Source organism: Metapseudomonas otitidis (assembly GCF_011397855.1).
GTDB classification, from domain to species: Bacteria; Pseudomonadota; Gammaproteobacteria; order Pseudomonadales; family Pseudomonadaceae; genus Metapseudomonas; species Metapseudomonas otitidis.
Genome location: NZ_AP022642.1, coordinates 3,745,766 through 3,800,468 on the forward strand (window position 1 = coordinate 3,745,766; position 54,703 = coordinate 3,800,468).

Genomic DNA, 54,703 nt, shown 5'->3' on the forward strand with positions numbered 1-54,703 from the left:
CAACTTCTACGACCTGCCGACCATCTGGTCCTCCATCGACGCCTTCTACGACCTGCAAGCGCGCCGCTACGTGGTGCACAAGCTGGAGAACGAGGAAAGCAGCACCCTGGACTTCACCCAACCGATTCCGTCGCTGGACCTGTTCAAGCCGGCCAGCCTGCAGCGCATGGGCAGCCGCTGACGGCTCCGGAACGCACCGTGTCTCGGGTGACCGGGCACGGTGCGCACCTGCAGGGCAGGTATCTCGGTGGCGAAATGACGTCCGGCACCCCACCGCCCTTCCCGATACTCCGCAAGCCCCCATGTCGTAATCCTCCACCTCGAATACGTGATGACGCCTGCGCGAAGTTGCAGGCCTGCACCTGTATGATCGGTGCGCCTGACACGGCGCACTGCCTCAGAGCGACCGCCCTTTTGCTGCCACACGGACGTACCCCGCCATGCAACCGGTCATCCAGCACCCCTGGGACGTCACCCCGGACGACGCGCTCGAAATCCAGAAGCACCTCGCCGCACGCGTGGTGAAGGAGGACCGGCTCGGCCCGGTCGCCCGTATCGCCGGCATCGATGTCGCCTACCACAAGGACAACGACACCCTCATCGCCACCGTGGCGGTACTGGATGCCACGACCCTCGAAGTGATCGAGCAGCGTGCGCTGGCCGGCCAGGCCAGCTTCCCCTATGTGCCCGGGCTGTTCTCGTTCCGCGAGCTGCCGCCGGTCATCGAACTGCTCGCCACCCTCGAACAGCGGCCCGACCTGATCATCTGCGACGGCCAGGGCATCGCCCACCCTCGCCGCCTCGGGCTGGCCTCGCACCTGGGGGTGCTCTTCGACGTCCCCACCATCGGCTGCGGCAAGACCCGCTTCATCGGCGAGCACCTGCCACCACCCAACCAGCGTGGAGGCGTCGCCGCGCTGATGGACGGCGACGAACAGATTGGCGCAGCACTGCGGACCCAGGACGGCACCAACCCGGTCTACGTCTCGATTGGCCACAACGTCACCCTGGAAACCGCCTGCAAGTGGGTGCTGGCCGCCTCACCGCGCTTCCGCCTTCCCGAGACCACGCGCTGCGCCGACCAACATGGCCGGCAGTTCGCCCGGCAGTTGAGCGTTCCGTCGAGTACGCCGACATGACACCCGCTCTCCGCGTTGCCGCTTTCATGCTCATCACCGCCAGCAGCCTGACCGCCCGGGCCGAAGCGCCCCTGCACGGCTACTACCGGGCCGCCACCCCTGCCACGGGCCATTACCAGACCCTCACCGTGCTGGCCACGGCGCGCGGCCTGTCGTTCTTCTACGTGTCGGAATCGGGCGCCGCCCGCTGCGAAGTACCGGGTATCGCAACCCCGGTCCCCGATGCCGCCAGCACCTACCTGTTCACCGACGACCCGGACCACCACCTGTACGCGAACTGGGAAGGCTACGGCGCGCCCGATGCATCACCCCGCTGCCAGGTGAGCCTCGTCTTCGCAGAAGACAAGGTGGTGGTGAAACCGCTGGATGCGCAGCACTGCCAGTCCTTCTGCGGCCTGCGGGGTGCCATCGGCGGCACCTTGGAGCGGGTGGGGCCTTGGAAGATGGAATGAGTGGAAGTGCCGGATCGGAGATGACGCTCTTCGAGACAGTCACCCCAGCCTGGTAATGGGCGGGGATCAAAGCCAAGGGCACCGTGGCGATGATGCCGCTCAGTCGCCCCGCTTTCTGCGTTTGGCCTTGGCCTTGTACATCTCCCGGTCGGCCAGCTTCAGCGCGTCTTCAGCAGAAATGCCCTCCGGAGTGACAGCCGCCACACCGACGCTGGCGCCGGGGTAATGGATGTCGCCCAGCCCCTCGCCCAGCTCGAACATCCCGATTGTCGCCTGGGCCAGGCGCTCCTGAAGCAGCCTGGCGGCCTGTTGCATGCCATTCGGATTTGCGGGCTCGGCAGCTGCGCCGAGGGCGATGACCACGAACTCGTCGCCGCCCGTACGCCCGAGGATGTCGCTGGCACGCAGGCAGGCCTGCAACTGAGCGGCCACGCCCCGCAACAACTGGTCGCCCGCCTGGTGGCCGTAGGTGTCGTTGATGCCCTTGAAACCATCCAGGTCGATCACCGCCACCAGCACGTACTTCTGTTCCCGCTGGGCCTGGGCGAACAGCCGGTTGAATTCACTGAGGATCGCCCGGCGGTTGGACAGCCCCGTGAGGCTGTCCGTCAGGGCCAGCTTCGCCAGTTCGGCGTTGGCGGCCTGGAGCCGTTCCACCAGCAGCTCCCTCTCCAGCGAATAGCTGAGCAAGCCGGACATGAGCATCAGCAGCGGCTCCACGTCGGCGGAGCGGGCCACCTGCGCTGAACTGGCGGCGCACACCGTGCCCAGTACCCGGCCATCGTGGGAGCAGATGGGTGCGCTGAGGTAGGTCTTGATGCCCAGGGCAGCGGCGGCCTCGGAGTCGCCCCAGCACTCGGCGACGTTGTCGGAGTAGAGCCGCTTCTCTTCGAGCGCTCGCTTGCACAGCGTGTCCGCCCAGGGCACCACCAGCCCTTCCGGGATCACCATGCTGCCAACGTTGCGGGCGAACTCGACGCGCTGGATGCCTTCGTCGGTGTTGATGGTGGTGAGGTAGGTCGACTCCATCCCCGTGACCTGCCCCAGCAGGGCCAGCAGTGGCCGGGTCAGCTCCTCCAGGGTCCGGGCCTTGGGAACGGTTTCCGAGAGAAGCGACAGTATGTGGTCCATGGGCAAGAACTACGGCGTTGTGGACGGATGCAGGATTGTTAGCCAAAAGCAGCCCGAATAAAACCAGAGGAAACTGCCTCTTGGCGGTAACCAGGCGCTACGGCAGCCCGTTTCAATTCAGGATGTGAACGCGTCACGGTGCGTGCCTGACTCCACCGGCATCTGCCGGCAAGGGTGCCGTCCGGTACTTCGTCGTGGTCGTCCATTTCGATGGGGAGAGACGCCGCCAGTCCTCCTCGCTGCAGTCGGCAACGACACTGCTCCAATCATCCGCCCCACACGAGCGCTACAATGGCGCCCGCGCCGATCCCCTGACCGGGCACGCCTGGAGCCTGCTTCCCGATGTTCACCCTCGTTACCCTCGACACGCCGCCGCCCGAGTCCCTGAAGAGCCAGGTCCTGCAGGTGATGGTGGACGATTTCAGCGACATCAGCCCCGTGCCGCTGATGTCCAGCAACCCGCTCTACCCGCTGTACCAGTACGTGATCGGCTACGAGGTGCACCTCTACCTGCAGGCCATGGACAGCGGGCTGGACGGTGCCGCGCGGCTCGTCCTGGCGCTGAATGACGAAGACCCTTCCCAGGTGCTCGGCTTCGCCCTCTTCCTGCCGAGCGCGGACGACGCCGAGGCCTGCACCCTCCCCTACATCGCCGTGAAGGCCAGCCACCGCCGACGCGGCATCGGCCGGGCCCTGCTGCAGCAGGTGATCGCCCAGCGGCCCCACGTCGAGCTGGCCTGCGTCGCCAGCAAGGCACCGCTCTTCGAAGCCATGGGGCTGCGCGTACTGGCCGCCCAGGGGCCCCATGTCCTGCTCAACACCCGTGACCACCGTTCCGACGGCCTGGTCGCCGTGCAGGACCTCGCCCCCATCTACCAATCCAAGGAAGTGCGGCAGATCCACGCCTACCTGGTGAAGCAGCACGGCAGCAAGGCCATGCGCGAAGCCGAAGCCAAGCGCGACCGGCTGCTGGACCAGTTGGCCTTCCACGCCCAGGCACTGGTGAAGGAGCGTTTTCCCACGGTGCATTGAAGGTCGGTGCACCAAGCAAAACAGGTGCATCCATGGCCATCTCTAGCGACCCGTCGCCACCTCCGGATCGAAGCGCCACGCCTCAGCCTCCACCAATCGGCAGAACGCGCCATCCAGCGTCGCGTTGTGGTGCTTGATGATCGCTTCGGCCGTCATCCAGGGGGTGTCCGAGCAGGTGTGCCCGTCCGCCACCAGCACCGTATCGAAGCCAAGGTCCCTCGCGGCGCGGCAAGTGCTGTCCACGCAGTACTGCGTCTTCAACCCCGAGACCACCAGGCCGGTGACACCACGCTCCCTTAGGCTTTCGGCCAAACCTGTCAGCACGAAGGCATTGGGGCGCTGCTTCTCGAACACGGTTTCCGTTCCCTGGAGCTGCAACTCCGGAGCCAGCGCCGTGAGCGGGCTGTCTGCCGCGAATGGCGAGCCGGCCATTCCCACATGCCGTGCCAGGTAGATCGGCGCGCCTGCATCTCGTGCGCGCTCCATCAGGGTGTTGAGGGTGTGCAGCAGCTCGGTGCAGCGCCACAGCCTTTCCTGGCCATGGACGAGGCCAACCTGAACGTCGAGCACCAACAGTGCGTGCATCAGTGCATCTCCTTGCGTAATGACCTGCAACGCACGGGCACAAAAAAGGCCCGTCCATTGCTGGCGGGCCTTTGAAGTTCGTGACCTACGCGCTCACGGCACCTCGCACGCACCGCCTGGGGCGGTAGTGGTGGTGATCGAAGTGGTGAGGGCGTGAATATTCATCGGGCGAAACTACCGGGATGGCGGGTGCATGACAAGAAGGGCCGAAGGCTATTCCGGCAAGTAACGACTGCCTGCCGATGCGGGCCTCGTTTCAGCACTGAGGGCGAAGAGGCAATCTTCCAGATACGGTCGGACCTCCGACCACCCTTTGCGGTCGGCGAAGTAACCCCTGAGTTTCTTTCCTGCATCGACTACATCAGGTTCATGCTGCATCAGCATCACCCTGGCTACTGAACTGGCATCGTCCTCCTTGTGCTTTTCGTGATCCTGCTTGGCATAGGAATGAAACTCCTCGATCCGACCAAGGACAGGCTCAGTGCCTGCCAGGCATTTGTCACCGACGATCTCGTCACGCCGCTGAACATGCCCACCGGCAAAGCTGTCCTGGACCATGTGCAGCAAACTGCCCAGAGCCACTTCACTGACATGGGCACGCAACCACGGGCGCCCTGCCGTAAACAGGTCCTGGACCGTTTGAGCATTATTGAAACTCTGCTCCCAGCCCTCGATCTTCACGTCTTTCAAGTAGGTGTTGATGGGGTACGTGCCATCCGCCACGCCCCAGGCAAACTGGGCCCACATCATGATTCTCTGCTTGGTCTGCTCTGGCGAATCGCCCTCCTGGGATGCCATCGCATGCAGGAACTGCAGGTCACCGAAGTGCGAGCGGGCAATGTAGTTTCCCGATCCCATGTAGGCAGCAGGGTCTGATGCGCTCTTCTTCTCTGCGATCTTGAACAGATTGATCCAGCATTTTGTCTGAGAGATGAATCCAACCGAATAGCGCCCATCACAACCGGAAACCCTGGCATCTTCGGCTCCCGGCATGAACACGGGATCATCATTCCATCTCACCCCGGCAATGATGTAAGGCCCGGCATTCTCCAGATCCGGGTTACTGCACTTCTGCCAGTCTCCATCACACCCATATATTTTCTGCGTCAGCGCTTCATGAGCCGGATCAGCAAAGTTGTGCATGGCAAAGCTGGCAAAAGGCACGACTGCCCTGTAGGTAACGCCATATTCCTTTGCCATGGATCGCTCCGCGGCAGTTCCATTCGGTGCAAGCTGGAAGGCCTCAACTTCTCCAGCAACCACGAAAAACACTGCCCCGGCAATTACCAGCACTGATTGATTCATGAGCCGTCCCTGCGCTTTGATGGTGAGCCCATCAGCCTTGCACGCCCAGCCAAAGGCCAATTCGGCCTTACAGCAACGAACGCCTGCACGTGGGTGATGGAGTTGAATGTTCAGCGTAGTAAGTGCCGCTTCGTTGTCCAATCGACTCGACTACAGCAGTCGCTGCCGACCACGAGCCTGGGACTTCGGCACCCGGGAGGCATCACCCGCTGTAGCGTCTCGTCATTCAATCGCAGTGGTTCGGGGCATCCCAACTACGTATGGCTATGTCCGGGCACTTTCGGGATTGATTGAAAACGCAAAGCAGGCAAGCCGAAAACAGCGGACTCAAGAACAAGGACTCAAGAAAACATGGGCGCCCCCATCATCATTGGCAACAGCCATGACATCTGGATCAGCAACGCCCTGAAAGACGCCTTCTGTGACGTCATGACCCATGTCGCCGCTCTGGAAGGCCTGGACATCATGGCCATCTACGAAGAGGCGCCGGGCGTTGCCGGAACATATGGAGTGACGGGCGTGGGAATTGCCATAGGCGACTTCGATCAGTACCTGGGCGGACGTGAAGGCGTGCGTCGACACATCAACACCTGCCAAAGACGGCTGAAGGAAGTTGCAGCTGCCTGCTGGCTTTCTGAGACCGGCACGGAAGCGATGGCACACATACTGGCCTGGGTGGCCTATCACATGGATGGGAATCCAATCCCCGAAAACTGCAACCTCAGGTTCGACTGGCCACCGGGCTACCCCCCTTTGAACCCTGCAACCCCACACCTGCCAGGTGCACCGTGAACCGAAGCTACCTCTATCTTTTCGTGCTGTACCTGATCGGTACCCCATGCTGGGCAGAGCCTTCGCAACGAGAACTCGAGGACATCCAGGCATGGGAAGCGGCCCACCTGGCAGCCGAGCAAACCATCCCTGCGCTGCTCGAGCGCTACGGCAACGCAATCGGCTGCGGGTTTTCTTTCAACCCCGGCAACGTCGTCAAGTACCGCATCCAGAAGCAACCCGTCTTCGTTGCAGTCATCAGCCTGGACGTAGGGTGCTCAGGGGGCACCTCAATGATCAGAAACGTGCTGGTGACAATGAAGTACGGCGACTACCACAGGATCTCCGTCGACCCGGAACGCTCCAGGCCATCCCTGACGCCCACGGACTTTCCCAAGCGCCTGGAACGGCTCTATGTGGAGAACGGCGAGATCCTGTTCTCGGGTTTCAAGCCCGACTGGACGAAGGACGCGCTGTGCTGCGCAACCCAGCCGGTAAAGGGCAAGGTTTCGTTCAGTGATGGCGGGTGGCAGGTTGTCTTCCAGCCTTGAGGGCCACCGTTTGGAGGCCACAGCCAAGCCGGCGCCCCCGCCGCACGTTCAGGCCTGCTGGCGGGTCGCCGCCAGGACGATCTCGCGGATGCACACACCCTGCGGCTGTTCGTAGGCATAGCGGATGGCATTGGCCACGTCTTCGGCCGAGAGCACCGTCCCGCCCATGTCCTGCTTCCACTCCTGGTAACCGCGCTTGATGGCCTCGTCCGTCGTGTGGCTGAGCAGCTCGGTCTCCACCGCACCCGGCGCAATGGTCACCACGCGGACATTGTGCGGAGCCACTTCCTCGCGCAGGTTCTCGGAGATGGCATGCACCGCGAACTTGGTGCCCACGTAGGCGACGTGGTTGGGGAAGGTCTTGCGACCGGCCACGGAGCTGACGTTGATCAGCGTCCCCTGGCGGCGCTCGACCATTCCCTTGAGCACCGCATTCACGCCATTGAGCAAGCCCTTCACGTTGACGTCGAGCATCCGTGCCCACTCTTCGGGATCCTGCTCGGTCATGCTGCCCAGCAGCATTACGCCAGCGTTGTTCACCAGGGCATCCGCCGGCCCGAACAGGGCCTCGGCCTCCGCAACCGCCGCCAGCACGGCGGCTCGGTCAGTCACATCCACCGCGCGGCAGAGCGCGCGGGGCAACTGCAGCGCTTCCAGGCGCTCCAGACGACGGGCCAGCAGCAGCAAGGGGTGCCCAAGCTGGGAAAACGCCCGTGCGGTGGCCTCGCCAATGCCGGAACTGGCCCCGGTAACGATGATCAGTGGTTTATTCATGACGCTCTCCTGCTATCAGCTATCTGGATAACTAAACGATGAGCAGGAGTATATTCAGCGCGAAATCGCTTAAAAAATGACTTATTCCTCTGCCTGACATCGGTTAAACCTATGGATATTCGGCACTTCTCCGCCTTCATCGCGGTATTCGAAGAGCGCAACATCACCGCAGCGGCTCAGCGCCTGCACATCAGCCAACCCACCCTGTCCGTCACCATCCGCCATTTGGAAGAGGCGCTGGGCGTCGAACTGTTCTTGCGCCAGGCACGGGGTGTGGACGTCAGCGAGGCCGCACGGAATCTCTACCCCCGCGCCAGGGCCCTGGTTGCCGAGACGGCCAGTATCGGCGACATGTTCCGCCCAGGGGCCAGTCGCCAAATGCTGCATCTGGGGGTGGAGGGCGACATCAGCGCGGCGCAGGTGGAGCAGTTCATCGTTCTGGCGCGGCAAGCCGTCCCCAACCTGCTGCTGCATTTGGAGGCAGGCTGCACGGGCGACGCGCGATTGGCCGTGGAAGAGCTCTCCTGCGAGGACGAGCTGTTCGTCCCCGTGTGGGACGACCCGTATGCCCTCGCCCTGCCCCCAGGCGCAGAACGCGCCGAGGACTGCGGCTGGATCACCTGCCCGGGCCATCCCTCCCACCAACGACTGATGACGATCTACGGCAGCAGCCCCGTGGCCGCCCAGGCCAGTTCACTGGAACTGGCGCTGCGCCTGGTAAACGCCGGCGTAGGCGCTGCGATCCTGCCCGGCTCCCTGCTTGCAAGCGCACCGGCGGTGGGCACCGGCAGCCTTAACCTGCCGCTGCCCACACGACGCATCGGCCTCTGCCATTCAGCCCAGGCCCTGGAGAACCCCGCTGTGAATGCGCTGTACGCCTTCTTGCGTGAGCGAAATGCCGCCTGAGGCGTACCGGCGCGGGTGAAGAAACTGTCCGGCAGCGAGCGATTTACCCACGGCCCTGCGCATGCTTACAATTAGCAATAATTATCAATTGCATAATCTGCCTACCATGGACCAGCTCGCCGACCACCAGCGCCGCGCCCTGCACGAACTCTATGTCGAACATCACGGCTGGCTGAAGCAATGGCTCCGCAGTCGGCTCGGCTGCCGTGAGCAGGCCGCCGATCTTGCGCAGGACACCTTCGTGCGAGTCATCAGCCAGCGAAAACTGACCGACCTGCGCCAACCCCGCGCCTACCTCACCACGGTCGCGCGCAGCCTGGTGATCGACCAGTACCGCCGTCGAACGCTGGAGCACGCGTACCTGGAGACGCTCGCCGCCCTGCCGGAACCCGTGGACATCTCGCCGGAAACGCGCAGCATCATCATCGAGACGCTGATGGAGATCGACACCCTGCTCGACGGCATCAGCGGCCGGGCTCGCGAAATCTTCCTCATGGCCCAGCTCGATGGGCTGACCTTCACGGAGATCGGCAAGCGGCTGGGCCTTTCCGTCAATACGGTACGCAAGCACTTCGTGCGCGCCATGACCCACTGCCTTCTGCTACTGGAGGACTGAGACGATGTCAGCCCTCGACCTGAAGACCCTCGAAGCCGCCGCGCAGTGGTACGTGACACTCGCCGAGGAAGGCGAAGCCGCACGCGAGGCCCATGTGCGATGGCTGGCCAGCGACCCTCACCATGCCCTGGCGTGGGCCCGTGTCGAGCGCCTACAGGCGAAGCTCGGGCGGGTCACCGCCGATATCGCCCGCCCTACCCTGAAAAGTGCCCGCATCAAGCGCAGGGCCGTGCTCAAGGTGTTTTCCATCCTGGTCGCGGCAGGCGGTACGGCAGCGCTCGGCGTGCAGTACCGCCCGCTGAGATCGACCTGGGCCGACTACCGCACGGCCGCCGGCGAAACCCTGGAACTCGACCTGCCCGAAGGCACCCAACTGACTCTCAACACCCGCACGTCGGTCAACGCCAACTACGGCCCTGTGCTTCGCCAGGTGGACCTGCTCGAAGGCGAGATCCGGGTGCAAACGGCGGCGGACGACCTCGCACGCCCCTTTGTCGTGCATACGCCTTGCGGCAGCGTTCATGCACTGGGGACGCGCTTTCTCGTTCGCAGTGAAGCCTCCGGCGTGCGTGTCGGCGTCATGCAGCACGCCGTGGAGGTCCGCCCACAGCAGGCCCCCATGCAGGTCGTGCGCCTGGAAGCCGGCCAGCAATTGACGTTCACCCGCACGTCGGTGGGCGCGCCAGCCCCATTGCCCAAAGGGGCGGACGCCTGGACCCACGGGCAACTGCTGGTCAACGACTGGCGCCTGGATGACTTCATTACCGAGCTGGCGCGCTATCACCCCGGCTACCTCGGCTGCGCGCCGGAGGCAGGAGCATTGCGCCTCTCTGGCGCCTTCCAGTTGCAGGCGCTCGACACCGTGCTCGACAACCTCAGCGGCACCCTGCCTGTACGTGTCCGTCGCCTGACCCGCTGGTGGGCGCGGGTAGAACGAAGCTGATGCCCCTGTCACAGCACTCAGCCCGACCGCCGTCGGAGGACACGCGAAAAGGCACCGCAATAAAAAATTCGGCCAGGTGTTGGTGATTCTGATTCTCGTTCGACAAAGACAGTAGAGGCGCAGAGACGCCGCCATCTGCCATTGGAGAAGAATGCCGTCATGTCAGGTCACCACCCCCTGTTCCGTCAGTTCCAACTCCCCCTGGTTCCGCTGGTTCTCGGCGGCGTGCTGGTCAGCGCACCGCTGAGCGCCCTGGTCCCGGCCACTGCCTGGGCCCAGGAGGCCCAGGTCGAATACACCTTCGATATCCCCGCCAGCCCGCTGGAGGACGCCATCGCCCGGTTCTCCGAGGTTGCGGGCGTCACCCTCTCCTACGAGCCCGGCGTGGCCGGTAAGCGGCAATCGCCAGGTGTTCGCGGGCGCTTCGCCACCGCCACCGCGCTGGCACACCTGCTGGAAGGAAGCGGCCTGCAAGCCATCGAACTCGGCACCGGCAGCTACACGCTGCTGCCGGTGCAGGACGACACCGGAACCGTTCTGCAGGTGAGTGAAACCCTCGTCTCGGGCCAGGGCATGGGCGAAATGACGGAGAACTCCGGCTCCTACACCACCGGCCTGGTCAGCGTCGGCTCCAAGACACCGGTCAGCCTGAAGGAGACGCCGCAGAGCGTGTCGGTCATGACCCGGTGGATGATCGAAGACCGCAAGCTGACCTCCCTGCCCGACACCATGAAACGCACCCCCGGCATCACCGTGCGCAACGGCAGCTACAACACCCAGCAGTTCTATTCCCGCGGGTTCTCCATCGACAACCTGCAGATCGACGGCGCCGCCCCCATGGACATCGGCAGCGGCATCGGCACCTTCTACAGCGACCGCAAGTACGACATGGCGATGTACGACCACGTCGAGGTCCTGCGTGGCGCAAGTGGCCTGCTGGGCGGAACTGGCGACCCCGGCGGCATCGTCAACCTGGTGCGCAAGCGCCCGCTGGCCAACTACCAGCTCGACCTGCAGACCTCGGCCGGCTCCTGGGACACCTATCGCAGCCAGGTGGACCTCACCGGCCCGCTGACCTCCGATGGCACCCTGCGCGGCAGGGTCGTCGCCGCCTATACGGACCGCCAGTACTTCATGGACAACCGCAGCACCGAAAGGCCGCTGCTCTACGGCGTGCTCGAAGCGGACATCTCCGAGGACACCCTGCTGACCTTCGGTGGCAGCTACGACAAGGCGAAGGAGAACGGCACCGGCGATGGCCTGCCTCGCTACAGCACCGGCGGCGACCTGCACCTGCCACGGAGCACCTGGTACACCACCAACAGCGCCTGGGGCGACAGCTACACCCGCGAGTGGTTCGCCAAGCTCGACCACTACTTCAGCCCCGACTGGAAGCTCAACACCTCCTACACCTACTCCTACAACGCCTCGACCACCGAAGGCGTGATCCCCTACGGCTCGGTGGACGAAACCACCCGGAACGGCCCCTATTGGTGGGGCAGCTACGTGGCGAGCTGGAGCAAGCAATCGGTATTCGACGTCAACCTCTCGGGGAGCTTCGACGCCTTGGGGCGCCAGCATGAACTGCTGGTCGGCGCGGACTACCAGAAGGTCACCAGCCGCTGGCGCAGCGCAGAAGGCAAGACCGGCAAAGGTGGCCTGATCGACCTGTGGAATCCCTCGGCCACACCGCTGCCGACCGAAGCGTCGAACCACCGCTTCTGGCGGGACTACTCGCCCAACACCCGCGAGCAGTACGGCCTCTACTCGACGCTGCGCCTGCAACTGACCGACCCACTGAAGCTCGTGGCAGGCGCCCGTGCCCAGCGCTACAAGTTCGAACAGGCCTACAGCCTGCGCAACAGCGACGGCACCGGCAACTGGAGGGAGCAGGACCGCGTATCGGACCGGGAACCCACCACGCTGGTCCCGTTCGGCGGCCTGATCTATGCGCTCGATGACCAATGGTCCACCTACGTCAGCTACGCCGAGGTCTTCAAACCCCAGGCGCAGAAGCTCCAGGGCCCGTTGGACAACCTGTCCTCCATCGAGCCCATGACCGGCAAGACCTACGAAACCGGCGTGAAAGGCGAACTGCTGGACGGCCAGTTGAACGTCAGTGCCGCGCTCTTCTACACCCAGCGCAAGCACCAGGCCGCCACCGACCCGAACTACCCCAACCCTCCCTTCAGCTACAGCGGCTCATGCTGCTTCATCGCGCAGGACAGCGTCACCAGCAAAGGCCTCGACCTGGAAGCCAGCGGAAACCTCATGCCGGGCTGGGAAATCCTTGCCGGCTACACCTACAACCAAGTGCACAACGACACCGAGGAAACGCTCTACAGCACCATCACTCCCAAGCACCTGTTCAAGCTCTGGACCACCTACGACCTGCCCGGCGCCCTCGCAGCCTGGCGCGTGGGCGGCGGCGTGACCGTACAAAGCCCGACCTACGTCAGCGGCATGGCCTACCGCTTCGACGCCGGCGGTAACGCCATCGACAGCCGCGCCTACAAGTTCAGCCAGTCCGGCTATGCGGTCTACGACGCCCTGATCGAATACCAGGTGGATGACCACTGGACGGTGGAGGTCAACGGCAACAACCTGTTCGATCGCCGCTACTACGCCAGCGTCGGCACCTCCGAATACGGCAACTACTACGGCGAGCCACGCAACTTCACCCTCACCCTGCGAGGTCACTTCGACTGAACGATGCCAGGGGCGTCCAAAACGCCCCTGGCCTGTGCCGTGCGGATATCCAGCACCCGGCGCGCGGGCGGGCGGCCTGCCCCTCGGCCGGACCGATATGGCCCGCGAGCGAACAGCTCTGGGCGCCAGCCCACTGGCCCGTGACCACGCTCTACCTGGCCACAGCCCCCTCGCGCCGCCCCAACACCCCGCTCTGCAGCACAAGCCCCGGCTCCCACTCCGGCTCCCCGGCCTTGACCGTTTCCAGCACCTGCCACCTGAGCGTGTCGCCCTCCAGCGTGGCCTTGCCCTTCACGACCATTCGCACACGCCCCACGCCCGACCGAATGGGCAGGGGCTGCACGCTGTAACAGCGACATGAGGACGCTCGACTTCACAAGCAGGCACGGCCCCCGAGTTGCGGTAGCATCCCGCGCTTGCCATGGAGAGTGATATGCAAAACCGATACGGACGACTCGCCTCGTGGATTTATCACCTGGATAAACCCATCGGCCATTCATTTGGAGACCTGGAGTACTACCAACAGCGCCTGGCGGACGTTGATGGCCCGGTACTGGAGCCCGCCGTGGGGAATGGGCGGATCTTCATACCGCTGCTGGAGAAGGGCCTGGCCATCGAGGGCTTCGATGCCTCCCACGAGATGCTCGAATACTGCCGGCAGGAATGCCGGGCGCGAGGGCTGCCCGCGCCCCTCACACAGCAGACGTTCGAGCAGTTCCGCTACGACCAGCGATTCGCGGCCATCATCATGCCCGCCGGGTCATTCCAGCTGATTACCGAAACCACCACCGCAATGGCCGTGCTCAAGCGGTTCTGGAATCACCTGCAGCCCGGCGGGCGGTTGATCATCGACATCGACCCCATCGAGAGCATCATCGGGGAGGCACAGGCGGCACGGAGCTGGACAGTGGATGGCAGCAACCTCCTCACACTGACCAGCCACCGGGCCGAAGTGGACTACCGCAAGCAAACCACGCTGTCCCATCTGCACTACCAGCATTGGCAAGACGGCACCTTGCAGTCCGCCGAACTGGATCTGTTCCACTTGCGCTGGTGGGGCGTCGACGAACTGGCATTCGCACTGCGCGAAGCGGGCTTTGTAGAGGTGGTGGCGTCAGGCGGCTACCAGCATGGCCGCTCCCCTTGCCAGAGCGATCCCATCATCAGCTTCGAAGCGCGCCGCCCAGGTTGACGAGGCCTTGAACAAGGGCGTGGCAAAGGTGGCGCGCGGCGGATCGAAAGCGGCCATGTCCACGCCAACCGGGAAGGGCCGTGACCCCCGGCACGTTCATCCCGAATCGGAGGGTGAACGTGCCGATCAGCCCAACCTGCAACCACACCGTGAGTGCAGCCGAGGCAGTTGTTCAAGCAGCCGCTTCACTCGGTCAGCGGCAGACCATGGGTTCACTCTGACGTAACGTTTTCCGCCCCAAGACCCGCCACTTTCTCCCAGACGAGACGGCAGCCTGTCGCCGTGCCGGCCCCCTCCTCCACTTGCCCTCGGGCTCGGCCGTCCCTATCCTGCGCCGGCCACGGTCAATCCCGTGGCCGGGTTTAGCGACCCGAAAGACATTGGCGCGATTGCGCCAGCTGGTGCATGCGAGAAACGGCGGATGTTTCTTGCAGGCATTGGCACGCATGCAGTTTTTACTGCACCGCTCTATGGCAGATCGCGTGGGGAGACCCTCGGGTCTGCCGGATTCCAATGTCTCCGGTTCGCTAACCCTGCGCGGTCTGCCACCCTTTCGTTTAGCGACGTAGGTGGCAGCTCCTTAACCGACATTGGAGCAACACCATGCATGACGCATTCACCCCCATCACCTTCCAACGCCACTGCCATCAACTGCGCGCCGTCATGATCGACAACCGCCCCTGGTTCGTCGCCCTCGACTTCGCCCTGATGATCGCCGCCACCCGGCCCTACCGCCTGACCAAACGCCTCTACCCCCACCAATTCCGCTTCGCCTTTCTCCGCTACAGCACAGGGCGCTGCGAAGAAGTGGAACTGGTCAGCGACGCCGGCCTCTACCGTGCCCTCTACCGCTTCGGCCACCCCGAACACTGCGCCCTCAGCCAATGGCTCAGCGACGAAGTGATCCCCACCCTCCACGACTACCACCGCGACCCGCAGGCCAGCCCGAGGCGCATCCTCATGACCTGGGCCAACCAGCGCATCGCCGCCCTGCACTGGCAAAGCGAAACCTGGATCGCCCGACAGGACCTGCCGCGTTTCATGGCGGTGCATGACGACCCGCTGTTGGGGGATGGGCCGAGTTGGAGGCGGTTTTTCTAGGGAGGTGAAAATGGAAACGCCGCATGGGAGTGCGGCGTTTTTGGTGGAACGAGCTTTGGGCCGAATCTGTTGGAAAAGCGGTTTGCGGTAGGCAACCAGTCAGATACGCCAGCATTCAAAGCGGTCTCGAGCCACTTCAAATTACCTCCAGCAATCCAAGCTCCCAGCGATATCACTATAAACAGCGCACTGGCATTCCACTTCCCACCTCACCTAGTAGATATTTTTACATAAGCCACAGCTTGTATATCGAGAACATCACGCTCGCCCACCGTTAGCCCGAGCATTATTTTCTTTATGGAATCATTTTGAATCCATGCATAGACAATAGTGTGCATACTTCCGGCGTCACCCAGATCACCATCAAAATCAGCCACTTTTCGTGCGCTATACAGAGCGGGCGCAGAAGCGGCAAAATTCACAAATAAACTCTCGGCCATTTTCGGATCAACGCGCCGCGCAGTAACATGACAAGCTTCTTGCCCCTCGGGAATTGAAAGAACAAAGAAACCTTGCTCACTTGGCATTACCCAAGAGCTCCCTGCACTAAGCCCCAAGTATTTCTCAGCCTGCTCTGTTGGTAGAGTCGAGGCGCCATCCAGACTGGATTTCAGACCATCTAAATCATCTATGTATTTAACGCAAAAATTTTCAAATATCCCCTGAAGCTCCTGAGCCTGCAGCTCAGCGTTCTCAGCAAAGCATGTTGACGACGCAAGAGCCAACGGAATTGCCATGATGGCGCAAATAGTTAAATCGACGCACCTTCCCGCGAGCGAATAAGCAGGCCAATCCTTCAAATCAAAACCCTTTTTCAAAATTAAATCCTCACTCGCTCACTGGATGGATTGTTACTCCAGCTAACGCTGCATGTAACGAAGAATAGATAGCGCATCTTTATCGGAGGCGACGCATATAACACTGCACTCCATCCGGCTCGTTCTTCTCTATCGCGGAGTTATTCATCCACGTATCCAAAACAATCAGTTCCTTCTGATTTAGCAGGATTTGCAACAGCTAAAGAACTCGGTCAAACGTTCCTTCGTCGCGCCAGTCGAGGAATCGTAACGCCAATCACCGCGCCGCAATGGTAAAGCGAAACCTGGGCCGTCCGGCAGGACCTACCGGGCTTTATGGCCGCGCACGATACCCCACTGCTGGGGGATGGGCCTAGTTGGAGGCGGCTTTTCCAGGGAGGTGAAATGGAAACGCCGCATGGGAGTGCGGCGTTTTTGGTGGGAATGGCTGCTTTCGGCCATTAGCGGTCACCGAGCGCCTAAAAAATAAGGGGCGATTCAAGGCGACTAAATAATTTCAGTCATAGATAGCTCTCTCTAAATCCAGAATAGCCTCATAGAGGCTTTCGTTTCTGGGTGGCAGCAGGCCCTGAGCGCTGTTCATAGACTCTGTCTCCAGCTCTTGGAGGCGAAAGAACTCGTATGTATACTTTCCAACCTTAGTGAAAATTTTATAACTGAATATTTTCTTCGGTCCGCACTGTGCAGACAGCACGCACAAATCTTTATATACATCAACAAGATTGGGGTGCGCGAACTTGTAGTGCTCCTTTTTAAATAGACGGCTTTTTTCTATTTTCGGAAGAAGTCGCAAGTCTGTATTCAAGAAATCGATGCGCTGGCCTTTGATCTTTATATTGCATCTGCGACATGAAATCGCAAGATTTGGTAGATCGAAAATACAGTGGGTGAAGATGCTTTTAGGTAACACGTGCTCGATGTCGAGAACCATGTTGAACTCGCCACGAATGCTGCGCTGACAATAACAGCACTGTTCCTCTTGCTCGATACGTTTGTGCGCTTTAAATCTGGCCTTTATATCCGCAACATGTTCCGACTCCCATATTTGCTTAGGTGTCGGCTTAGGTGTATTTGTGTTTCCCAATGCTTGTTTGATTTTCAAGTGTTCTTCAAGCGTGTAAGCGAAGCTAGTCATTGTACAAGCATCCTAGCTTGTGCTATCAGGATTTGCTGTTTTTTATCATGTTTGGCGGCCTCATGTAATTCATCGAATTCATCATTGAGTGTCGCGACAGTGATCTCCCCTAGTTGCACTTGGTGCAACAACTCCGCCATATGCCTAGATAGGAACGCGCTTCGGGGGGTGAGCACTTTGAAGACATCCCAAAGCACTTGCTCCATACCTTCGTCGCGGCAAATCACCTGGTGGAGAGTGTTTTTGCGCAATCGATACAATTGACACTGGGGAGCAGCAGTCACCATTACAGGAGCATGCGTAGCGATGATCACCTTGGGCTCGGATGACTGGAAAAGATCGAACAAACGGTCGATATAGCTCCGCTGCCAGCGAGGGTGCAAGCTGTTTTCCGGCTCATCAATAAGAATAGCCGTGCGCTCGGTAATATGGGATGCGATAAAGGCCAAGGTGGTGAGGAGCTGGATCTCACCGGAGCTTGCCCTCTCTAGTGGTATTTTGGTGCCCTGTTTCTTAAGGAAAATAGCTGGCCAATTGTGCAGGTCTTCCTTACTCAGATTTAAAGTCCAGCGGTCGTCCTTGGAGAGCCCCCTGTGGCTGTAATAGGAGTGGCTCATGCTGAGATCATACCAATCCACCTGAACTTTCGATTTTTCTTGGAAAATCCCAAGTTGCGGGTCGTAGCCGAGATAGGAAAGAACCTTACCAATATGGTATCTGGATACTGACGGCTCCTTGATCGATTCAATGACAGATTTTAGCGCAACACTGACAAACGACTGGCCATAGCGACCTCCCATGAAATGGTAGCGCTTGCCTTTATCGCGAAATTTGTCGAATGGACAGTTAGCAATTGCGATGACTCGATAATTCTTGCTGATATAGGCCTCGGCAATATCCGCTAGGGCCTGGCTTTTACCGCTACCATTTTCGCCGATGAGAATTGAAAGAGGTTGTTCGTAATCGATGGCTTGTAAGTCAGTAAGCATGAGGAGTCCTTTCTTTTTGCTTGGAGGAGTCCTTAGCCGTCGCAAGCATCGGAGTCCGTAGGCAAGAATAAGCCCAGCGCAATCTGTCAGCTAGTGTCTAATTTATGGCTGGCATGACTTCTGGCTAAGCGCCGCGCAGCGTGGGCGATTCAGTGACGCAGAACTCTGTAACCATTTTCAAGCACAACTGATCTGCCTATTCGGTGACGAGGCAGGCATTCCTTATGAAGACTGGACTCAGGACTGGGCCGCACTGCTATAGCGGATGACCAAACGCCTACTCGCTGGCATAGCTTCTAAGACTAATCGGATGCGATTGATCCCTCTTGGGGGCATCGACTAGCTCTGATTGGGAGCGAAGCATGCGACGAATATGGCGGCTATATGGAAGGGCATTTCTTGCGTTAGATAGAATCTTGAGCCAAGTACTGGATTCACATTCAAGAGGTGACACCGAGTGACCGCTTCTGGCCGATAGCAGGCCTTCAAACAAACACCCTTTCCTCCCTCCGCCACAAAAAAACCCGGCCTGGCGCCGGGGTCAGGCCGCAGTTCGCGGCCTCAGTCGGGGCCTATGCCGCACGCGGGCAGACGATGATCTTCACGTTGTGTTCCTTGTTGTGCACCAGCTCTTCGAAGCCCTTCTCTACGATCTGCTCCAGCTCGATACGGCCGGTGACCAGGGGCGTGATGTCGAGGCGGCCGTCGGCGATGAAGGCGATGACGTCGGCGAATTCGCCGTTGTAGGCCAGGGCGCCGAGGACCTGTTTCTCGGTGGCCACCAGTTCGAAGAAGTTGAACGAACTGGGCTCTTCGAAGATGCCCACCAGCACGCAGGTGCCGGCCTTGCGGATGGCGTCGATGGCGAGCTTGGCGGTGTGCTTGTTGCCGATGCATTCGAAGCTGACGTCGGCGCCCAGGCCCTGGGTGAGCGCGCGGATCTCGGCGAGCACGTCGCATTCGTTCGGGTCCAGCACGTGGCTGGCGCCCACTTCGCGGGCCTTGGCCTTGCGCGCGCTGGACATCTCCAGGGCGATGACCTGGGCGGCACCGGCGGCCTTGGCGCACATGATGGTGCACAGGCCGATGGTGCCCGCCCCCACGACCACCACGTTGCGCCCGAGCAGGCTGCCGGCCTTCTTCACCGCGTGCATGCCCACGGCCAGGGGTTCGATGAGGGCACCGGCCTCGGCGGGGAAGCCGGCCGGGAGCTTGTACAGCAGGTTGGCGGGGACGTTGACCCATTCGGCGAAGGCGCCGTTGTTCATCAGCCCAGTGAAGGCGAGGTTCTCGCAGATGTTGTAGAGGCCGTGGCGGCAGTAGTAGCAGGTGCCGCAGTGCTGGCAGGCATCGGCGGCGACCACTTCGCCCGGGGCGAAGCCCTGCACGCCGTCGCCGAGCTTGACGATCTCGCCGCAGAACTCGTGGCCGAGGATGCACTGGCCCTTGATGCCGGTGAGCGGGTGCGGCGCTTCGACGGGGATGAACACGGGGCCGGCGACGTATTCGTGCAGGTCGGAGCCGCAGATGCCGCACCAGTGCACGCGGATCTGCACCCAGCCGGGGGCCGGGTCGCCGGGCAGGGGCACGTCTTCCACGCGGATGTCGTTGCGGCCGTGCCACACCGCGGCACGCATGCTGTTGGGGAGGATGCTCATGGGGTTCTCCTGGGGCCCGGCGGGTGCCGGGCCCGGTGATCGTCAGTGGCGTTGGAGGAAGGCCTGCAGCAGGGCGTTGACCGCCTCGGCGGCCTCCATCTGCAGCATGTGGGCCTGCCCGGGGAGGATGTGCACCTCGGCCGGCAGGCCCTCGGCGTGGTGGGCGGGGATGATGGCGTCGGCCTCGCCCCAGACCACCAGCACCGGGTGCTGGCCGCTCTCCACCACGCTGCGCAGGTCGAGCCGCTGGCGGCCCGCCTCGTTGAGGGTGTCGGCGAGCTGGCGCAGGGCGGCGTCCACCCCCTCCAGGCGCTTGAAGCGGAGCATGTCTTCGAGCATCTGCCGGGTGACCAGCGCGGGGTCGGAGAACAGCTGCACCAGCTGCGGCTTGAGGGCGTTGCGGTTGCCGGCCTCGACGAAGCCCTGCAGGTAGGTGCCGTTGATCTCGGCGCCGAGCCCGGCGCTGGCCAGCAGGCTGAGGCTGCGCACTCGCTGCGGGGCCAGCCGCGCGGTGTTGAGGGCGACGGCGCCGCCCATGGAGTGGCCGGCCAGGTGGGCGTGCTCGATGTCGAGGTGGTCGAGCAGCGCGAGTACGGCGCAGCTCAACTCGTCCAGGTCACCGCGGACCAGCTGCTTGGCGGATTCGCCGTGGCCGGGCAGGTCGAGGGCGATGACGCGGCGCTCGGCGGCGAGGGCCTCGTGGTTGAACAGCCAGTTGTTGAGGTCGCCACCGAAGCCGTGGATCAGCACCAGCGGCACGCCGCCTTCGCCGCGCTCGAAGTAGCGCAGGGTGCGGCCGTCCAGCTCGACCTTCTGTGGACTGGGGCCGCTGTCGGCCTCGCCGTCGCCACCGGGCACGAACTCGGCGAGGAAGCGCTCGACCACGGCGTCGATCTCCGCTTCGCTGGCCTCCCCTTCCACCACGATGCCGAGCAGCGCGCCCACCGGCAGCACTTCGTCGGGCCGCGCCACCTGGCGTCGCAGCACGCCGGAGAACGGCGCCTCGACGCTGCTGCTGATCTTGTCGGTCTCCACGTCGAGCACTTCGTCGCCCTTCTCGATGGTGTCGCCGTCCTGCTTGAGCCAGTCGGCCACCCGGCCTTCGGTCATGGAGAGGCCCCACTTGGGCATGGTCAGGGTATGGATGCGGCTCATGCGGCGTATCTCCCTTGCAGCAGCGCCAGCACGGTGGCTTCGATCTTCGCGGCGCTGGGGATGTAGAGGTCTTCCAGGGCGTCGGAGAACGGCACCGGGGTGTGCGGGGCGGTGACCTGGCGGATCGGTCCCTTGAGGGCGTGGAAGGCCTGCTCGGCCACCAGCGCGGCGATGTCGGTGGCGAGGGAGCAGCGCGGGTTGGCTTCGTCGATGACCACCAGGTGGCCGGTCTTCTCCACGCTTTCGAGGATGCTGTCGGCGTCCATCGGGCTGGTGGTGCGCAGGTCCAGCACCTCGCAGGAGATGCCCTGGCGGGCGAGGCTGGCGGCGGCGTCCATGGCCAGGTGCACCATGCGGCCGTAGGTCACCAGGGTGACGTCGTCGCCGTCGCGGAGGAAGTTGGCCTCGCCGAAGGGCACGGTGTAGAGCTCTTCCGGCACCTCGCCCTGCATGGAGTAGAGCAGCTTGTGCTCGCAGAAGATCACCGGGTCGTTGTCGCGGATGGCCTGGATCAGCAGGCCCTTGGCGTCGTACGGGGACGAGGGGCAGACCACCTTGAGCCCGGGGATGTGGGTCCACAGTGCGGTGAGCATCTGCGAGTGCTGGGCGGCGGCGCGCAGGCCGGCGCCGACCATGGTGCGGATCACCAGCGGGGTAACGGCCTTGCCGCCGAACATGTAGCGGAACTTGGCGGCCTGATTGAGGATCTGGTCCAGGCAGCAGCCGGCGAAGTCGACGAACATCAGTTCGCACACCGGGCGCAGGCCCCGGGTGGCCGCGCCCACGGCGGCGCCGACGTAGCCGATCTCCGACAGCGGGGTGTCCAGCACGCGGCCGGGGAACTGGTGATAGAGGCCCTTGGTGACCCCGAGCACGCCGCCCCAGGCGTCATCCTCGCCGGGTGCGCCGGCGCCGCCGGCATTGTCCTCGCCCATGATGAAGACACTGGGGTCGCGGCGCATTTCCTGGGCCAGCGCCTCGTTGATGGCCTGCTGGTAGCTGATCTTTCTGGCCATGATGGCTCTCCTTTGATTGTTCTTCTGGCGGCTCGCCGGCCGGTTACGGGTAGGCGACGTAGACGTCGCTGAGCAGGTCGGCGGGGGATGGCTTGGGGTCGGCCTTGGCGCGCACCACGGCCTCTTCGATGCAGGCCTCGACCTCGGCATCGATGGCGTCCAGGGCGCTGGCCTGGAGCAGGCCGGCACGGGTGGTGCGCTCGCGGAACTGCATGAGGCAGTCGCGGGTTTCGCGGTAGTGCTTGACCTCGTCGGGCGCGCGGTAGGTCTGGGCGTCGCCTTCGAAGTGGCCGTAGTAGCGGGTCAGCTTCACTTCGATCAGCGAGGGCCCCTCCCCGGCCCGGGCCCGCTCGATGGCGGCGCCGGCGGCTTCGTGCACGGCGAAGAAATCGAAGCCGTCGACGGTGACGCCGGGCATGCCGAAGCCGGCGGCACGGTCGGCGATGTGGTCGCAGGCGACGGACCAGTTGGAGGCGGTGGCCTCGGCGTAGCCGTTGTTCTCGGCGACGAAGATGCACGGCAGGTTCCACACCGAGGCGAGGTTCATGGCCTCGAACACGGCGCCCTCGTTGGAGCCCCCGTCGCCGAAGAAGGCCACGGCCACCGCGCGGTTGCCCTTGAGCTTGGCGGCCAGGGCGGCGCCGGCAGCCAGCGGCGCACCGGCACCGACGATGCCGTTGGCGCCGAGCATGCCCTTGGACAGGTCGGCGATGTGCATGGAGCCGCCCTTGCCGTGGCAGACGCCGGTCTTCTTGCCGTAGATCTCGGCCATCATCCCGTACACGTCCACGCCCTTGGCGATGCAGTGGCCGTGGCCACGGTGGGTGGAGGCGATGCAGTCCTCGTCGTCGAGGTGCGCCATCACCCCGGCGGCGGAGGCTTCCTCGCCGGCGTACAGGTGGACGAAGCCGGGGATCTCGCCGGTGGCGAACTCCACGTGCAGGCGTTCCTCGAAGGCGCGGATGGTGCGCATCACGCGGTAGGCATGGAGCAATTGCTCAGTCGAAAGCGTGGACATCTTCTTGTTCTCCAGGGTGGTTCACGGGCTTGCCAGGGACGGCCAGCAGGCGATGGCAGGCGGCGAAGGCCAGGGCGGCCTCGACGTCAATGCTCAGCGGGCCGTCGAGTTCGAGGGTGATGCTGGGGCGGTCGGCGGCGGCGAATTCGATCTCGCGTTCGCCGTCCAGGGCCAGGGTGCCGGCGGCCAGGTGCGGCAGCCGGGGGATGCCGGGTTCCAGGCTGCCGCTGGCGACGATGCCGCAGGCCTGCAGCAGGCCGGGCGCGAGCGGCGCCAGCAGGGCCTGTTCGGCGCCGGGGGCGAGGCGCACCCAGCTGCCACGGGGGTAGCGCCGCGACACCGGGCTCCACAGCCCGCAGAGGGACGAGAGGCCGATGGCGTGGGGCTCGGCGAAGGCGGCGTAGACCTCGGCCAGGTCCTCCGCGCGGCTGATGGCGCGGGCCCCGGTGAAGGTGAGCGGCGAGACGGCCACTTCCACCAGGGCGGTTTCGTCGATGCCACGCGCGGCGATGCGCACCCGCAGGCGCTTGTTGCGGCGCAGCGCCACCTCCGCCGGGATGTGGCCGCTGGCGTACAGCCCGCCAGCCAGGCCCGCGCCGGTGGCTTCGCGCAGCTCGGGGAAGGCGTTGTTGGTGCCGGTGGAGAGGCACAACAGCGGGATGTCGCCCACCTCCCCCGCCACGGCCTTGTGGGTGCCGTCGCCGCCGAGCACCGCCACCAGGGCGACGCCGCGCTGGACCATCAGGCGCGCGGCGTGGCGGGTGTCTTCCACGCTCTGGCGCAGCGGCAGGTCGAGGAACTCCAGGCGCGGCCAGCGGCTGTCGTGGGCGTGGCGGCTGGCGCTGGCCTTGAGCACGGCGGCGGCGATGCCGGTCATGTCCGGCGGCATCAGTACTTCGTCCACGCCGGTGGCGCCGAACGCGCCGAGCAGGCGCTGCACCACGGCGGCCTTGTCGGTGCTGGAGTACAGCCCGGCGTTGGCGGTGAGGCGGCGCACGTCACGGCCGGAGGCGGGGTTGGCGATGATGCCGACGCGCAGGGGTATGGCGGCACTCACAGGGAGAAGCCGCCGTCGACGGCGATCGCCTGGCCGGTGACGTGGGGCGCGCAGGCGAGGTAGACGGCGAGCTGGCCCATGTCTTCCACGGTCTGCGCTTCGCCCTGGGGCAGCAGGCTGGCCTGGTGGCGCGCCCAGGATTGCGCCTCGCTCTCCCCCGGCTGCGCCCAGCGCCCGGAGAGCCCGGCCTCGCCACGCCACATGCCGGTGCCGACGATGCCGGGGCACAGGGCGTTGACGGTGATGCCCTCGCGCGCGACCTCCTTGGCCAGGGCGTTGCTGAAGCCGATGACGGCGAACTTGGAGGCGCTGTAGTGGGCCAGGTCCGGGAAGCCGACCCGCCCGGCGATGGAGGCGACGTTGATGATCCGCCCCCAGCGTTGGGCCTGCATGAGCGCCAGTTCGGCCTGGCAGCAGAGGAACACGCCGCGGGCGTTGATGGTCATGACCCGGTCCCAGTCCTCGACGCTGAGTTCACGGACCTTGTGAATGCTGATGACGCCGGCGTTGTTCACCGCCACGTCGAGCCGGCCGTGCTGGCGGGCGATGGCGTCCACCAGGGCCTGGACGCTCTGCGGCTCGGCGACGTCCACCGCGTGGGCGGTGGCGCGGGCGCCGAGGGCGCGGACCTGGGCGGCGCCCTCTTCGGCCAGGGCGAGGTCGAGGTCGGCGATCACCAGTTCGGCACCGGCCTGGGCCAGGCTGCAGGCGATGCCGAGGCCGATGCCACGGCCGCCGCCGGTGACAAGGGCGATCCGGCCGGAAAGGGAAAATGGCGCAGGGGCAACAAGGGTCATGACGCACCTCTGAATTGTTGTTGTGGGTGCGGGACGGCGTCCCGGTGTCGCCAGGACAGGAGCAAGGGCGGTGCCAGGACGGCGCAGGCGGGGCGCAAAGGTGCGGGCCAGAGCGGCCGCAAGGGACTTTCCGACGCGCCGTGGGAAGCGCGATCTGAGACGCGCCATGTCAGCCTGCACGGGGCGCGGGCGAGACGCTGAGACGCGGCGTCTCATCCGCCGGGCGGCGCGCCGCCGTGCTTGTCCGCCCTCCGGGCCGGCGCTTAAATGACCGGCACAAGAACAACGACACGAGCCGTGGAGGCCCCATGCTGCCTGCCAACTCGAAAGCCCATGTGGACTGCATCAGCCGTGTGCTGCGCCACGCCGAACGCCTGCCCGAACCACCGGTGCCGGACCTGATCCTGGACTCCTGGCGCCGCTCCATGGACCAGCACCGCCTGGACCCGGGCTCGCTGCAGGGCCCGCGCATCCTCAGCGAGACGCTGCTGAAGGAATGCCGCGAACGCGCGGAAAGCTTCCTGCGCATCGCCGGCGAGGAGGTCTCGCGCCTGCACGGGCGGGTGCGCGATGCCGACTACTGCGTGCTGCTCACCGATGCCCAGGGCCGCACCATCGACTACCGCGTGGAAGCCACCATCCGTGGCGAGTGCCGCCGCGCGGGGCTGTACCTGGGCACCTGCTGGTCGGAGGGCGAGGAAGGCACCTGCGGGGTGGCGGCGGTGCTGACCAACCGGGTGCCGGTGACGGTGCACAAGCGCGACCACTTCCGCGCCGCCTTCATTGGCCTGACCTGTTCGGCGGCCCCGGTGTTCGACCCCCAGGGCCAGTTGCTGGGGGTGCTGGACGTGTCCGCCGTGGAGTCCCCGGACGACCGCCGCAGCCAGCACCTGATCCGCCAGATGGCGGTACAGAGCGCCCGCGATATCGAGAACGCCTTCTTCATGCACAGCACCCGTGGCCACTGGGTGCTGCGCGCCCATTCAGCCCCCGGCTACGTGGACAGCCAGCCGGACTACCTGTTCGCCTGGGACGCCGACGGCCGCCTGCAGGCGCTGAACCCGGCGGCGCGGCACTTCCTGCTGGAACGCCACGGGCGCCTGCCACAGCACATCGGCGAGGTGTTCGACCTGGACCTGCTGCGGGCGGCCGCCGACGAGCACCCGCACCATGTGCCCGAGCAAGGGCTGCACATCCGCCTCAGCGTGCCGCGCCGGGCGGTGAGCGTGGCGCTGCCGAGCCGCGATGCCACGCAGCTGGACCCCCGCATCGCGGAGAGCCTGCGCCTGGCGGTGCGGGTGAAGGACCGCCACCTGCCGGTGCTGATCCACGGCGAGACCGGCGCCGGCAAGGAGGTGTTCGCCCGCCAGCTGCACGAAGCCAGCGCACGCCGGGGCAAGCCCTTCGTGGCGCTGAACTGCGCGGCCATCCCGGAGAACCTGATCGAGAGCGAACTGTTCGGCTACGTGGCCGGCGCCTTCACCGGGGCGGAGCGCAAGGGCATGCGCGGGCTGTTGCAGCAGGCCGATGGCGGCACGCTGTTCCTCGACGAGATCGGAGACATGCCCCTGGCCCTGCAGACCCGCCTGCTGCGGGTGCTGGCCGAGGGCGAGGTGGCGCCGCTGGGCGCGGCACGCCGGCAGGCGGTGGACATCCAGGTGATCTGCGCCAGCCACCGGGACCTGGCGGCGCTGGTGGCGGCGGGCGAGTTCCGCGAGGACCTGTTCTTCCGCCTCAACGGCGCGCGCTTCGAGCTGCCGCCCCTGCGCGAGCGCACGGACAAGCTGGCGCTGATCAACCGCCTGCTGGACGAGGAAGCGGCCCGCTGCGGGCTGCGCCTGGGGCTGTGCGAGGCGGCGCTGGAATGCCTGCTGGGCTATCGCTGGCCGGGCAATGTGCGCCAGCTGCGCCATGTGCTGCGCTATGCCTGCGCCATCTGCCCCGGCGACACCCTGCGCCTGCAGGACCTGCCGGAAGAGCTGCGCGGCGCAGCGCCGGAACTCCGGGACGAGACACCCGCCAGCCCGGAACGCCAGGCCCTGCTGGACGCCCTGGTGCGCCACCGCTGGCAACCGCTGCCCGCCGCGCGGGCCCTGGGTATCTCCCGGGCGACCCTGTACCGGCGGGTGAAGCAGCACGGCATCGAGATGCCGCGCATGAAGAGCGAGCCGGCGAGCCCGCTGGAGGGTGTCTCCGACGGGGTTACTTGAAGAGCGCCGAGACCACCTTGGCGACGTGTTCGGCACCCCGGCTGATCTCGCCCATGATGGAGGCGACGGTGGAGATCTGCGCGTTGTTGTCCTTGGCGCTGGCTTCGATCTTCTTCATGTAGTCGTCGATCTGCTGGGTCATCTTCACGTTCTCGGTGACCACGCTCTTGATCTCGATGGTGGCGCCGCTGGTGCGCCCCGCCAGTTGCCGCACTTCGTCGGCCACCACGGCGAAACCACGCCCCATGTCCCCCGCCCGCGCCGCTTCGATGGCGGCATTGAGGGCCAGCAGGTTGGTCTGCTCGGCGACGCCTTGGATGGTGGTGACGATGTTCTCGATGTCCTTGGCCTGCAGGCTCAGCTTGGAGATGAGGTCCACGGCGGTGTTCACCATGGTCAAGGTGGTGGCGGAGATCGCCACCGACTGGTTGAGCGAATCCATCCCCCGGTTGGAGATCTGCGCGGTCTCCTCGGCGGTGGCGAAGGACAGCTCGGCAGCCCGCCGGACCTCTTCGTTGCGGTGCACCTGTTCGGTCACGTCGATGGCGAACTTGACCACCTTGAACACGGTGCCGGATTCGTCCTTCACCGGGTTGTAGCTGGCCTCGATGTGCACGATGTTGCCGGAGGAGGTCTTGCGCTCGAAGTGGCCGCGGTAGAAGTTGCCGGCCTTGAGGTTGGCCCAGAAATCAGGGTTCTCCTTGTAGAACGCGTCGAGGCAGAGCATGCGGTGGTGGCGCCCCTTGAGGCTGCCGAGGCTGTAGCCCATCAGGCGCAGGAAGTTGTCATTGGCGTCGATGATCTCGCCATCGGGAGTGAACTCGATCATGGCCATGGAGCGGTCCAGTGCCTCGCTCAACGCGGTCAGCACGAGCATGCCGGCGTGCTCCTTGGTCACGTCGCAGGCAATCTTGAGGACTTCGAACACACGCCCCGAATCATCCTTGACGGGAAAGTAGGTGGCTTCCAGCCAGATCACGCTGCCGTTCTTGGCAATGCGCTTGAACACGCCGCGCTGGGGGACGCCACTTGCAAGCGCGCTCCAGAAGCGGTCATAGGCAGGGGAGTTGCGGAAGCTGTCTTCGCAGAAGAGGCGGTGGTGCTTGCCGAGCACCTCCTGCTCGGAGTAACCGACTGCCTGGAGGAACAGGGAGTTGGCGGTGAGGATGTCACCTCGGGGCGTGAAGGAGATGGACGCAACGTTCTCTTCGATGGCACGCAATCGCTGGAGGTTGGCTTCGTCCTGGGAGGTTCTGGGGGCAAGGCTGGCTCGGCTCTTTTTGAACAGCATGATGAGCTCCTTTTAGCGTTGGGCGAGGGGCTTTCAAACCCGTAAAAACACGCCGTGCTCGCTCCAAGGCTGGAGCGGCATCCCTCAGCGTAGCCAAGCCTGACGAGATGAAAGTCAGGCGCCCCCACGATCTCATCGACGTCGAAAACATCCGGCCCAGGTATCAGCGTGCGGGTTACGCGGAGGACGGGCCCCGATCTGGGCGAGGCGCCAGCAGCAAGGCCAGGCAGAACCAGACGAACGGCGCTGCAGCGCCCAAGAGCATGGGCGCGGCGTAACCGCTCAACGAGAAGGCGCAGAGGCTGGCCGCCAGCAGGGCAAGCCCGCAGATCAGGCCGGCCTGCGCGTACCGGCCCAGTCGGCGGGCCAGGAAGTGGGCGATGAGCCGCCCGATGATCGAGGCAACAACGAGCACCTGCTCGACGCCCAGGATGGCGATACCGGCCATGAAGGCGGGCCCCTCGGTCGCATCCCGCTCCACGGCCCAGAAGAACCAGGCGACTTGCGCCCCGTAGAGCACGGCCACCCCGGCCAGGGCCACCAGAAACGCTCGCCGCCCGGGGAGCAGCGCGGGCAGCGTGCCCACCAGCAGCATCCCGATCAATGCCATGCCCTGCATGTTGCCGACCTCCTTGTATGGGCCATCCTCGACGCCTGGCGAGGCGGCTTCCCTGCCTGCGAATGGGCGTGACCAGGGCGCCATCATCGACGGGGCGCGGGCCAGGTCAATCCCCGGGACGAGTTCCTGTCGATGGGTTCGCAGATGGAGGCGCGCGTGCTTCGACACCGCAACGAAAAAGACACGCCGAAGCGTGCCTTTTTCCAGGTGGATTGCGGCGGTGTCAGCTCTCCCCCACCGGCGCCTGTTCGGCCTCCACCAGCAGGCTGGCACGCCGCGTGAGCAGGCGGAAGGCGCCCCAGAGCACGAGCAGGAAGGGGATGCCGAACACCAGGGTCATGTGGAAGGCCGGGACGAAGGCGGTGGTGATGAGGATGGCCACCATCAGCCCGAAGCCCAGCAGGGTCGCCCAGGGGAAGCCCCACATGCGGAAGGACAGCTGCAGGCCGCCGTTGCGCGCGTGGTAGCGGCGGAAGCGGTAGTGGGTGAGGAAGATCATCATCCAGGCGAACAGCGCGCCGAAGATGGAGATGGCCATCATCAGCATGAAGGACTCCTCGGGGAACACCAGGTTGACCAGGGTGGCCAGGGCGATACCGGTGCAGGACAGGGCCAGGGCGTTGAGCGGGACGCCGTTGCTGCCGAGGCGCCCCATCAGGCGCGGGGCGTGGCCGGCACGGGCGAGGCTGAACATCATCCGGGTGGTGGTGTAGAGCTGGCTGTTCATGGCCGACAGGGCGGCGACGAGGATGACGAAGTTGATCAGCCCGGTGGCGCCGGGGATGCCCACCTGCTCCATCACCATCACGAAGGGGCTCTGGGCGCCCTGCCCCGACTGGTTCCACGGCACCAGGGCGAGGATCAGCGCGAGGGTGAGGATGTAGAACACCAGCAGGCGCGCCATGGTGACGCGGAAGGCGCGCTTGACGGCCACCTCCGGCTGCTCGGCTTCGCCGGCGGCGACGGCGATCATCTCGATGCTGAGGTAGCTGAAGATGGAGATGATCACGGCGATCCACACGCCGGAGACGCCGTGGGGCATGAAGCCGCCGTGGGCGACGTAGTGGTGGAAGCCGTAGGCGGGGTCGCCGCCGCCGAACACCAGCCAGCCGCCGAGCAGGATGAAGGCGACGATGGCGCCGATCTTGATCGCCGAGAAGCCGTATTCGAAGTGGCCGAACGCCTTGACGCTGATGGCGTTGGTGACCACCAGGGCGGCGGAGAACAGCAGGATCCAGACCCAGCCGGCAACGGCGGGGAACCAGTACTTCATGTACACGGCGATGGCGGTCACTTCGGTGCCGACCGCCAGGACGATGGCGGCCCAGTAGGCGTAGCGCACCAGGAAGCCGGCCAGGGGGCTGATGTAGAACTCGGCGTAGGCGCCGAAGGAGCCGGAGGTGGGGTGGGCGACGGTCATTTCGGCCAGGCAGCCCATGAGCAGCAGGGCGATCAGGGCGCCGATGGCGTAGCTGACCAGCACGCCGGGGCCGGCGAAGCCGATGGCGAAGCTGCTGCCCATGAACAGGCCGGTGCCGATGGCACCGCCAATGGCGATCATGGCCATCTGGCCGGAGGTGAGCTGGCGCTTGAGCCCCTGCTCGCGCGCGGTGATGGCGGCGAATCCTGTCTTGTCGTTCATCGTGTGCCTCGGTGTTGTCGTTATGCGGGGCGTCAGAGCAGTTGCAGCGGGTAGTCGATGATCACCCGCAGTTCGTTGTTGTCGGCGGTGTCGGCCCGGCCGACCTGGGCGGTGGAGCGGATGCTGGCCTGGCGCAGGCGGATGGAGAGGTCCTTGGCGCTGCCGCCCTGGACGACGTAGCCGAGTTCGATGTCCCGCTCCCAGCGCTTGCCGGCCTCGCCGTAGCGCTGGTAGGCGCTGGGGCTGCTGCGGTGGCTGTCGTCGATGTGGTCGCCCCGGATGTAGCGGCTCATGAAGCTGAGCCCGGGCACGCCGAAGAGGGCGAAGTCGAGGTCGTAGCGCACTTGCCAGGAGCGCTCGTTGGGGGCGTTGAAGTCGAGGACCTGCACGGAGTTGGCGAGGTAGATGGAGGTGCCGGGCTGGCGGTCGAAGCCGAGGTAGTCGAAGGGCTGGTCGCCGTTCACCCGCTGGTGCGCCAGGGTCAGGGCGTGGGCGCCGACGCGGTAGCGGGCGGAGGCGGACCAGGCGGTGGTGTCGATGCGGCCGGCCAGGCTGCGGCCCTGGTCGAGGGTGCGGTAGAGGCTGGCGTCGAGCGTGAGGGACTGCTGGTCGGCCAGGTCGAGGCGCTGGCCGGCGCCGAGGTAGTACTGCCGCCAGATGTCCTCATAGCGCGAGGCGTAGGCGGACAAGTGGGTCGCGTCGCTGGGGGCCCACTGGCCGCCGAGGTAGTCGGCGCGGCGGGTTTCCACTTGGGCGAACAGGGCCTTGAGGGCGCCGTCGCGGTTGGTGGAGTTGCCGTCGTTGCCGGCGGTGAAATGCCCGGCCTCCAGCAGGAGGTTCTCCACCTCGCGGCTGCCGAGGGAGAGGCCGATGGGCATGGGGGCGAACAGCCGCGCGTTGCCGGTGCCGAACACGGGGTTCATGGGGGCCTGGCTGCCGTACTTCAGCTCGGTGCGGGAGACACGCAGCTTGAGGGCGCCGCCGATCTCGGCCTGGCTGTCTTCGGGGCGGCCCCGGGAGTCGACTGGCAGCAGGTCGGTGCCGGTGCGGGTGCGGTTGCTGTCGAGCTTGAGGCCGAGGTTGGCGTAGGCGTCCAGGCCGAAGCCGACGGTGCCCTGGGTGTAGCCGGACTGGTAGTCGAGGGTGAAGCCGTGGGCCCACTCCTCGCGGTAGTTCTGCCCGCCCGGGTTGTTGAGCAGGTTGCGGTGGAAGTAGAAGTTGCGCTGGTTGAGCTGCAGGCGGCTGCCTTCGAGGAAGCCTTCGGGGCTGTCGGCGGCCATCAGCGGGGTGGCGGTGATGCCGCTCAGGAGCAAGGCTGCGCGGGCCAATCGCGGGGTGTTCATCTCATCGACCTCTTGTTGTGGTTATGGGTGAGAGGTGGAGGCGCCCGGGTGGGCGCCGGGTGCTTGGGGTCAGGTCACCTGCTTGCGGGCCATGAAGCGCTCCTGGCGCCAGGCCTCGCTGTCGAGGATCTCGCCGAGGGTTTCGGCGGCGTCCCAGACGTCGACAAAGCGGGTGTAGAGGGGGGTGAAGCCGAAGCGCATGATGCGCGGCTCGCGGTAGTCGCCGACCACGCCCCGGTCGATCAGCGCCTGGATGATGGCGTAGCCCTCGGGGTGCTCGTAGCTGACGTGGCTGCCACGGCGGGCGTGCTCCAGGGGGGTGACCAGGGTGAGCGGGTGCTGGCCGCAGCGGGCCTGCACGCGCTCGATGAAGAGGTCGGTGAGGGCCAGGGACTTCTCCCGCAGGGCCTCCATGCTGGTGCGGGCGTAGACGTCGAGGCCGCACTCGATCATGGCCAGGGAAGTGATCGGCTGGGTGCCGCAGAGGTAGCGGCCGATGCCGGGTGCCGGCTCGTAGGCGGGCTCCATGCCGAACTGGCGGGCGTGGCCCCACCAGCCGGACAGCGGTTGCCAGACCAGCTCGCGCAGGGCGGGGGCGACCCAGACGAAGGCCGGGGAGCCGGGGCCGCCGTTGAGGTACTTGTAGGTGCAGCCGATGGCGTAGTCGGCCTTGGCGGCGGTGAGGTCGATGGGCACGGCGCCGGCGGAGTGGCAGAGGTCCCAGATGGTTAGCGCGCCGCATTCGTGGGCCAGGGCGGTGAGGGCCTGCATGTCGTGCAGGTAGCCGGTCTTGTAGTTGACCTGGGTGATGAGGGCGACGGCGGTGTCGGTGCCGATGACGGCGGGCAGCTCCTCGGGGGTGTCCACCAGGCGCAGGCTGTAGCCCTGCTGGAGCAGGTCGGCGAGGCCTTCGACCATGTAGATGTCGGTGGGGAAGTTGCTGCTCTCGGTGACGATGACCTTGCGAGCGGGGTCGCGCTGGGCCTGCACGCGCAGGGCGGCGACCAGCACCTTGAAGAGGTTGATGGAGGTGGTGTCGGTGATCACCACTTCGTCCTGGCCGGCGCCGATGAGGCTGGCGAGCTGGTTGCCCAGGCGCTCGGGCAGGCCGCGCCAGCCGGCTTCGTTCCAGCTGCCGATCAGGCCGGTGCCCCATTCGTCCTCTACCACTTGCCGGGCCCGTTCGAGGGCGGCCTTGGGGCGCGCGCCGAGGGAGTTGCCGTCGAGGTAGATGACCCCTTCGGGCAGGGCGAAGGCGTCGCGCAGGGGCGCGAGGGCATCGCGGGCGTCGAGGTCAAGGCAGGCTTGTCTTGTTGTCATGGTCGGCTCCTAGGTCGACAGGCGACGCAGCACGGCACGGACCGGGCTGGCATCGAGATGGGTGAACTTGAGCGGCAGGGCGATGAGTTCGTAATCGCCCTGGGGCACCTCGTCGAGCACCAGGCCTTCGAGGATCGCCATGCCGTGGGCGGCGACGGCGTGGTGGGCGTCGAGGGTCTTGCTGTGCTGGGGGTCGAGGGACGGGGTGTCGGTCCCCACCAGGCAGACGCCATGGGCGGCGAGCAGTGCGATGGCGTCGGCGGCGATGGCGGTGAAGGTGTCGGGCCAGCGGTCCTGCGGGGCGACCTGGCAGGTGCGGATCAGCACCCGGGGCGGGACGCCGGCGAGGTGAGGCTGCAGGTGATGGGGCTCGACGAGGCCATCGGCCTCCAGGCAATGGATCACGCGGCAGGGTCCGAGGTAGGGCGCGAGCGAGACGGCGCCGATGGCGGCACCGGCCGGGTCGTAGTGCAGCGGGGCATCGGCGTGGGCGCCGGTGTGGGGCGAGAGGGTGATGCGCCCGACGTTGACCGGGCAGTGCGCGTCGATCTGCCAGGTGGCGTGCTGCTGGAAGGGGGTGTCGCCAGGCCAGGTGGGGGTCTGGCTGTTCAGGGGTGGGCTGATGTCCCACAGCAACGGCTCATTGCGCATGGTCTTCTCCTCGTTGGGCGAAAAAATCATGCTGCAAAGGCCTTCGAATTATCGTGCTATCTTTGCGACGCTTGCGTCATCCGGCCGCAGTAAATTCTATCAATCTTCATTTTCCTGAAATTTTATTCTCATGACCCTGGACAGCACCGATATCCGCATCCTCCATTGCCTGCAGCACGACGGCCGGATCAGCAACCAGGAGCTGGCGGAACGGGTCTCGCTGTCACCGTCGGCCTGCCTGCGGCGCCTGCGCAACCTGGAGGACAGCGGCATCGTGCGGGGGTATCGACCGGTGCTGGACGCGGAGCGCCTGGGGGTGGAGCTGGAGGCGCTGGTGCATGTGTCCATGCGCCAGGACGAGGCGGACTGGCACGAGCGCTTCGTGGAGCAGCTGCAGGGCTGGCCGGAGGTGGTCAGCGCCTACATCGTGACCGGGGCGAGTAACTACGTGCTGCGGGTGCAGGCGCGCAACCTGAAGCAGTTCTCCGACTTCATCGTCACGCGCCTGAACCGGGCCCACGGGGTGACCGACATCCGTTCGGAAATAATCCTGCAGACGGTGAAGGAAGGCGGTGGCGCATTGGACCTGCTGCGCCGCTGACCCGGCCTCCTCCGCTCACCCTTTGAGGAAGCGGGCGATCTGCTCGGCGGCAGCTTGAAGGTGCTCAGCATGGGTGTGGCCGGACGCCTTGAGGGGCTTCAGGTCATGGTCCGCGGCTTCCAGCCAGTGCAGCTGGATGGCGTCGGAGAGGCAGTAGCCGGCGACGGTTTCGCGGTCGCCGAGGGCATCCCGCTCGCCCTGGACGATAAGGGTGCGGGTGCGCAGATCCGCCAGGTGGGCCACCCGGGGCTTCTCGGGCTTGCCGGCGGCGTAGAAGGGATAACCGAGACAGACCAGGGCGTCGGCCTTCAACTCATCAGCCAGCAGACTGGCCATCCTCCCGCCCATGGACTTGCCACCGATGGCCAATTGCCCCGTGACCTGCTGTCGCACCTGGGCATGCACATCCCGCCAGCAATCGAGCAATACGGCCTGCGGATTGGGGGGACGGCGACGCCCGTCTTCGCGCCTCGCAGCCATGTAGGGAAACTCGAAGCGCACGGTCGCAATGCCGCTCTGCGCAAGCCTCCGCGCCATTTCATCCATGAACGGACTGTCCATCGGCGCGCCTGCGCCGTGGGCCAGTATCAGGGTGCTATCAGTCGGGCCTGACGGCCTCTCCCACACGAACATTCGGACTTCTCCGCTAGCTGTTGGCTGTTGATCCAGATCAATGGGGCAAAACGGGTGTTTAACCATGCTTTCGCGGCAATTCCTAAAAAACCGTGTACGGAAGCCCAAGCACATGAACACAGAAGTCAGTACCGCCTACAACTACAAGGTGGTCCGCCAGTTCGCCATCATGACGGTGGTCTGGGGAATCGTCGGGATGGGGCTCGGCGTTCTCATTGCCGCTCAGCTGGCCTGGCCGGAGCTCAATTTCAACCTTCCCTGGACCAGCTTTGGCCGCTTGCGCCCGCTGCACACCAACGCGGTGATCTTCGCCTTCGGTGGCTGCGCGCTGTTCGCGACCTCTTACTACGCCGTCCAGCGTACCTGCCAGACCCGCCTGGTGTCCGATGGCCTCGCGGCCTTCACCTTCTGGGGTTGGCAACTGGTGATCGTGCTCGCCGCGATCAGCCTGCCGCTGGGATGGACCAGCTCGAAGGAATACGCCGAGCTGGAGTGGCCGATCGACCTGCTCATCACCGTTGTCTGGGTGGCCTACGCCCTGGTGTTCTTCGGCACCGTGATGAAGCGCCGCACCAAGCACATCTACGTGGGCAACTGGTTCTTCGGCGGGTTCATCCTGACCGTGGCCATTCTGCACATCGTCAACAACCTGGAAATCCCGGTCACCCTGACCAAGTCCTACTCGCTGTATGCCGGTGCGACCGACGCCATGATCCAGTGGTGGTACGGCCACAACGCGGTGGGCTTCTTCCTGACGGCGGGCTTCCTGGGGATGATGTACTACTTCGTGCCGAAGCAGGCGGGCCGTCCGGTCTATTCCTATCGCCTGTCCATCGTGCACTTCTGGGCGCTGATTGCCGTCTACATCTGGGCCGGTCCGCACCACCTGCACTACACCGCGCTGCCGGACTGGGCGCAGTCCCTGGGCATGGTGATGTCCCTGATCCTGCTGGCTCCGAGCTGGGGCGGCATGATCAACGGCATGATGACCCTGTCGGGCGCCTGGCATAAGCTGCGCGATGATCCGATCCTGCGCTTCCTGGTGGTGTCCCTGGCCTTCTACGGCATGAGCACCTTCGAAGGCCCGATGATGGCCATCAAGACCGTCAACGCCCTCTCCCACTACACCGACTGGACCATCGGCCACGTACACGCCGGTGCCCTCGGCTGGGTTGCCATGGTGTCCATCGGCTCCCTGTACCACCTGATCCCGAAGGTGTTCGGTCGCGAGCAGATGCACAGCGTCGGCCTGATCAACGCACACTTCTGGCTGGCCACCATCGGCACCGTGCTCTACATCGCCTCGATGTGGGTCAACGGCATCGCCCAGGGCCTGATGTGGCGTGCAGTCAACGAAGACGGCACCCTCACCTACTCCTTCGTCGAAGCGCTGGAAGCCAGCCACCCCGGCTTCGTGGTGCGCATGATCGGCGGCGCGATCTTCCTCTCCGGCATGCTGCTGATGGCCTACAACACCTACCGCACCGTCAAGGCCGCCAAGCCGGCCGAGTACGACGCCATCGCCCAGATCGCCTGAGGAGCCGATAGATGAAAAAGCATGAAGTCATCGAGAAGAACGTCGGCCTGATGGCGTTGTTCATGATCCTGGCCGTCAGCATCGGCGGCCTGGTTCAGATCGTCCCGCTGTTCTTCCAGGACGTGACCAACACCCCGGTCGAAGGCATGAAGCCCTACACCGCCCTGCAGCTGGAAGGCCGCGACATCTACATCCGCGAAGGCTGCGTCGGCTGCCACTCGCAGATGGTCCGTCCCTTCCGCGCCGAGACCGAGCGCTACGGCCACTACTCCGTTGCCGGTGAAAGCGTGTGGGACCACCCCTTCCTGTGGGGCTCCAAGCGGACCGGCCCGGACCTGGCCCGCGTAGGCGGCCGCTACTCCGACGACTGGCACCGTGCGCACCTCTACAACCCGCGCAACGTGGTGCCCGAGTCGAAGATGCCCGCCTACCCCTGGCTGGTCGAGCACACCCTGGACGGCAAGGACACCGCCGCCAAGCTCTCGGCCATGCGCACGCTGGGCGTTCCCTACACCGCAGAAGACATCGCCGGTGCCTCCGATGCCGTGAAGGGCAAGACCGAGATGGACGCCTTGGTGGCCTACCTGCAGGTGCTCGGCACCAGCCTGAAGAACAAGAGGTAAGGCATGGACATCGGAACGCTTCGCGGCCTGGGCACCCTGATGGTGCTGGTCGCGATGATCGGGGTTATCTGCTGGGCCTACAGCGGGCGCCGCAAGGCCGATTTCGACCAGGCCGCCCTGCTGCCCTTCGGCGACGACCTGCCAAGCCCGCAAGACCGGAATGATTCTAGGAGCACATTCGAATGAGCACTTTCTGGAGCTGGTACATCTCCCTGCTCACCCTGTTCACCCTGGTGGCGCTGCTCTGGCTGGTTTTCGCCACCCGCAAGGGCGAAGCCAAGGGCACGGTCGACAAGACCATGGGCCACAGCTTCGACGGCATCGAGGAGTACGACAACCCGCTGCCCAAGTGGTGGTTCATGCTGTTCGTCGGCACCATCATCTTCACCTTCGGCTACCTGGCGCTCTACCCGGGCCTGGGCAACTGGAAGGGCGTGCTGCCGGGCTATGACGACGGCTGGACCCAGGACAAGCAATGGCAGCGCGAAGTGGACAAGGCCAACGCGATGTACGGCCCGATCTTCGCCAAGTATTCGGCCATGCCGGTCGAAGCCGTTGCCCAGGATCCGCAGGCCCTGAAGATGGGCGGCCGCCTGTTCGCCACCTACTGCTCCATCTGCCACGGCTCGGACGCCAAGGGCGCCGTCGGCTTCCCGAACCTGGCCGACGACAGCTGGCGCTGGGGCGGCGACGCCGAGACCATCAAGACCACCATCCTCCACGGTCGCATGGCTGCCATGCCGGCCTGGGGCGAGGTACTCGGTGAGGATGGCGTCAAGAACGTGGCCGCCTATGTCCGCCAGGACCTGGCCGGCCTGAAGCTGCCGGAAGACGCCAAGGCCGACGTGGCCGCCGGCAAGGCCCTGTTCGCCAGCACCTGCGTGGCCTGCCACGGCCCCGAAGGCCATGGCACCCCGGCCATGGGCGCTCCGGACCTGACCAAGCCCGCCGCCTGGATCTACGGCTCCAGCCTGGCCCAACTGCAACAGACCATCCGTTACGGTCGTAACGGCCAGATGCCCGCCCAGGACCAGTACCTGGGTCAGGACAAGGTCCACATCCTGGCCGCCTACGTGTACAGCCTGTCCCGCAAGGGCGGCGACAAAGTCGCAGCGGAGTAACCCGAGACCGGCGACGCAAGGAGGCGTCGCCACCCCGCCCGGCCCGAAAGGCGCCTGACGGAAGCCGCGCAAAGGCAGCCCGACGCAAGAAGGGCAAACCGGACACAGGGAGGTGTCCACCCCTCCTTATATATAGTGCGACGCGATGTCGCACCCGTTCCGACCAGTAGCCTTTCACGAGTTGGACCTTGCACTAATATGGTCCGTAGTCGCCGCCCGGCATAACCACGAGGCGACTTTCCCCTCTCGAAAGCACTGGAACCGATCACTGGGAAACCACGGTCGGGACACCTGGCAAACAGGTTGGAAACCCTTTCCAGAGGGCTTGGAAAGCGGGTTTGTGACGGCATGTGTCGTTGCATTGCATACCCTCTTTCTCCATACTTGCCGCCGCTTTTTTGTCCCGAAAAACTCCATTAACCGTGGAACCCCTAGCATGAGCACAGCAATCAGTCAGACTGCTTATAACTATAAGGTGGTCCGCCAGTTCGCCATTATGACGGTGATCTGGGGGGTCATTGGGATGGGTCTAGGCGTGTTCATTGCCGCACAACTCGTGTGGCCGGAACTCAACCTGAACCTTCCGTGGACCAGCTTCGGCCGTCTGCGTCCCTTGCATACCAACGCGGTGATCTTCGCCTTCGGTGGTTGCGCCCTGTTCGCCACGTCCTACTACGTGGTACAGCGCACCTGCCAGACTCGCCTGATCTCCGACACTCTCGCCGCGTTCACCTTCTGGGGTTGGCAAGCGGTGATCGTGCTGGCGGTCATCACCCTGCCGCTGGGCTACACCTCCTCCAAGGAGTACGCCGAGCTGGAATGGCCGATCGACATCCTGCTGGCGGTGGTCTGGATCACCTATGCACTCGTGTTCTTCGGCACCGTGATCAAGCGCAAGACCAAGCACATCTATGTCGGTAACTGGTTCTTCGGGGCCTTCATCCTGGTTACCGCGATGCTGCACATCGTCAACAGCATGGAAATCCCGGTCACCCTGACCAAGTCCTACTCGCTGTATGCCGGTGCGACCGACGCCATGATCCAGTGGTGGTACGGCCACAACGCGGTGGGCTTCTTCCTGACCACCGGCTTCCTGGGGATGATGTACTACTTCGTTCCGAAGCAGGCCGAGCGTCCGATCTACTCCTACCGCCTGTCCATCGTGCACTTCTGGGCGCTGATCACCCTGTACATCTGGGCCGGTCCGCACCACCTGCACTACACCGCGCTGCCGGACTGGGCCCAGTCCCTGGGCATGGCCATGTCCCTGATCCTGCTGGCTCCGAGCTGGGGCGGCATGATCAACGGCATGATGAGCCTGTCCGGTGCCTGGCATAAGCTGCGCTCCGACCCCATCCTGCGCTTCCTGGTGGTGTCCCTGGCGTTCTACGGCATGTCGACCTTCGAAGGCCCGATGATGGCCATCAAGACCGTCAACGCCCTCTCCCACTACACCGACTGGACCATCGGCCACGTACACGCCGGCGCCCTCGGCTGGGTTGCCATGATCTCCATCGGCTCGCTCTACCACCTGATCCCGAAGGTGTTCGGTCGCGAGCAGATGCACAGCGTCGGCCTGATCAACGCCCACTTCTGGCTGGCTACCATCGGTACCGTTCTGTACATCGCCTCCATGTGGGTCAACGGCATCACCCAGGGTCTGATGTGGCGCGCAGTCAACGAAGACGGCACCCTCACCTACTCCTTCGTCGAAGCCCTTGAGGCCAGCCACCCGGGCTACCTGGTGCGCATGATCGGCGGCGCCTTCTTCCTGACCGGCATGCTGCTGATGGCCTACAACACCTTCCGTACCGTACGCGCCGCCAAGCCGGCCGAGTACGATGCGGCTGCCCAGATTCCGCAAGGAGCTCACTAATGAAGCAACACGAATTAGTCGAGAAGAACGTCGGTCTGCTGGCACTGTTCATGGTGATCGCCGTTAGCATCGGCGGTCTCGTGCAGATCGTCCCGCTGTTCTTCCAGGACGTGACCAACACCCCGGTCGAAGGCATGAAGCCGCGTACCGCGCTGGAGCTGGAAGGCCGCGACATCTACATCCGCGAAGGCTGCGTTGGCTGCCACTCGCAGATGGTTCGCCCCTTCCGCGCCGAGACCGAGCGCTACGGCCACTACTCCGTTGCCGGTGAAAGCGTATGGGACCACCCCTTCCTGTGGGGCTCCAAGCGGACCGGCCCGGACCTGGCCCGCGTAGGCGGCCGCTACTCCGACGACTGGCACCGTGCGCACCTGTACAACCCGCGCAACGTGGTGCCCGAGTCGAAGATGCCTGCCTACCCCTGGCTGGTTGAGAACAAGCTCGACGGCAAAGACACCGCTGCCAAGATGCAAGCGCTTCGTACCCTCGGCGTCCCCTACACCGACGATGACATCGCCGGCGCACGTGACGCGGTCAAGGGCAAGACCGAGATGGACGCACTGGTGGCGTTCCTTCAGGGTCTGGGCACCTCGATCAAGAACAAACGGTAAGCACGATGGATATCCAGACTCTCCGCGGGCTGGGAACCATCCTGGTGTTCGTCGCCTTTATCGGCGTCGTCCTCTGGGCCTACAACGGCAAGCGCAAGAGCAGCTTCGACGAAGCTGCCAACCTGCCCTTCGCTGATGACAAGCCGGCGGACACCAAGCGCGACGACGAAGCTTCTAGGAGTAAGAGCGAATGACCACGTTCTGGAGTTGGTACGTAACCCTCCTGACCAGCGCCACCCTGGTGGCACTGGCGGTGCTGATCTTTGCCACCCGCAAGGGCCAGCGCCAGGAAACCACCGAAGAAACCCTCGGCCATGCCTTCGACGGCATCGAGGAATATGACAACCCGCTGCCCAAGTGGTGGTTCATGCTGTTCGTCGGCACCCTCGTGTTCGCCGTCGGCTACCTGGTCCTGTACCCGGGCATGGGCAACTGGAAAGGCATCTTCCCCGGCTACAACGAAGTGGCCGAAGGCAAGCCCTTCGCCAACGGCGAAAGCGGCTGGACCGGTGTCCACCAGTGGGAAAAGGAAATGGACAAGGCCGATCAGCAATACGGCCCGCTGTTCAAGAAATACGCCGCCATGCCCATCGAGGAAGTGGCCAAGGACGAGAAAGCCCTGAAAATGGGTGGTCGTCTCTTTGCTTCCAACTGCTCGGTGTGCCACGGCTCCGACGCCAAGGGCTCCTACGGCTTCCCGAACCTGACCGACGCCGACTGGCGCTGGGGTGGTGAGCCCGAGACCATCAAGACCACCATCCTCGGCGGCCGTCACGGCGTGATGCCGGCTTGGGGCGAAGTGATCGGCGAGCAAGGCGTTCGTGACGTCGCTGCCTTCGTGCGCCAGACCCTGGATGGTCGCGACCTGCCGAAGGATGCCAACGCCAACCCGGAAAACGGCAAAGCCATCTTTGCTGCCAACTGCGTGGCCTGCCACGGTCCGGAAGGCAAGGGCACCCCGGCCATGGGCGCTCCGAACCTGACCCACCCCAACGCGTTCATCTACGGCAGCAGCTTTGCCCAACTGCAGCAGACCATCCGCTATGGTCGCCAGGGCATGATGCCGGCGCAGGAAGAACACCTGGGTAACGACAAGGTCCACCTGCTGGCCGCCTACGTGTACAGTCTCTCCCACAAGGGTGCGACCGAAGCCGAAGGCAAATAAGCAGTACCTATGCCCGTCATGCGCGACGCACTGTCGCACATGGCGGGCAGCTATCAGGCGTACCATATGTGATGTGGCACTAAGATCCCGTTCGGCAAGCACTGATCGGGGCAAGCCAAACAGCCGTGGTACGAGATAGATGAGCGAACAGATCCCCGTCCAGAACATTACCCCTCCCCCGGCAAAAGGCGGTCAAAGCACCGACCTCTACGCCAGCCGCGAAAAGATCTACACCCGAGCCTTCACCGGCCTCTTCCGCAACCTGCGAATGGCAGGGGGCGCCTTCCTCTTCCTGCTCTACTTCGGCACCGTCTGGCTGACCTGGAACGACCGACAGGCCGTCTGGTGGAACCTGCCGGAACGCAAGTTCTACATCTTCGGCGCCACCTTCTGGCCCCAGGACTTCGTCCTCCTGTCCTGGCTGCTGATCATCTGCGCCTTCGGCCTGTTCTTCATCACCGTGTTCGCCGGCCGTGTCTGGTGCGGCTACACCTGCCCGCAGAGCGTGTGGACCTGGATCTTCATGTGGTGCGAGAAAGTCACCGAGGGTGACCGCAACCAGCGCATGAAGCTCGACAAGGCCCCCGCCAGCGCCAACAAATTCCTGCGCAAGTCGGCCAAGCACAGCCTCTGGCTGCTGATCGGCTTCGTCACCGGCCTGACCTTCGTCGGCTACTTCACCCCCATCCGCGACCTGATGACCGACCTGTTCACCGGCAACGCGGACGGCTGGGCCTACTTCTGGGTCGGCTTCTTCACCCTGGCCACCTACGGCAACGCCGGGTGGTTGCGCGAGCAGGTGTGCATCTACATGTGCCCCTACGCCCGCTTCCAGAGCGTGATGTTCGACAAGGACACCCTGATCGTTTCCTACGACCCGCGTCGCGGCGAATCCCGCGGTCCGCGCAAGAAGAACGTCGACTACAAGGCCCAGGGCCTGGGCGACTGCATCGACTGCACCATGTGCGTGCAGGTCTGCCCCACCGGCATCGACATCCGTGACGGCCTGCAGATCGAGTGCATTGGCTGCGCCGCCTGCATCGACGCCTGCGACAGCATCATGGAGAAGATGAACTATCCCAAGGGGCTGATCAGCTACACCACTGAACACAACCTGAACGGCCAGCAGACGCACCTACTGCGCCCCCGCCTGATCGGTTACGCTGCCGCCCTCGTCGCGATGATCAGCCTGTTCGGCTATGCCGTCAGCGCCCGTTCCCTGGTGGAACTGGACGTCATCAAGGACCGGGTGCTCTATCGCGAAAACGAGCAAGGCCGCATCGAGAACGTCTACACCCTGAAGATCATGAACAAGGCCCAGAAGGACATCGACTTCGTACTCGAAGCCGACGGCCTGGATGGCCTGGTCTACGAGGGCAAGCGCGAAGTGCGTGCCGAGGCAGGCGAAGTCCTGTCCGTACCGGTGGAACTGTCCATCGACCCGGACAAGCTGCCGTCCAGCACCAACACCATCGTCTTCCGCGTCCGTGCGGTGGATGACGCCAGCATCGAGAACGACGCCGACAGCCGCTTCATCGGCCCCAGCGTCCGCTAGAACGGGAATACCATGCAGTCCGAAGCCCCAAGCCCCTGGTACAAGCAACCCTGGCCGTGGTTCATCCTCGGCATCCTCGGCACCTCCGTGGTGCTGGGAACCACCATGCTGGTAGTCGCCATCAAGAACCCGCCGAGCCTGGTGGCAGACAACTACTACGAGGTCGGCAAGGGCATCAACACCTCCCTGGAGCGCGAGAACCTGGCCCAAAGCCTGGGCATGCGTGCCGAGGTCCGCTTCGACAACGGCAGCGGCGAGGTCGAGATCCGCCTTGACGGCAAGAGCCAGCCCCAGCACCTGGTGCTCAGCCTCCTCTCCCCCACCCAGCCCGAGAAGGATCGCCGTGTCGTGCTCCAGCCCAAGGCACCCGGCCTCTACGCCGGGCACCTGGAAGACGACGTTGGCGGCCGCCGCTTCGTCGAACTGATCGGCCAGGAAGACGGCCAGGACTGGCGCCTCTTCGAAGAGGAAAACCTTGAGGCGGGTGGCGTAACCCAGCTCGGCGAATAAGCCCCGCCCATGGCCGCCCCACTCAACTGCTACCACTGCGGCTTGCCGGTTCCCGCCGGCAGCCCTTACGAGGCCCTCGTGCTGGGAGAGACGAGGGCCATGTGCTGTCCAGGGTGCCAGGCCGTGGCCGAGGCCATCGTCGCCGGCGGCCTGGAGAGCTACTACCGCCATCGCAGCGAGACCGCCGCTAACCCCGATGCCCTTCCCGGTGCCCTGCCGGACGAGCTGGCCCTGTTTGACCGCGTGGATGTCCAGCGGCCCTTCGTCCAGCACGAAGGCGAACTCAGCGAGACCAGCCTGCTCATTGAAGGCATCAGTTGCGCCGCCTGCGGCTGGTTGATCGAGAAGCACCTGCGGGGCCTGCCAGGCGTTGCCGAGGCGCGCCTCAACCTGTCCAACCACCGGCTCCAGGTGCGCTGGGCCGACAGCCAGATCCCCCTCAGCAGCCTGCTCAAGGAGCTGCGCCGCATCGGATATGCCGGCCACCCCTACAAGGCCGACGAAGCCGCCGAGCGACTCGCCACCGAGAACCGCCGTGCCATGCGCCAGCTGGGCGTAGCCGGCCTGCTGTGGATGCAGGTGATGATGGCCGCGATGGCCACCTGGCCCGAATTCAACATCGACCTGACGCCGGAGCTGGACAAGATCCTGCGCTGGGTCAGCCTGTTCCTCACCACGCCCATCGTCTTCTACTGCTGCGGCCAGTTCTTCCGCGGCGCGCTCAGGGACCTGCGCACCCGTCACCTGAGCATGGACGTCTCCGTGTCCCTCGCAATCGGCGGCGCCTACGTGGCCGGCATCTGGTCGACGGTCACCGGCACGGGCGAGCTGTACTACGACGCCGTGGGCATGTTCGCCCTCTTCCTCCTGGCCGGCCGCTACCTCGAACGCCGTGCCCGCGAGCGCACGGCCGCCGCCACCGCCCAACTGGTCAACCTGCTGCCCGCCTCCTGCCTGCGCCTGGACGACACTGGGCAAGGCCAACGCATCCTGCTCGACGAGCTGAAGCTGGGCGATCGCGTCCTGGTGCCTCCGGGCGCCCTGATGCCAGCCGACGGCGTGATCCTGGAGGGCCGCTCCAGCGTCGACGAATCCCTGCTCACCGGCGAGTACCTGCCCCTGCCGCGCATCCCGGGCGATGCCGTCACCGCCGGCACGCTCAACGTCGAAGGGCCACTGACCCTCGAAGTCCAGGCCCTGGGCGACAAGACCCGGCTGTCCGCCATCGTGCGCCTGCTGGAACGCGCCCAGGCCGACAAGCCGCGCCTCGCCGAACTGGCGGACAAGGTCGCCCAGTGGTTCCTCATCTTTGTCCTGCTGGCGGCCGCCGTAGTCGGGCTGATCTGGTGGGAAATCGACGCCTCCCGCGCCTTCTGGGTCGTGCTGTCGCTGCTGGTCGCCACCTGCCCCTGCGCACTGGCCCTCGCAACACCCACCGCCCTCACCACCGCCACCGGCAGCCTGCACAAGCTCGGACTCCTGCTGACTCGGGGCCATGTGCTGGAAGGGTTGAACCACATCGACACCGTGATCTTCGACAAGACCGGCACCCTCACCGAGGGCCGGCTGACCCTGAGTGCCATCCACCCCCTCGCGAGCCTGGACGGCGACGCCTGCCTGGCCCTGGCTGCTGCACTCGAGAACCGCTCCGAGCACCCCATCGCCCGCGCCTTCGGCCGTGCACCGGTGGCCGCCGACGAAGTGCGCAGCATCCCCGGCAAGGGGCTTGAAGGCCTCGTGGAGGGGCGCCGCCTGCGCATTGGCCAGGCCGACTTCGTCGCCGAACTCGGTGGCTGGGCAGAGCCCGCCATTCCCGGCCAGCAGGGCCAGTGGCTGCTGCTGGGTGATGACAACGGGCCGCTGGCGTGGCTGGTGCTCGATGATCGCCTGCGCGAAGACGCCCCGCTGCTGGTGGAGGCATGCAAGGCCAAAGGCTGGCGGATCATGCTGCTGTCCGGCGACAGCTCGCCGATGGTCGATGAGATCGCCCGCCAGCTCGGTATTGACGATGCACGCGGTGGCCTCAGCCCGGACGCCAAGCTGGCCGTGCTGCGGGACCTGCACCAGCAAGGCCGGCGTGTGCTGATGCTGGGCGACGGCGTCAACGACGTCCCCGTCCTCGCCGGTGCCGACATCAGCGTCGCCATGGGCAGCGCCACCGACTTGGCCAAGACCAGCGCGGATGCGGTGCTGCTCTCGAACCGGCTGGAAAGCCTGGTCCAGGCGCTGTCGGTCGCCTCGCGCACCCGCCGCATCATCATCCAGAACCTGGCCTGGGCGACGCTGTACAATGGCAGCGTCCTGCCATTTGCCGCGCTGGGCTGGGTCACCCCGCTCTGGGCCGCCTTCGGCATGTCGGTCAGCTCACTGCTGGTCGTGATCAACGCCCTTCGGCTGGCGCGCCCCTAGCGACCAGCCCGGCACCTCTGCCCTGACAACGAGACTCCCGATGCCTGCGCTCTACATCCTCATTCCCGTCGCCATCGGCCTGGTGGGCTTCGCCATCTGGTTGTTCTTCTGGGCAGTGGACAGCGGCCAGTACGACGACCTCGACGGCCCCGCCCACAGCATCCTCTTCGACGATGAAGACCCCAGCCACAAGGCCGGCATCGCCGAGGCGGACGAAACCGAGAACGACGAGCAGGACAAGGACCGCGACGGTGCCTGAACTCGCCCCACAACTGGTGTCGGCACTGATTCTCGGCCTGCTGGGCGGTGGTCACTGCATTGGCATGTGCGGCGGCCTGATGGGTGCGCTGACCCTGGCCATCCCACCGGAGCAACGGGCCCGCCGCCTGCGCCTGCTGCTGGCCTACAACCTCGGACGCATCCTCAGCTACGCCACGGCCGGCCTGCTCATCGGCCTGGCCGGCTGGGCCGTGGCCAACAGCCCGGCAGCAATGGCAATGCGCGTGGTGGCCGGCCTGCTGCTGGTGTGCATGGGCCTCTACCTGGCCGGCTGGTGGAGCGGCCTGACCCGCATCGAAGCACTGGGGCGCGGCCTCTGGCGCCACATCCAGCCCGTGGCGAGCCGCCTGCTGCCGGTCTCCACACTGCCCCGCGCCCTGCTGCTCGGCGCGCTCTGGGGCTGGCTGCCGTGCGGCCTGGTCTACAGCACCCTGCTCTGGTCGGCGAGCCAGGGTTCGGCCAGCGACAGCGCGCTGCTCATGCTCGCCTTCGGCCTCGGCACCTGGCCGGTGCTACTGGCAACGGGCCTGGCCGCTGAACGCCTGACCGCCCTGCTGCGCAAGCGCGGTATCCGCATCGCCGGCGGCGTGCTGGTGATGCTGTTCGGCATTTGGACGCTTCCCGGTCCGCACCAGCACTGGCTGATGGGGCACTAAGCCCTCCTGTAGAACCGCTCACCCCCATGCGGCGGGGCTCTGCGACAGCATGACTCAGATCAACAAGCCATGGCCGGGCGGCACCTAGACTCGCGCCACTGACTGCTGATCCTGGATTGCCCGCATGCTCGACGATATCCGCTGGGACTCCGGCCTGATCCGCCGCTACGACGCGGCAGGCCCCCGCTACACCTCCTACCCCACAGCCGTGCAATTCAACGATCGCATCGGCTCCTTCGACCTGCTGCACGCCCTGCGCGACAGCCGCAAGGCGCAGCGCCCGCTGTCGCTCTACGTCCACGTCCCGTTCTGCGCGAACATCTGCTACTACTGCGCCTGCAACAAGGTCATCACCAAGGACCGTGGCCGCGCCCTCCCCTACCTGGAGAAGCTCGAGCGCGAGATCGAACTCATCGCCTGCCACCTCGACCCGCAGCAACGGGTGGAACAACTGCACTTCGGCGGCGGCACCCCCACCTTCCTCAGCCATGACGAGCTGCGCCGCCTGATGGGCCATCTGCGCAAGCACTTCAACCTGCTGGACGACGACTCGGGCGACTACGGCATCGAGATCGACCCGCGCGAAGCCGACTGGTCCACCATGGGCCTGCTGCGTGAGCTGGGCTTCAACCGTGTCAGCCTGGGCGTGCAGGACCTCGATCCGTCCGTGCAGCTCGCGGTGAATCGCCTGCAGAGCCTGTCCGAGACGCGCGGCATCATCGAAGCGGCCCGGACCCTGCAGTTCCGCTCGGTGAACATCGACCTGATCTACGGCCTGCCGCGACAGACTCCGGAGAGCTTCGCCCGCACCGTCGCAGAGGTGATCGCGCTCCAACCCGACCGCCTTTCGGTCTTCAACTACGCCCACCTGCCGGAACGCTTCATGCCCCAGCGGCGCATCCGCAGTGAAGAGCTGCCCAGCCCGGCCCACAAGCTGGAAATGCTCCAAGGCAGCATCGAGCAGCTGACCCAGGCCGGCTACCGCTACATCGGCATGGACCACTTCGCCCTGCCCGACGACGAGCTCTCCATCGCGCAGGAAGACGGCCGCCTGCAACGCAATTTCCAGGGCTACACCACCCATGGCCACTGCGACCTGATCGGCCTGGGCGTCTCTGCCATCAGCCAGGTCGGCGACCTGTACTGCCAGAACGACAGCAACCTCAACACCTACCAGGAAACACTCGGCGCCGATCAGCTGGCCACTCGCCGGGGCCTGTCATGCAATGAGGACGACCGCATCCGCCGCGCCGTGATCCAGCAACTGATCTGCGAGTTCGAACTGGACTTCGAGATGATCGAATCGCGCTACAACATCGAGTTCAGGGGGTACTTCGACGCCGTGTGGCCCCAGCTCGAAGCCATGGCGCGGGACGGACTGATCAGCCTCACCGATCGCCGCATCGACATCCAGCCCACCGGCCGACTGCTGGTGCGCTCGGTGTGCATGCTGTTCGACCACTACCTCACCCCGGAAACCACCCAGCGTTTCTCGCGGGTGATCTGAAGAAACCCGCCCCGAACGGGGCGGGCCTTTGACTCACTTCATGGCCAGGCTCATCGCCTTGACCGACTGCTCATCGCTGAGCTTCGACTCCTTCATTGCCTTGCGCAGGTTGACCAGCGCCGTGGTCAGCGCGGAGTTAAGGCTGGCCAATTCGCCACGCAGTTGTTGCTGACGCAGCTTGCGGGTTTCCTCGTCCAGGCTGCTGTCCGTCGCCACTTCCTGCAGCTCCTTCTGCTTCTCCTGCACCTGCTCCCGCAGACGACGGATCATCTTCAGGATCTGCTTGATGACATCCGGCAGGCCGCTCTCGTCGATGTCATCGTTCTTGCCCGTTCCTTCGGAACGCGCCACCCCTTCCTTGGAGAGGCTTACCTTCACACCGGGCTGCTCGGCAGCAGTGGCACTGCCGGCTGCCTTGGCCTCTTCCGTCTGGGCCGGGTCCTGCGCACCCTCGGCCTTGGCGCTACGGAGCGTCGTCGCATGCTGGCTGGAGAAGGGCCAGCCGGAAATGTCGATCCTCATGACATGCACTCCCTCGTAATCACGCCAGGTTTTCGGCACTGCACGGTTGAACTTGAGTCGTTTCGCAGGAGGCGTTTTTCTGGCCCTCGGCCCCCGGCCTGCGTTACCCTTACGCCTTCTACGTGTTTGCCATGAAGGAAACCTGGATGTCCGAGATCATCAAGGCGCGCAACCTGCCCCAGGCCCACTGCAAGGACTGCAGCCTCGCCGCCCTGTGCCTGCCCCTTTCGCTGAACATGGAGGACATGGACTCGCTCGACGAAATCGTCAAGCGTGGCCGCCCCCTGAAGAAAGGCGACTTCCTGTTCCGCCAGGGCGACACTTTCGAGTCGGTATTCGCCGTGCGCTCCGGCGCCCTGAAGACCTTCGGCCTGACCGACTCGGGTGAAGAGCAGATCACCGGCTTCCACCTGCCCAGCGAACTGGTCGGCCTGTCCGGCATGGACACCGAGCTGTATCCGGTTTCCGCCCAGGCCCTGGAGACCACCTCGGTCTGCGAGATCCCCTTCGAGCGCCTCGACGAGCTGTCTGTCCAGCTGCCGCAACTGCGCCGCCAGCTGATGCGCGTGATGAGCCGCGAGATCCGCGACGACCAGCAGATGATGCTGCTGCTCTCCAAGAAGACCGCCGACGAGCGCATCGCCACATTCCTGGTCAACCTGTCCGCCCGCTTCCGCGCCCGTGGTTTCTCGGCCAACCAGTTCCGCCTGGCCATGTCGCGCAACGAGATCGGCAACTACCTCGGCCTGGCGGTTGAGACCGTCTCCCGCGTGTTCACCCGCTTCCAGCAGGGCAACCTGATCGCCGCCGAAGGCAAGGAAGTCCACATCCTCGACCCCATCGAGCTCTGCGCCCTCGCCGGCGGCAGCATCGAAGGCTGATCCACCGTGCCGGCGCCCGCCGGCACGTTCCTTTCCTCTCCCCTCCCCCAGCAGGCTGTTGCGATGAACTTCGATGCCCTCGATATCAAGACCCTGATCCGTCCCGTGGTGGACTTCCCCAAGCTCGGCGTGGTATTCCGCGACATCACCCCGCTCTTCCAGTCCCCGCGCGGCCTGCGCCTGGTAGTGGACAGCTTCGTCCAGCGTTACGTGGAGGCGGACTTCAGCCACATCGGCGCCATGGACGCCCGGGGCTTCCTGATCGGCTCGATCGTCGCCTACACCCTGAACAAGCCCCTGGTGCTGTTCCGCAAGCAGGGCAAGCTGCCGGCCGACGTGCTCGCCGAGGGCTACCAGACCGAATACGGCGAAGCCTTCCTCGAAGTGCACGCCGACAGCCTGTGCGACGGTGACAAGGTCCTGATCTTCGATGACCTGATCGCCACCGGTGGCACCCTGCTCGCCGCCGCCAGCCTGGTACGCCGCATGGGCGCCAGGGTGGTCGAGGCCGCCGCCATCATCGACCTGCCGGAACTGGGCGGCTCCGAGCGCCTGCAGGACGCTGGCATTCCCACCTTCGCCCTCACCGCCTTCCGCCTCGACGAAAAGTAATCGCCCTCCGGGCCGTCCTCGCGCGGCCCGTTTTCCCGCCTCCGCATCCCCTCCCCTACGCCTCAGCCCATCACGACCCGCCGAAAGTTGGTCCGCGCCAGCGGGCAAAACCTGCGTTAATCCTCAACAGTTACATCGATCAATGACACAGTCGAACGTGTCACCAAAAGCCAGACAACAACATGGGACGGCTCCCAATCGAGAGGATCCACGCATGACCACCGCAACCGCCAACCTGCCCAAGGCCAACTTCCCCGTCCGCCGCATGGACTTCAGCTTCGCCAGGACCCAGAAGTACTGGTGGAGCGGTGATCCCTTCATGAGCCACTTCATGAACAACCTGTCCTCGCTGTTCCCCTATGGCGAGAAGTTCTTCGTCGACAGCGTGCGCGCCGTCCGCGACCAGATCAGCGACCCGCAGCTGCAGAAGGACATCAGCGCCTTCATCGGCCAGGAGGCGATGCACTCCAAGGAACATGCCACCTACAACGACTACGCCGCCGAGCACGGCATCGACCTGGAGCGCCTGGAGCTGCGCATCAAGGTGCTGCTCGAATGGGTCACCCGCTTCACCACCAAGAAGCATCGCCTCGCCATCACCTGCGCCCTGGAGCATTTCACCGCCACCATGGCCGAGCAGTTGCTGCGCCGCGAGGACCTCAGCACCCAGATGGACGACACCCGGATGTACCAGCTGTGGATGTGGCACGCCGTCGAAGAGAACGAACACAAGGCCGTGTGCTACGACGCCTACATGGCGGTCGGTGGCGGCTACTTCGAGCGCGTCATCACCATGGCACTCACCAGCGTGATGTTCATCGGCGTGATCGGCGCCTTCCAGTTCCACCTGCTGCGCAAGGACGGCCAACTGTTCAACCTGCGCAGCTGGGCCCGCGGCCTGAAGACCCTGTTCGGCCCGCGCACCGGCTACTTCCCGCGCATGATCAAGCCCTACCTGGACTACTACCGTCCTGGCTTCCACCCCTTCGACCACGAAACCAAGGCCCTGGAAAGCCGCTGGAAGGAACGCCTCGGCTTCACCGGCTGAGCCACCGTCCACCCATGAAAAAGCCCGGCATCGCCGGGCTTTTCCGTCTCAGCGCAAGCCACTCACAGGCCCATCGCCTCCAGGCTCTGCAACACCGCTGCACCGGTGAACAAGTAGAGAATCTGCTCCTCCGCCTCCTGGCGAATCTCCGCCTGCCGCTCGGGCTCGCCGATGAAATCCAGGGACATCTGGAACAGGTTGCGACTGATCAGGCTGGACACCCGCCGCACCACCCCCTCGCTCACCTGGGCCGGCAGCAGGCGGAACTCGATGATGTCCTCGGCCATGTCCTCGGCGAACTCGTCCATTACCTGCCGCAGCGCCTCGCGCAGTACCGGCGAGGCACCGTGCAATTCGCGCACACCGATGATGAAGGCCTCGGCATGCCCCGCCACGAAATCGAAGAACAGATCCACCGTCTCGTGACAGACCCGCCGCCCCCGCACCATGTCGATGCCCAGCAACTGTGGCGATGCCGGCCCGCTCGCCTGCACCGCACGCTCCGCAGCCTCACGGCGCAGGTCGCGCAGAGGTTGGCGCAGCTCGCTGGAAATGCTGCGGATGATCGCCAACCCCAGGTCATCCACGTCCTTGAAGTGGCGATAGAAGGTGTTGGGGTTGAGCCCCGCCTCGCGCGCCAGTTCACGCAGGCCCAGGCTGCTCAGGCTGCGGCTCTGGGACGACAGTCGCAGCGCCGCCTCCATCAGCAGGCGTTTGCCGGGGGCGGGAGGGGTGCGATCCGGAGCCAGCTGCTCCTCATCGACCACTGAATCCATGTCTGGCCCTACCTTAGGTTGGTTGTCCGGGAATGGCTTGCTGGCGAGTATACAGATGTCTACATTGGTATACAGCTGTATACGCGAAAACAATCATAACAGGAGCCTCTCCATGAACGCGCCCGTCACGCCCACACCCCCTGCCCGTCACTGCAAGATCGCCATCATCGGCTCCGGCTTCTCCGGCCTCGGCATGGCCATCCGCCTCAAGCAGACCGGCGAGAACGACTTCCTCATGTTCGAGAAAGAGGCCGGCGTCGGCGGCACCTGGCGGGTCAACAACTACCCGGGCTGCGGTTGCGACGTGCAATCCCACCTCTACTCCTTTTCCTTCGAGCCGAACCCGGAATGGACGCGCATGTTCGCCAAGCAGGGCGAGATCAAGGCCTACCTGGAACGCTGCTGGGAGAAGTACCGCCTGCAGGACAAGACCCTGCTGGAAACCGAGATCAAGCGCCTGGCCTGGAGTGACGAGCAGGAGATCTGGCAGATCGAAGACGCTGCCGGCAACCACTACACCGCTCAATTCGTGGTGTCCGGCATGGGCGCCCTGTCCACTCCCTCCATTCCCCACCTGCCGGGCATGGAGAACTTCACCGGCAAGAGCTTCCACTCCCAGCAGTGGGACCACGACTACGACCTCACCGGCAAGCGTGTCGCCGTGATCGGCACCGGCGCCTCCGCCATCCAGTTCGTCCCGCAGATCCAGAAACAGGTCGCCCACCTCGACCTCTACCAGCGCACCGCCCCCTGGGTGATGCCCAAGCCGGACCGCGCTATCAGCGAGCGCGAGCGCAACCGCTTCCGCAGCTTCCCCCTGGCGCAGAAGCTCTGGCGCGGCCTCATCTACACCGTGCTGGAAAGCCGCGTGGTCGGCTTCGCCCTGACCCCCAAGGTGATGAAGCTCGCCGAGCTGTATGCCAAGCACTACATCAAACGCAAGATCAACGACCCCGCCCTGCGCGCCAAGGTCACGCCCGACTACACCATGGGCTGCAAGCGCGTGCTCATCTCCAACGACTACTACCCGGCCCTCAACCAGCCGAACGTCGACGTCATCACCGACGGCATCCAGGAGATCCGCGCCAACAGCATCGTCACCCGTGACGGCCAGGAGCGCACCGTGGACGCCATCATCTACGGCACCGGCTTCACCCCCAGCGACCCGCTGCCACGCGGCGTGGTGTTCGGCCGGGGCGGCGTCGACCTGCTCGACACCTGGCCGCAAGGCCCGGAGGCCTACAAAGGCACCCTCACCGCCGGCTTCCCCAACCTGTTCTTCCTCATGGGCCCCAACACCGGCCTTGGCCACAACTCCATGGTCTACATGATCGAATCGCAGATTCACTACGTGCTCGGCGCCCTCGACCTGCTCAAGACCCGCCACCTGCAGAGCCTGGAGGTCAAGCGCGACGTCCAGGACCGCTTCAACGGCAAGCTCCAGGGCAGCCTCGGCAACACCGTGTGGAACGCCGGCGGCTGCATGAGCTGGTACATCCACCCGGTCAGCGGCCGCAACTGCACCGTCTGGCCCGGCTTCACCTGGCGCTTCCGCCTGCTGACCCGCAACTTCGACCCCGCCGCCTACCACTTCAGCCGGCAGCAGCCGGTCCACGCCGGCCAGGGCCCCCTGGCCTTCCAGAACGCCGCCCCGCAGGAGGTGACCGCATGAAGTCCTTCGAGAACAAAGTGGCCGCCATCACCGGCGCCGGCTCCGGCATCGGCCGTGCCCTGGCCTACGCCCTCGCCCGCCAGGGCTGCCACCTGGCCCTGTCCGACGTGAATGTCGAAGGCCTGGCGGAAACCGCCGAGCAGGCCCGCAAGCTCGGCGTCACGGTCACCCACACCCCGGTCA

55 protein-coding genes (2 of these 55 cut by a window edge) are annotated in these 54,703 nt (G+C 64.8%); 33 read left to right on the forward strand and 22 right to left on the reverse strand.

Going from position 1 to position 54,703, the window contains the following annotated elements:
• From PotMrB4_RS17100 to PotMrB4_RS17110, 3 genes are all read left to right on the forward strand, one after another.
• Nucleotides 1–181, forward strand: partial view of a DUF1329 domain-containing protein gene (locus tag PotMrB4_RS17100; RefSeq protein WP_172434021.1) — the end only. The gene continues 1,202 nt to the left of window position 1, outside the view; 181 of the gene's 1,383 nt are visible here — the last part of the coding sequence; its start codon lies off the left edge, out of view; the stop codon is at nucleotides 179–181.
• 259 nt (nucleotides 182–440) lie between these two features.
• Complete coding sequence (gene nfi, locus PotMrB4_RS17105; RefSeq protein ID WP_172434022.1) at nucleotides 441–1,139, forward strand: deoxyribonuclease V; 699 nt, start codon at nucleotides 441–443, stop codon at nucleotides 1,137–1,139.
• Nucleotides 1,136–1,591, forward strand: a complete 456-nt coding sequence (locus tag PotMrB4_RS17110) for a hypothetical protein (RefSeq protein WP_172434023.1) — start codon at nucleotides 1,136–1,138, stop codon at nucleotides 1,589–1,591. Before nfi ends, PotMrB4_RS17110 begins: the two co-directional genes overlap by 4 nt.
• Nucleotides 1,592–1,690: 99 nt before the next feature.
• Here PotMrB4_RS17110 and PotMrB4_RS17115 read toward each other — a convergent pair whose 3' ends face one another.
• Nucleotides 1,691–2,722 carry a sensor domain-containing diguanylate cyclase gene (locus PotMrB4_RS17115; protein WP_172434024.1) on the reverse strand — a complete coding sequence of 344 codons (1,032 nt, stop codon included), beginning with the start codon at nucleotides 2,720–2,722 and terminating at the stop codon, nucleotides 1,691–1,693.
• A gap of 342 nt (nucleotides 2,723–3,064) precedes the next feature.
• Here PotMrB4_RS17115 and PotMrB4_RS17120 point away from each other — a divergent pair, with 342 nt between their 5' ends.
• On the forward strand, nucleotides 3,065–3,754 hold the full coding sequence (locus PotMrB4_RS17120) for a GNAT family N-acetyltransferase (protein WP_172434025.1): 690 nt from the start codon (nucleotides 3,065–3,067) through the stop codon (nucleotides 3,752–3,754).
• 42 nt (nucleotides 3,755–3,796) lie between these two features.
• Here PotMrB4_RS17120 and PotMrB4_RS17125 read toward each other — a convergent pair whose 3' ends face one another.
• Together PotMrB4_RS17125 and PotMrB4_RS17130 are read right to left on the reverse strand one after the other, a co-directional pair.
• A complete protein-coding gene (locus PotMrB4_RS17125) occupies nucleotides 3,797–4,339 on the reverse strand; it encodes a cysteine hydrolase family protein (RefSeq protein ID WP_172434026.1) in 543 nt (180 codons plus the stop codon).
• A gap of 213 nt (nucleotides 4,340–4,552) precedes the next feature.
• Nucleotides 4,553–5,785, reverse strand: coding sequence for a hypothetical protein (locus PotMrB4_RS17130; protein ID WP_232060729.1), 1,233 nt, complete (start codon nucleotides 5,783–5,785; stop codon nucleotides 4,553–4,555).
• A gap of 210 nt (nucleotides 5,786–5,995) precedes the next feature.
• Here PotMrB4_RS17130 and PotMrB4_RS17135 point away from each other — a divergent pair, with 210 nt between their 5' ends.
• Both PotMrB4_RS17135 and PotMrB4_RS17140 read left to right on the forward strand, forming a co-directional pair.
• Nucleotides 5,996–6,436, forward strand: coding sequence for a hypothetical protein (locus PotMrB4_RS17135; RefSeq protein WP_172434027.1), 441 nt, complete (start codon nucleotides 5,996–5,998; stop codon nucleotides 6,434–6,436).
• Nucleotides 6,433–6,966, forward strand: a complete 534-nt coding sequence (locus PotMrB4_RS17140; protein ID WP_172434028.1) for a hypothetical protein — start codon at nucleotides 6,433–6,435, stop codon at nucleotides 6,964–6,966. The genes PotMrB4_RS17135 and PotMrB4_RS17140 overlap by 4 nt, the downstream gene beginning before the upstream one ends.
• A 48-nt stretch (nucleotides 6,967–7,014) precedes the next feature.
• On the opposite strand, the gene PotMrB4_RS17145 is transcribed toward PotMrB4_RS17140, so the two are convergent.
• Complete coding sequence (locus PotMrB4_RS17145) at nucleotides 7,015–7,740, reverse strand: SDR family oxidoreductase (RefSeq protein WP_172434029.1); 726 nt, start codon at nucleotides 7,738–7,740, stop codon at nucleotides 7,015–7,017.
• A 111-nt stretch (nucleotides 7,741–7,851) separates the two neighbouring features.
• Here PotMrB4_RS17145 and PotMrB4_RS17150 point away from each other — a divergent pair, with 111 nt between their 5' ends.
• The 6 genes from PotMrB4_RS17150 to PotMrB4_RS17175 all read left to right on the forward strand — a co-directional run bounded on the left by PotMrB4_RS17150 (nucleotide 7,852) and on the right by PotMrB4_RS17175 (nucleotide 15,207).
• Nucleotides 7,852–8,646 carry a LysR family transcriptional regulator gene (locus PotMrB4_RS17150; protein ID WP_172434030.1) on the forward strand — a complete coding sequence of 265 codons (795 nt, stop codon included), beginning with the start codon at nucleotides 7,852–7,854 and terminating at the stop codon, nucleotides 8,644–8,646.
• A gap of 106 nt (nucleotides 8,647–8,752) precedes the next feature.
• Nucleotides 8,753–9,262, forward strand: a complete 510-nt coding sequence (locus PotMrB4_RS17155) for a sigma-70 family RNA polymerase sigma factor (protein ID WP_172434031.1) — start codon at nucleotides 8,753–8,755, stop codon at nucleotides 9,260–9,262.
• Nucleotides 9,263–9,266: 4 nt separating this feature from the next.
• On the forward strand, nucleotides 9,267–10,205 hold the full coding sequence (locus tag PotMrB4_RS17160; protein WP_172434032.1) for a FecR domain-containing protein: 939 nt from the start codon (nucleotides 9,267–9,269) through the stop codon (nucleotides 10,203–10,205).
• A 159-nt stretch (nucleotides 10,206–10,364) separates the two neighbouring features.
• Nucleotides 10,365–12,914, forward strand: a complete 2,550-nt coding sequence (locus PotMrB4_RS17165) for a TonB-dependent siderophore receptor (protein WP_172434033.1) — start codon at nucleotides 10,365–10,367, stop codon at nucleotides 12,912–12,914.
• A gap of 433 nt (nucleotides 12,915–13,347) precedes the next feature.
• Nucleotides 13,348–14,106 (forward strand): class I SAM-dependent methyltransferase, encoded by a 759-nt coding sequence (locus tag PotMrB4_RS17170; protein ID WP_172434034.1) that lies wholly within the window; start codon nucleotides 13,348–13,350, stop codon nucleotides 14,104–14,106.
• A 603-nt stretch (nucleotides 14,107–14,709) separates the two neighbouring features.
• Nucleotides 14,710–15,207 carry a BRO-N domain-containing protein gene (locus tag PotMrB4_RS17175; protein ID WP_044400494.1) on the forward strand — a complete coding sequence of 166 codons (498 nt, stop codon included), beginning with the start codon at nucleotides 14,710–14,712 and terminating at the stop codon, nucleotides 15,205–15,207.
• Nucleotides 15,208–15,416: 209 nt separating this feature from the next.
• Here PotMrB4_RS17175 and PotMrB4_RS17180 read toward each other — a convergent pair whose 3' ends face one another.
• The 9 genes from PotMrB4_RS17180 to PotMrB4_RS17220 form a co-directional block, all read right to left on the reverse strand.
• Nucleotides 15,417–16,025, reverse strand: coding sequence for an NMCC_0638 family (lipo)protein (locus tag PotMrB4_RS17180; RefSeq protein ID WP_172434035.1), 609 nt, complete (start codon nucleotides 16,023–16,025; stop codon nucleotides 15,417–15,419).
• Nucleotides 16,026–16,521: 496 nt separating this feature from the next.
• Nucleotides 16,522–17,160: an HNH endonuclease gene (locus PotMrB4_RS17185; RefSeq protein WP_172434036.1), complete on the reverse strand. Its 639-nt coding sequence runs from the start codon at nucleotides 17,158–17,160 to the stop codon at nucleotides 16,522–16,524.
• The gene (locus PotMrB4_RS17190; protein ID WP_172434037.1) at nucleotides 17,157–18,149 is read right to left on the reverse strand and encodes an AAA family ATPase; all 993 of its coding nucleotides are present in this window, start codon (nucleotides 18,147–18,149) and stop codon (nucleotides 17,157–17,159) included. The genes PotMrB4_RS17185 and PotMrB4_RS17190 overlap by 4 nt, the downstream gene beginning before the upstream one ends.
• Nucleotides 18,150–18,721: 572 nt before the next feature.
• The gene (locus tag PotMrB4_RS17195; RefSeq protein ID WP_232060862.1) at nucleotides 18,722–19,786 is read right to left on the reverse strand and encodes a 2,3-butanediol dehydrogenase; all 1,065 of its coding nucleotides are present in this window, start codon (nucleotides 19,784–19,786) and stop codon (nucleotides 18,722–18,724) included.
• Nucleotides 19,787–19,849: 63 nt separating this feature from the next.
• Nucleotides 19,850–20,962 carry an acetoin dehydrogenase dihydrolipoyllysine-residue acetyltransferase subunit gene (locus tag PotMrB4_RS17200; protein WP_172434039.1) on the reverse strand — a complete coding sequence of 371 codons (1,113 nt, stop codon included), beginning with the start codon at nucleotides 20,960–20,962 and terminating at the stop codon, nucleotides 19,850–19,852.
• Nucleotides 20,959–21,978 (reverse strand): alpha-ketoacid dehydrogenase subunit beta, encoded by a 1,020-nt coding sequence (locus PotMrB4_RS17205; RefSeq protein ID WP_172434040.1) that lies wholly within the window; start codon nucleotides 21,976–21,978, stop codon nucleotides 20,959–20,961. The genes PotMrB4_RS17200 and PotMrB4_RS17205 overlap by 4 nt, the downstream gene beginning before the upstream one ends.
• A 43-nt stretch (nucleotides 21,979–22,021) precedes the next feature.
• Nucleotides 22,022–22,996 (reverse strand): thiamine pyrophosphate-dependent dehydrogenase E1 component subunit alpha, encoded by a 975-nt coding sequence (locus PotMrB4_RS17210; RefSeq protein WP_160480482.1) that lies wholly within the window; start codon nucleotides 22,994–22,996, stop codon nucleotides 22,022–22,024.
• Nucleotides 22,977–24,053 carry an ATP-NAD kinase family protein gene (locus tag PotMrB4_RS17215; protein ID WP_172434041.1) on the reverse strand — a complete coding sequence of 359 codons (1,077 nt, stop codon included), beginning with the start codon at nucleotides 24,051–24,053 and terminating at the stop codon, nucleotides 22,977–22,979. Before PotMrB4_RS17215 ends, PotMrB4_RS17210 begins: the two co-directional genes overlap by 20 nt.
• The gene (locus PotMrB4_RS17220; RefSeq protein ID WP_172434042.1) at nucleotides 24,050–24,850 is read right to left on the reverse strand and encodes an SDR family NAD(P)-dependent oxidoreductase; all 801 of its coding nucleotides are present in this window, start codon (nucleotides 24,848–24,850) and stop codon (nucleotides 24,050–24,052) included. Before PotMrB4_RS17220 ends, PotMrB4_RS17215 begins: the two co-directional genes overlap by 4 nt.
• Before the next feature lie 308 nt (nucleotides 24,851–25,158).
• Here PotMrB4_RS17220 and PotMrB4_RS17225 point away from each other — a divergent pair, with 308 nt between their 5' ends.
• Nucleotides 25,159–27,060, forward strand: a complete 1,902-nt coding sequence (locus PotMrB4_RS17225; protein ID WP_172434043.1) for a sigma-54-dependent Fis family transcriptional regulator — start codon at nucleotides 25,159–25,161, stop codon at nucleotides 27,058–27,060.
• Here PotMrB4_RS17225 and PotMrB4_RS28415 read toward each other — a convergent pair.
• The 6 genes from PotMrB4_RS28415 to kynB all read right to left on the reverse strand — a co-directional run bounded on the left by PotMrB4_RS28415 (nucleotide 27,053) and on the right by kynB (nucleotide 33,926).
• On the reverse strand, nucleotides 27,053–28,351 hold the full coding sequence (locus PotMrB4_RS28415; protein ID WP_172434044.1) for a methyl-accepting chemotaxis protein: 1,299 nt from the start codon (nucleotides 28,349–28,351) through the stop codon (nucleotides 27,053–27,055). The genes PotMrB4_RS17225 and PotMrB4_RS28415 overlap by 8 nt on opposite strands.
• 175 nt (nucleotides 28,352–28,526) lie before the next feature.
• A complete protein-coding gene (locus PotMrB4_RS17235) occupies nucleotides 28,527–28,970 on the reverse strand; it encodes a hypothetical protein (RefSeq protein ID WP_172434045.1) in 444 nt (147 codons plus the stop codon).
• 223 nt (nucleotides 28,971–29,193) lie between these two features.
• Nucleotides 29,194–30,612 (reverse strand): amino acid permease, encoded by a 1,419-nt coding sequence (locus PotMrB4_RS17240; protein ID WP_172434046.1) that lies wholly within the window; start codon nucleotides 30,610–30,612, stop codon nucleotides 29,194–29,196.
• 32 nt (nucleotides 30,613–30,644) lie between these two features.
• Complete coding sequence (locus PotMrB4_RS17245) at nucleotides 30,645–31,955, reverse strand: OprD family porin (RefSeq protein WP_172434047.1); 1,311 nt, start codon at nucleotides 31,953–31,955, stop codon at nucleotides 30,645–30,647.
• 69 nt (nucleotides 31,956–32,024) lie between these two features.
• A complete protein-coding gene (gene kynU, locus PotMrB4_RS17250) occupies nucleotides 32,025–33,275 on the reverse strand; it encodes a kynureninase (RefSeq protein ID WP_172434048.1) in 1,251 nt (416 codons plus the stop codon).
• 9 nt (nucleotides 33,276–33,284) lie between these two features.
• A complete protein-coding gene (kynB, locus tag PotMrB4_RS17255; protein ID WP_172435108.1) occupies nucleotides 33,285–33,926 on the reverse strand; it encodes an arylformamidase in 642 nt (213 codons plus the stop codon).
• 130 nt (nucleotides 33,927–34,056) lie between these two features.
• Between kynB and PotMrB4_RS17260 the strand changes: the two genes are divergently transcribed.
• Nucleotides 34,057–34,527, forward strand: a complete 471-nt coding sequence (locus PotMrB4_RS17260) for an Lrp/AsnC family transcriptional regulator (RefSeq protein ID WP_074967749.1) — start codon at nucleotides 34,057–34,059, stop codon at nucleotides 34,525–34,527.
• Nucleotides 34,528–34,542: 15 nt separating this feature from the next.
• On the opposite strand, the gene PotMrB4_RS17265 is transcribed toward PotMrB4_RS17260, so the two are convergent.
• Nucleotides 34,543–35,160: an alpha/beta family hydrolase gene (locus PotMrB4_RS17265; RefSeq protein WP_172434049.1), complete on the reverse strand. Its 618-nt coding sequence runs from the start codon at nucleotides 35,158–35,160 to the stop codon at nucleotides 34,543–34,545.
• 112 nt (nucleotides 35,161–35,272) lie between these two features.
• Between PotMrB4_RS17265 and ccoN (PotMrB4_RS17270) the strand changes: the two genes are divergently transcribed.
• The 14 genes from ccoN (PotMrB4_RS17270) (at nucleotide 35,273) to hemN (ending at nucleotide 49,009) form a co-directional block, all read left to right on the forward strand.
• On the forward strand, nucleotides 35,273–36,697 hold the full coding sequence (gene ccoN, locus PotMrB4_RS17270; RefSeq protein WP_107331314.1) for a cytochrome-c oxidase, cbb3-type subunit I: 1,425 nt from the start codon (nucleotides 35,273–35,275) through the stop codon (nucleotides 36,695–36,697).
• An 11-nt stretch (nucleotides 36,698–36,708) separates the two neighbouring features.
• The gene (gene ccoO, locus PotMrB4_RS17275) at nucleotides 36,709–37,320 is read left to right on the forward strand and encodes a cytochrome-c oxidase, cbb3-type subunit II (RefSeq protein ID WP_044400446.1); all 612 of its coding nucleotides are present in this window, start codon (nucleotides 36,709–36,711) and stop codon (nucleotides 37,318–37,320) included.
• Nucleotides 37,321–37,323: 3 nt separating this feature from the next.
• On the forward strand, nucleotides 37,324–37,506 hold the full coding sequence (locus tag PotMrB4_RS17280) for a CcoQ/FixQ family Cbb3-type cytochrome c oxidase assembly chaperone (protein WP_044400444.1): 183 nt from the start codon (nucleotides 37,324–37,326) through the stop codon (nucleotides 37,504–37,506).
• Nucleotides 37,503–38,441: a cytochrome-c oxidase, cbb3-type subunit III gene (gene ccoP, locus PotMrB4_RS17285; protein WP_044400442.1), complete on the forward strand. Its 939-nt coding sequence runs from the start codon at nucleotides 37,503–37,505 to the stop codon at nucleotides 38,439–38,441. Before PotMrB4_RS17280 ends, ccoP (PotMrB4_RS17285) begins: the two co-directional genes overlap by 4 nt.
• 436 nt (nucleotides 38,442–38,877) lie before the next feature.
• On the forward strand, nucleotides 38,878–40,317 hold the full coding sequence (gene ccoN, locus PotMrB4_RS17290) for a cytochrome-c oxidase, cbb3-type subunit I (protein ID WP_172434050.1): 1,440 nt from the start codon (nucleotides 38,878–38,880) through the stop codon (nucleotides 40,315–40,317).
• Nucleotides 40,317–40,928 carry a cytochrome-c oxidase, cbb3-type subunit II gene (ccoO, locus tag PotMrB4_RS17295; RefSeq protein ID WP_044400438.1) on the forward strand — a complete coding sequence of 204 codons (612 nt, stop codon included), beginning with the start codon at nucleotides 40,317–40,319 and terminating at the stop codon, nucleotides 40,926–40,928. Before ccoN (PotMrB4_RS17290) ends, ccoO (PotMrB4_RS17295) begins: the two co-directional genes overlap by 1 nt.
• A gap of 5 nt (nucleotides 40,929–40,933) precedes the next feature.
• The gene (locus PotMrB4_RS17300; RefSeq protein WP_044400436.1) at nucleotides 40,934–41,122 is read left to right on the forward strand and encodes a CcoQ/FixQ family Cbb3-type cytochrome c oxidase assembly chaperone; all 189 of its coding nucleotides are present in this window, start codon (nucleotides 40,934–40,936) and stop codon (nucleotides 41,120–41,122) included.
• Nucleotides 41,119–42,093: a cytochrome-c oxidase, cbb3-type subunit III gene (ccoP, locus tag PotMrB4_RS17305; protein WP_074967745.1), complete on the forward strand. Its 975-nt coding sequence runs from the start codon at nucleotides 41,119–41,121 to the stop codon at nucleotides 42,091–42,093. Before PotMrB4_RS17300 ends, ccoP (PotMrB4_RS17305) begins: the two co-directional genes overlap by 4 nt.
• 139 nt (nucleotides 42,094–42,232) lie before the next feature.
• A complete protein-coding gene (ccoG, locus tag PotMrB4_RS17310; protein ID WP_044400433.1) occupies nucleotides 42,233–43,648 on the forward strand; it encodes a cytochrome c oxidase accessory protein CcoG in 1,416 nt (471 codons plus the stop codon).
• Between the two features lie 12 nt (nucleotides 43,649–43,660).
• Complete coding sequence (locus tag PotMrB4_RS17315; protein WP_107331310.1) at nucleotides 43,661–44,158, forward strand: FixH family protein; 498 nt, start codon at nucleotides 43,661–43,663, stop codon at nucleotides 44,156–44,158.
• 9 nt (nucleotides 44,159–44,167) lie between these two features.
• On the forward strand, nucleotides 44,168–46,567 hold the full coding sequence (locus PotMrB4_RS17320; protein WP_172434051.1) for a heavy metal translocating P-type ATPase: 2,400 nt from the start codon (nucleotides 44,168–44,170) through the stop codon (nucleotides 46,565–46,567).
• Between the two features lie 40 nt (nucleotides 46,568–46,607).
• Nucleotides 46,608–46,826 (forward strand): cbb3-type cytochrome oxidase assembly protein CcoS, encoded by a 219-nt coding sequence (ccoS, locus tag PotMrB4_RS17325; protein ID WP_172434052.1) that lies wholly within the window; start codon nucleotides 46,608–46,610, stop codon nucleotides 46,824–46,826.
• Nucleotides 46,819–47,502, forward strand: a complete 684-nt coding sequence (locus PotMrB4_RS17330; protein ID WP_160483178.1) for a sulfite exporter TauE/SafE family protein — start codon at nucleotides 46,819–46,821, stop codon at nucleotides 47,500–47,502. Before ccoS ends, PotMrB4_RS17330 begins: the two co-directional genes overlap by 8 nt.
• Nucleotides 47,503–47,626: 124 nt before the next feature.
• On the forward strand, nucleotides 47,627–49,009 hold the full coding sequence (gene hemN, locus PotMrB4_RS17335; protein ID WP_172434053.1) for an oxygen-independent coproporphyrinogen III oxidase: 1,383 nt from the start codon (nucleotides 47,627–47,629) through the stop codon (nucleotides 49,007–49,009).
• Between the two features lie 33 nt (nucleotides 49,010–49,042).
• On the opposite strand, the gene PotMrB4_RS17340 is transcribed toward hemN, so the two are convergent.
• Nucleotides 49,043–49,531 (reverse strand): hypothetical protein, encoded by a 489-nt coding sequence (locus PotMrB4_RS17340; RefSeq protein WP_232060730.1) that lies wholly within the window; start codon nucleotides 49,529–49,531, stop codon nucleotides 49,043–49,045.
• Nucleotides 49,532–49,677: 146 nt separating this feature from the next.
• Between PotMrB4_RS17340 and fnr the strand changes: the two genes are divergently transcribed.
• From fnr to PotMrB4_RS17355, 3 genes are all read left to right on the forward strand, one after another.
• Nucleotides 49,678–50,412, forward strand: a complete 735-nt coding sequence (gene fnr / locus PotMrB4_RS17345; RefSeq protein ID WP_044400414.1) for a fumarate/nitrate reduction transcriptional regulator Fnr — start codon at nucleotides 49,678–49,680, stop codon at nucleotides 50,410–50,412.
• 63 nt (nucleotides 50,413–50,475) lie between these two features.
• Nucleotides 50,476–51,024 (forward strand): adenine phosphoribosyltransferase, encoded by a 549-nt coding sequence (locus PotMrB4_RS17350; RefSeq protein ID WP_172434054.1) that lies wholly within the window; start codon nucleotides 50,476–50,478, stop codon nucleotides 51,022–51,024.
• A 214-nt stretch (nucleotides 51,025–51,238) separates the two neighbouring features.
• Nucleotides 51,239–52,072, forward strand: a complete 834-nt coding sequence (locus tag PotMrB4_RS17355) for a metal-dependent hydrolase (RefSeq protein WP_044400408.1) — start codon at nucleotides 51,239–51,241, stop codon at nucleotides 52,070–52,072.
• A gap of 62 nt (nucleotides 52,073–52,134) precedes the next feature.
• Here PotMrB4_RS17355 and PotMrB4_RS17360 read toward each other — a convergent pair whose 3' ends face one another.
• Nucleotides 52,135–52,848: a TetR family transcriptional regulator gene (locus PotMrB4_RS17360; RefSeq protein ID WP_172434055.1), complete on the reverse strand. Its 714-nt coding sequence runs from the start codon at nucleotides 52,846–52,848 to the stop codon at nucleotides 52,135–52,137.
• 112 nt (nucleotides 52,849–52,960) lie between these two features.
• On the opposite strand from PotMrB4_RS17360, the gene PotMrB4_RS17365 reads away from it, so the two are divergent.
• A complete protein-coding gene (locus tag PotMrB4_RS17365; RefSeq protein ID WP_074967732.1) occupies nucleotides 52,961–54,520 on the forward strand; it encodes a flavin-containing monooxygenase in 1,560 nt (519 codons plus the stop codon).
• On the forward strand, nucleotides 54,517–54,703 hold the beginning of the coding sequence (locus tag PotMrB4_RS17370; RefSeq protein ID WP_069560295.1) for an SDR family NAD(P)-dependent oxidoreductase. It continues 704 nt past the right edge of the window; the window shows 187 of its 891 coding nt (coding positions 1–187); the start codon lies at nucleotides 54,517–54,519; the stop codon falls past the right edge of the window. Before PotMrB4_RS17365 ends, PotMrB4_RS17370 begins: the two co-directional genes overlap by 4 nt.

What these genes read in the sequence shown, in the direction of transcription:
- PotMrB4_RS17200 (WP_172434039.1), bottom strand. Translation starts at nt 20,962, where the DNA reads ATGAGCCGCATCCATACCCTGACCATGCCCAAGTGGGGCCTCTCCATG.
- PotMrB4_RS17135 (WP_172434027.1), top strand. Translation starts at nt 5,996, where the DNA reads ATGGGCGCCCCCATCATCATTGGCAACAGCCATGACATCTGGATCAGC.
- PotMrB4_RS17190 (WP_172434037.1), bottom strand. Translation starts at nt 18,149, where the DNA reads ATGCTTACTGACTTACAAGCCATCGATTACGAACAACCTCTTTCAATT.
- ccoO (WP_044400446.1), top strand. Translation starts at nt 36,709, where the DNA reads ATGAAAAAGCATGAAGTCATCGAGAAGAACGTCGGCCTGATGGCGTTG.
- PotMrB4_RS17225 (WP_172434043.1), top strand. Translation starts at nt 25,159, where the DNA reads ATGCTGCCTGCCAACTCGAAAGCCCATGTGGACTGCATCAGCCGTGTG.
- PotMrB4_RS17210 (WP_160480482.1), bottom strand. Translation starts at nt 22,996, where the DNA reads ATGTCCACGCTTTCGACTGAGCAATTGCTCCATGCCTACCGCGTGATG.
- ccoO (WP_044400438.1), top strand. Translation starts at nt 40,317, where the DNA reads ATGAAGCAACACGAATTAGTCGAGAAGAACGTCGGTCTGCTGGCACTG.
- ccoP (WP_074967745.1), top strand. Translation starts at nt 41,119, where the DNA reads ATGACCACGTTCTGGAGTTGGTACGTAACCCTCCTGACCAGCGCCACC.
- PotMrB4_RS17235 (WP_172434045.1), bottom strand. Translation starts at nt 28,970, where the DNA reads ATGCAGGGCATGGCATTGATCGGGATGCTGCTGGTGGGCACGCTGCCC.
- ccoG (WP_044400433.1), top strand. Translation starts at nt 42,233, where the DNA reads ATGAGCGAACAGATCCCCGTCCAGAACATTACCCCTCCCCCGGCAAAA.
- PotMrB4_RS17260 (WP_074967749.1), top strand. Translation starts at nt 34,057, where the DNA reads ATGACCCTGGACAGCACCGATATCCGCATCCTCCATTGCCTGCAGCAC.
- ccoS (WP_172434052.1), top strand. Translation starts at nt 46,608, where the DNA reads ATGCCTGCGCTCTACATCCTCATTCCCGTCGCCATCGGCCTGGTGGGC.
- PotMrB4_RS17240 (WP_172434046.1), bottom strand. Translation starts at nt 30,612, where the DNA reads ATGAACGACAAGACAGGATTCGCCGCCATCACCGCGCGCGAGCAGGGG.
- PotMrB4_RS17195 (WP_232060862.1), bottom strand. Translation starts at nt 19,786, where the DNA reads ATGCGTGCCGCGGTGTGGCACGGCCGCAACGACATCCGCGTGGAAGAC.
- PotMrB4_RS17115 (WP_172434024.1), bottom strand. Translation starts at nt 2,722, where the DNA reads ATGGACCACATACTGTCGCTTCTCTCGGAAACCGTTCCCAAGGCCCGG.
- PotMrB4_RS17265 (WP_172434049.1), bottom strand. Translation starts at nt 35,160, where the DNA reads ATGTTCGTGTGGGAGAGGCCGTCAGGCCCGACTGATAGCACCCTGATA.
- ccoP (WP_044400442.1), top strand. Translation starts at nt 37,503, where the DNA reads ATGAGCACTTTCTGGAGCTGGTACATCTCCCTGCTCACCCTGTTCACC.
- PotMrB4_RS17315 (WP_107331310.1), top strand. Translation starts at nt 43,661, where the DNA reads ATGCAGTCCGAAGCCCCAAGCCCCTGGTACAAGCAACCCTGGCCGTGG.
- PotMrB4_RS17170 (WP_172434034.1), top strand. Translation starts at nt 13,348, where the DNA reads ATGCAAAACCGATACGGACGACTCGCCTCGTGGATTTATCACCTGGAT.
- ccoN (WP_172434050.1), top strand. Translation starts at nt 38,878, where the DNA reads ATGAGCACAGCAATCAGTCAGACTGCTTATAACTATAAGGTGGTCCGC.
- PotMrB4_RS17350 (WP_172434054.1), top strand. Translation starts at nt 50,476, where the DNA reads ATGAACTTCGATGCCCTCGATATCAAGACCCTGATCCGTCCCGTGGTG.
- PotMrB4_RS17160 (WP_172434032.1), top strand. Translation starts at nt 9,267, where the DNA reads ATGTCAGCCCTCGACCTGAAGACCCTCGAAGCCGCCGCGCAGTGGTAC.
- PotMrB4_RS17150 (WP_172434030.1), top strand. Translation starts at nt 7,852, where the DNA reads ATGGATATTCGGCACTTCTCCGCCTTCATCGCGGTATTCGAAGAGCGC.
- PotMrB4_RS17185 (WP_172434036.1), bottom strand. Translation starts at nt 17,160, where the DNA reads ATGACTAGCTTCGCTTACACGCTTGAAGAACACTTGAAAATCAAACAA.
- PotMrB4_RS17280 (WP_044400444.1), top strand. Translation starts at nt 37,324, where the DNA reads ATGGACATCGGAACGCTTCGCGGCCTGGGCACCCTGATGGTGCTGGTC.
- PotMrB4_RS17220 (WP_172434042.1), bottom strand. Translation starts at nt 24,850, where the DNA reads ATGACCCTTGTTGCCCCTGCGCCATTTTCCCTTTCCGGCCGGATCGCC.
- fnr (WP_044400414.1), top strand. Translation starts at nt 49,678, where the DNA reads ATGTCCGAGATCATCAAGGCGCGCAACCTGCCCCAGGCCCACTGCAAG.
- PotMrB4_RS17165 (WP_172434033.1), top strand. Translation starts at nt 10,365, where the DNA reads ATGTCAGGTCACCACCCCCTGTTCCGTCAGTTCCAACTCCCCCTGGTT.
- PotMrB4_RS17145 (WP_172434029.1), bottom strand. Translation starts at nt 7,740, where the DNA reads ATGAATAAACCACTGATCATCGTTACCGGGGCCAGTTCCGGCATTGGC.
- PotMrB4_RS17110 (WP_172434023.1), top strand. Translation starts at nt 1,136, where the DNA reads ATGACACCCGCTCTCCGCGTTGCCGCTTTCATGCTCATCACCGCCAGC.
- PotMrB4_RS17120 (WP_172434025.1), top strand. Translation starts at nt 3,065, where the DNA reads ATGTTCACCCTCGTTACCCTCGACACGCCGCCGCCCGAGTCCCTGAAG.
- PotMrB4_RS17340 (WP_232060730.1), bottom strand. Translation starts at nt 49,531, where the DNA reads ATGAGGATCGACATTTCCGGCTGGCCCTTCTCCAGCCAGCATGCGACG.
- PotMrB4_RS17360 (WP_172434055.1), bottom strand. Translation starts at nt 52,848, where the DNA reads ATGGATTCAGTGGTCGATGAGGAGCAGCTGGCTCCGGATCGCACCCCT.
- ccoN (WP_107331314.1), top strand. Translation starts at nt 35,273, where the DNA reads ATGAACACAGAAGTCAGTACCGCCTACAACTACAAGGTGGTCCGCCAG.
- PotMrB4_RS17175 (WP_044400494.1), top strand. Translation starts at nt 14,710, where the DNA reads ATGCATGACGCATTCACCCCCATCACCTTCCAACGCCACTGCCATCAA.
- PotMrB4_RS28415 (WP_172434044.1), bottom strand. Translation starts at nt 28,351, where the DNA reads ATGCTGTTCAAAAAGAGCCGAGCCAGCCTTGCCCCCAGAACCTCCCAG.
- PotMrB4_RS17365 (WP_074967732.1), top strand. Translation starts at nt 52,961, where the DNA reads ATGAACGCGCCCGTCACGCCCACACCCCCTGCCCGTCACTGCAAGATC.
- PotMrB4_RS17205 (WP_172434040.1), bottom strand. Translation starts at nt 21,978, where the DNA reads ATGGCCAGAAAGATCAGCTACCAGCAGGCCATCAACGAGGCGCTGGCC.
- PotMrB4_RS17155 (WP_172434031.1), top strand. Translation starts at nt 8,753, where the DNA reads ATGGACCAGCTCGCCGACCACCAGCGCCGCGCCCTGCACGAACTCTAT.
- PotMrB4_RS17320 (WP_172434051.1), top strand. Translation starts at nt 44,168, where the DNA reads ATGGCCGCCCCACTCAACTGCTACCACTGCGGCTTGCCGGTTCCCGCC.
- hemN (WP_172434053.1), top strand. Translation starts at nt 47,627, where the DNA reads ATGCTCGACGATATCCGCTGGGACTCCGGCCTGATCCGCCGCTACGAC.
- kynB (WP_172435108.1), bottom strand. Translation starts at nt 33,926, where the DNA reads ATGCGCAATGAGCCGTTGCTGTGGGACATCAGCCCACCCCTGAACAGC.
- PotMrB4_RS17300 (WP_044400436.1), top strand. Translation starts at nt 40,934, where the DNA reads ATGGATATCCAGACTCTCCGCGGGCTGGGAACCATCCTGGTGTTCGTC.
- kynU (WP_172434048.1), bottom strand. Translation starts at nt 33,275, where the DNA reads ATGACAACAAGACAAGCCTGCCTTGACCTCGACGCCCGCGATGCCCTC.
- PotMrB4_RS17125 (WP_172434026.1), bottom strand. Translation starts at nt 4,339, where the DNA reads ATGCACGCACTGTTGGTGCTCGACGTTCAGGTTGGCCTCGTCCATGGC.
- nfi (WP_172434022.1), top strand. Translation starts at nt 441, where the DNA reads ATGCAACCGGTCATCCAGCACCCCTGGGACGTCACCCCGGACGACGCG.
- PotMrB4_RS17245 (WP_172434047.1), bottom strand. Translation starts at nt 31,955, where the DNA reads ATGAACACCCCGCGATTGGCCCGCGCAGCCTTGCTCCTGAGCGGCATC.
- PotMrB4_RS17355 (WP_044400408.1), top strand. Translation starts at nt 51,239, where the DNA reads ATGACCACCGCAACCGCCAACCTGCCCAAGGCCAACTTCCCCGTCCGC.